This is a genomic window from Pseudarthrobacter sp. HLT1-7, from assembly GCF_059383435.1.
Map to the genome: position 1 here is coordinate 56,927 of NZ_JBWZCH010000001.1, position 57,411 is coordinate 114,337.

The 57,411-nt window shown below is 65.4% G+C and carries 50 protein-coding genes and 1 tRNA gene (1 of these 51 running past the window's edge); 27 read left to right on the plus strand and 24 right to left on the minus strand.

Annotated features, from left to right (window positions below):
- Positions 1–604: the 3' portion of a fatty acid desaturase family protein gene (locus tag AC50X6_RS00260; protein WP_326966512.1), read on the plus strand. Its footprint begins 587 nt before the window's first position; 604 of the gene's 1,191 nt are visible here — the last part of the coding sequence; its start codon lies off the left edge, out of view; its stop codon occupies positions 602–604.
- A 111-nt stretch (positions 605–715) separates the two neighbouring features.
- Here AC50X6_RS00260 and AC50X6_RS00265 read toward each other — a convergent pair whose 3' ends face one another.
- From AC50X6_RS00265 to AC50X6_RS00275, 3 genes are all read right to left on the minus strand, one after another.
- A complete protein-coding gene (locus AC50X6_RS00265) occupies positions 716–1,369 on the minus strand; it encodes a class I SAM-dependent methyltransferase (protein WP_494964339.1) in 654 nt (217 codons plus the stop codon).
- A gap of 612 nt (positions 1,370–1,981) precedes the next feature.
- On the minus strand, positions 1,982–3,355 hold the full coding sequence (gene radA / locus AC50X6_RS00270; protein WP_494964340.1) for a DNA repair protein RadA: 1,374 nt from the start codon (positions 3,353–3,355) through the stop codon (positions 1,982–1,984).
- A 106-nt stretch (positions 3,356–3,461) separates the two neighbouring features.
- The gene (locus AC50X6_RS00275) at positions 3,462–4,589 is read right to left on the minus strand and encodes an FUSC family protein (RefSeq protein WP_494964341.1); all 1,128 of its coding nucleotides are present in this window, start codon (positions 4,587–4,589) and stop codon (positions 3,462–3,464) included.
- A gap of 254 nt (positions 4,590–4,843) precedes the next feature.
- Here AC50X6_RS00275 and pstS point away from each other — a divergent pair, with 254 nt between their 5' ends.
- From pstS to pstB, 4 genes are all read left to right on the plus strand, one after another.
- Positions 4,844–5,962 (plus strand): phosphate ABC transporter substrate-binding protein PstS, encoded by a 1,119-nt coding sequence (gene pstS / locus AC50X6_RS00280; RefSeq protein WP_494964342.1) that lies wholly within the window; start codon positions 4,844–4,846, stop codon positions 5,960–5,962.
- A 159-nt stretch (positions 5,963–6,121) separates the two neighbouring features.
- Positions 6,122–7,054, plus strand: coding sequence for a phosphate ABC transporter permease subunit PstC (gene pstC, locus AC50X6_RS00285; RefSeq protein WP_326966507.1), 933 nt, complete (start codon positions 6,122–6,124; stop codon positions 7,052–7,054).
- Positions 7,055–8,164 carry a phosphate ABC transporter permease PstA gene (pstA, locus tag AC50X6_RS00290; RefSeq protein ID WP_494964343.1) on the plus strand — a complete coding sequence of 370 codons (1,110 nt, stop codon included), beginning with the start codon at positions 7,055–7,057 and terminating at the stop codon, positions 8,162–8,164.
- Between the two features lie 44 nt (positions 8,165–8,208).
- A complete protein-coding gene (pstB, locus tag AC50X6_RS00295; RefSeq protein WP_494964344.1) occupies positions 8,209–8,988 on the plus strand; it encodes a phosphate ABC transporter ATP-binding protein PstB in 780 nt (259 codons plus the stop codon).
- Positions 8,989–9,063: 75 nt separating this feature from the next.
- On the opposite strand, the gene AC50X6_RS00300 is transcribed toward pstB, so the two are convergent.
- The 3 genes from AC50X6_RS00300 to AC50X6_RS00310 form a co-directional block, all read right to left on the minus strand.
- Positions 9,064–10,080 carry an inorganic phosphate transporter gene (locus AC50X6_RS00300; protein WP_494964345.1) on the minus strand — a complete coding sequence of 339 codons (1,017 nt, stop codon included), beginning with the start codon at positions 10,078–10,080 and terminating at the stop codon, positions 9,064–9,066.
- A 1-nt stretch (position 10,081) separates the two neighbouring features.
- Complete coding sequence (locus AC50X6_RS00305; RefSeq protein WP_494964346.1) at positions 10,082–10,699, minus strand: DUF47 domain-containing protein; 618 nt, start codon at positions 10,697–10,699, stop codon at positions 10,082–10,084.
- Positions 10,700–11,036: 337 nt separating this feature from the next.
- Positions 11,037–11,693, minus strand: coding sequence for a hypothetical protein (locus AC50X6_RS00310; RefSeq protein WP_494964347.1), 657 nt, complete (start codon positions 11,691–11,693; stop codon positions 11,037–11,039).
- A 206-nt stretch (positions 11,694–11,899) separates the two neighbouring features.
- On the opposite strand from AC50X6_RS00310, the gene AC50X6_RS00315 reads away from it, so the two are divergent.
- Positions 11,900–11,972: transfer RNA gene (locus AC50X6_RS00315), tRNA-Lys, on the plus strand.
- Positions 11,973–12,171: 199 nt separating this feature from the next.
- On the opposite strand, the gene AC50X6_RS00320 is transcribed toward AC50X6_RS00315, so the two are convergent.
- The 8 genes from AC50X6_RS00320 to AC50X6_RS00355 all read right to left on the minus strand — a co-directional run bounded on the left by AC50X6_RS00320 (position 12,172) and on the right by AC50X6_RS00355 (position 19,573).
- Positions 12,172–14,583 carry an ATP-binding cassette domain-containing protein gene (locus AC50X6_RS00320; RefSeq protein ID WP_494964348.1) on the minus strand — a complete coding sequence of 804 codons (2,412 nt, stop codon included), beginning with the start codon at positions 14,581–14,583 and terminating at the stop codon, positions 12,172–12,174.
- A complete protein-coding gene (locus AC50X6_RS00325) occupies positions 14,477–15,190 on the minus strand; it encodes a GGDEF domain-containing protein (RefSeq protein WP_494964662.1) in 714 nt (237 codons plus the stop codon). Before AC50X6_RS00325 ends, AC50X6_RS00320 begins: the two co-directional genes overlap by 107 nt.
- A complete protein-coding gene (locus AC50X6_RS00330) occupies positions 15,190–15,957 on the minus strand; it encodes a GGDEF domain-containing protein (protein ID WP_494964349.1) in 768 nt (255 codons plus the stop codon). Before AC50X6_RS00330 ends, AC50X6_RS00325 begins: the two co-directional genes overlap by 1 nt.
- Before the next feature lie 190 nt (positions 15,958–16,147).
- The gene (locus AC50X6_RS00335; RefSeq protein ID WP_494964350.1) at positions 16,148–16,828 is read right to left on the minus strand and encodes a hypothetical protein; all 681 of its coding nucleotides are present in this window, start codon (positions 16,826–16,828) and stop codon (positions 16,148–16,150) included.
- A 578-nt stretch (positions 16,829–17,406) separates the two neighbouring features.
- Entirely contained in the window at positions 17,407–17,919 is a 513-nt protein-coding gene (locus AC50X6_RS00340; RefSeq protein ID WP_494964351.1) for a hypothetical protein, read from the minus strand.
- A 124-nt stretch (positions 17,920–18,043) separates the two neighbouring features.
- A complete protein-coding gene (locus AC50X6_RS00345) occupies positions 18,044–18,307 on the minus strand; it encodes a GlsB/YeaQ/YmgE family stress response membrane protein (protein WP_326968275.1) in 264 nt (87 codons plus the stop codon).
- Between the two features lie 210 nt (positions 18,308–18,517).
- Complete coding sequence (locus tag AC50X6_RS00350) at positions 18,518–18,727, minus strand: dodecin (RefSeq protein ID WP_326968276.1); 210 nt, start codon at positions 18,725–18,727, stop codon at positions 18,518–18,520.
- Positions 18,728–18,823: 96 nt separating this feature from the next.
- Entirely contained in the window at positions 18,824–19,573 is a 750-nt protein-coding gene (locus tag AC50X6_RS00355; RefSeq protein WP_494964352.1) for an SGNH/GDSL hydrolase family protein, read from the minus strand.
- Between the two features lie 349 nt (positions 19,574–19,922).
- Between AC50X6_RS00355 and AC50X6_RS00360 the strand changes: the two genes are divergently transcribed.
- Entirely contained in the window at positions 19,923–20,180 is a 258-nt protein-coding gene (locus AC50X6_RS00360) for a metal-sensitive transcriptional regulator (protein ID WP_494964353.1), read from the plus strand.
- Between the two features lie 10 nt (positions 20,181–20,190).
- Here AC50X6_RS00360 and AC50X6_RS00365 read toward each other — a convergent pair whose 3' ends face one another.
- A complete protein-coding gene (locus AC50X6_RS00365) occupies positions 20,191–20,904 on the minus strand; it encodes a FadR/GntR family transcriptional regulator (RefSeq protein WP_494964354.1) in 714 nt (237 codons plus the stop codon).
- Positions 20,905–21,088: 184 nt separating this feature from the next.
- On the opposite strand from AC50X6_RS00365, the gene AC50X6_RS00370 reads away from it, so the two are divergent.
- From AC50X6_RS00370 to AC50X6_RS00380, 3 genes are all read left to right on the plus strand, one after another.
- Positions 21,089–22,615 (plus strand): four-carbon acid sugar kinase family protein, encoded by a 1,527-nt coding sequence (locus AC50X6_RS00370; RefSeq protein ID WP_494964355.1) that lies wholly within the window; start codon positions 21,089–21,091, stop codon positions 22,613–22,615.
- Positions 22,616–22,709: 94 nt separating this feature from the next.
- On the plus strand, positions 22,710–23,603 hold the full coding sequence (locus AC50X6_RS00375) for an NAD(P)-dependent oxidoreductase (RefSeq protein ID WP_494964356.1): 894 nt from the start codon (positions 22,710–22,712) through the stop codon (positions 23,601–23,603).
- A gap of 113 nt (positions 23,604–23,716) precedes the next feature.
- Entirely contained in the window at positions 23,717–24,037 is a 321-nt protein-coding gene (locus tag AC50X6_RS00380) for a DUF1304 domain-containing protein (RefSeq protein WP_494964663.1), read from the plus strand.
- A 482-nt stretch (positions 24,038–24,519) separates the two neighbouring features.
- Here the strand turns inward: AC50X6_RS00380 and AC50X6_RS00385 are convergent, their stop codons facing one another.
- Entirely contained in the window at positions 24,520–28,203 is a 3,684-nt protein-coding gene (locus tag AC50X6_RS00385; protein WP_494964357.1) for a YobI family P-loop NTPase, read from the minus strand.
- Positions 28,204–28,995: 792 nt separating this feature from the next.
- On the opposite strand from AC50X6_RS00385, the gene AC50X6_RS00390 reads away from it, so the two are divergent.
- From AC50X6_RS00390 to AC50X6_RS00425, 8 genes are all read left to right on the plus strand, one after another.
- Positions 28,996–29,586 (plus strand): restriction endonuclease subunit S domain-containing protein, encoded by a 591-nt coding sequence (locus tag AC50X6_RS00390; RefSeq protein WP_494964358.1) that lies wholly within the window; start codon positions 28,996–28,998, stop codon positions 29,584–29,586.
- The gene (locus AC50X6_RS00395) at positions 29,583–31,136 is read left to right on the plus strand and encodes a type I restriction-modification system subunit M (protein WP_494964359.1); all 1,554 of its coding nucleotides are present in this window, start codon (positions 29,583–29,585) and stop codon (positions 31,134–31,136) included. Before AC50X6_RS00390 ends, AC50X6_RS00395 begins: the two co-directional genes overlap by 4 nt.
- Positions 31,129–32,148 carry a virulence RhuM family protein gene (locus tag AC50X6_RS00400; protein WP_494964360.1) on the plus strand — a complete coding sequence of 340 codons (1,020 nt, stop codon included), beginning with the start codon at positions 31,129–31,131 and terminating at the stop codon, positions 32,146–32,148. The genes AC50X6_RS00395 and AC50X6_RS00400 overlap by 8 nt, the downstream gene beginning before the upstream one ends.
- On the plus strand, positions 32,145–33,395 hold the full coding sequence (locus AC50X6_RS00405; RefSeq protein WP_494964361.1) for a restriction endonuclease subunit S: 1,251 nt from the start codon (positions 32,145–32,147) through the stop codon (positions 33,393–33,395). The genes AC50X6_RS00400 and AC50X6_RS00405 overlap by 4 nt, the downstream gene beginning before the upstream one ends.
- Positions 33,385–36,522 (plus strand): type I restriction endonuclease subunit R, encoded by a 3,138-nt coding sequence (locus AC50X6_RS00410; RefSeq protein ID WP_494964362.1) that lies wholly within the window; start codon positions 33,385–33,387, stop codon positions 36,520–36,522. The genes AC50X6_RS00405 and AC50X6_RS00410 overlap by 11 nt, the downstream gene beginning before the upstream one ends.
- Complete coding sequence (locus AC50X6_RS00415) at positions 36,519–37,265, plus strand: M48 family metallopeptidase (protein WP_494964363.1); 747 nt, start codon at positions 36,519–36,521, stop codon at positions 37,263–37,265. Before AC50X6_RS00410 ends, AC50X6_RS00415 begins: the two co-directional genes overlap by 4 nt.
- Positions 37,266–37,478: 213 nt before the next feature.
- Complete coding sequence (locus AC50X6_RS00420; RefSeq protein WP_326968292.1) at positions 37,479–37,823, plus strand: GNAT family N-acetyltransferase; 345 nt, start codon at positions 37,479–37,481, stop codon at positions 37,821–37,823.
- Positions 37,824–37,868: 45 nt separating this feature from the next.
- Positions 37,869–38,651, plus strand: coding sequence for an SDR family NAD(P)-dependent oxidoreductase (locus tag AC50X6_RS00425; protein ID WP_494964364.1), 783 nt, complete (start codon positions 37,869–37,871; stop codon positions 38,649–38,651).
- A 179-nt stretch (positions 38,652–38,830) separates the two neighbouring features.
- On the opposite strand, the gene AC50X6_RS00430 is transcribed toward AC50X6_RS00425, so the two are convergent.
- The gene (locus AC50X6_RS00430) at positions 38,831–40,432 is read right to left on the minus strand and encodes an MFS transporter (protein ID WP_494964365.1); all 1,602 of its coding nucleotides are present in this window, start codon (positions 40,430–40,432) and stop codon (positions 38,831–38,833) included.
- Positions 40,433–40,789: 357 nt separating this feature from the next.
- Between AC50X6_RS00430 and AC50X6_RS00435 the strand changes: the two genes are divergently transcribed.
- From AC50X6_RS00435 to AC50X6_RS00455, 5 genes are all read left to right on the plus strand, one after another.
- The gene (locus tag AC50X6_RS00435; RefSeq protein WP_494964366.1) at positions 40,790–41,038 is read left to right on the plus strand and encodes a hypothetical protein; all 249 of its coding nucleotides are present in this window, start codon (positions 40,790–40,792) and stop codon (positions 41,036–41,038) included.
- 373 nt (positions 41,039–41,411) lie between these two features.
- Positions 41,412–41,945 (plus strand): hypothetical protein, encoded by a 534-nt coding sequence (locus AC50X6_RS00440; RefSeq protein ID WP_494964367.1) that lies wholly within the window; start codon positions 41,412–41,414, stop codon positions 41,943–41,945.
- A 155-nt stretch (positions 41,946–42,100) separates the two neighbouring features.
- The gene (locus AC50X6_RS00445; protein WP_494964368.1) at positions 42,101–42,484 is read left to right on the plus strand and encodes a hypothetical protein; all 384 of its coding nucleotides are present in this window, start codon (positions 42,101–42,103) and stop codon (positions 42,482–42,484) included.
- Positions 42,485–42,752: 268 nt separating this feature from the next.
- On the plus strand, positions 42,753–43,208 hold the full coding sequence (locus AC50X6_RS00450) for a hypothetical protein (RefSeq protein WP_494964369.1): 456 nt from the start codon (positions 42,753–42,755) through the stop codon (positions 43,206–43,208).
- Positions 43,209–43,523: 315 nt separating this feature from the next.
- Positions 43,524–43,781: a hypothetical protein gene (locus AC50X6_RS00455; protein WP_326968295.1), complete on the plus strand. Its 258-nt coding sequence runs from the start codon at positions 43,524–43,526 to the stop codon at positions 43,779–43,781.
- Positions 43,782–43,927: 146 nt separating this feature from the next.
- Here AC50X6_RS00455 and AC50X6_RS00460 read toward each other — a convergent pair whose 3' ends face one another.
- Positions 43,928–46,426, minus strand: a complete 2,499-nt coding sequence (locus tag AC50X6_RS00460; RefSeq protein WP_494964370.1) for an ATP-dependent DNA ligase — start codon at positions 46,424–46,426, stop codon at positions 43,928–43,930.
- 40 nt (positions 46,427–46,466) lie between these two features.
- Between AC50X6_RS00460 and ku the strand changes: the two genes are divergently transcribed.
- The gene (ku, locus tag AC50X6_RS00465; RefSeq protein WP_494964371.1) at positions 46,467–47,504 is read left to right on the plus strand and encodes a non-homologous end joining protein Ku; all 1,038 of its coding nucleotides are present in this window, start codon (positions 46,467–46,469) and stop codon (positions 47,502–47,504) included.
- An 82-nt stretch (positions 47,505–47,586) separates the two neighbouring features.
- Here the strand turns inward: ku and AC50X6_RS00470 are convergent, their stop codons facing one another.
- From AC50X6_RS00470 to AC50X6_RS00495, 6 genes are all read right to left on the minus strand, one after another.
- Entirely contained in the window at positions 47,587–48,087 is a 501-nt protein-coding gene (locus AC50X6_RS00470) for an SRPBCC family protein (RefSeq protein WP_494964372.1), read from the minus strand.
- Between the two features lie 840 nt (positions 48,088–48,927).
- Entirely contained in the window at positions 48,928–49,206 is a 279-nt protein-coding gene (locus AC50X6_RS00475) for an HPr family phosphocarrier protein (RefSeq protein WP_494964373.1), read from the minus strand.
- Positions 49,207–49,276: 70 nt separating this feature from the next.
- Positions 49,277–51,316 carry a PTS fructose transporter subunit IIABC gene (locus tag AC50X6_RS00480; protein ID WP_494964374.1) on the minus strand — a complete coding sequence of 680 codons (2,040 nt, stop codon included), beginning with the start codon at positions 51,314–51,316 and terminating at the stop codon, positions 49,277–49,279.
- Between the two features lie 2 nt (positions 51,317–51,318).
- On the minus strand, positions 51,319–52,305 hold the full coding sequence (locus tag AC50X6_RS00485; protein ID WP_494964375.1) for a 1-phosphofructokinase family hexose kinase: 987 nt from the start codon (positions 52,303–52,305) through the stop codon (positions 51,319–51,321).
- Complete coding sequence (locus AC50X6_RS00490; protein ID WP_494964376.1) at positions 52,302–53,105, minus strand: DeoR/GlpR family DNA-binding transcription regulator; 804 nt, start codon at positions 53,103–53,105, stop codon at positions 52,302–52,304. Before AC50X6_RS00490 ends, AC50X6_RS00485 begins: the two co-directional genes overlap by 4 nt.
- Positions 53,106–53,681: 576 nt before the next feature.
- A complete protein-coding gene (locus AC50X6_RS00495) occupies positions 53,682–53,945 on the minus strand; it encodes a DUF6458 family protein (protein WP_494964377.1) in 264 nt (87 codons plus the stop codon).
- Positions 53,946–54,256: 311 nt separating this feature from the next.
- Between AC50X6_RS00495 and AC50X6_RS00500 the strand changes: the two genes are divergently transcribed.
- The 3 genes from AC50X6_RS00500 to AC50X6_RS00510 all read left to right on the plus strand — a co-directional run bounded on the left by AC50X6_RS00500 (position 54,257) and on the right by AC50X6_RS00510 (position 57,356).
- Positions 54,257–55,477 (plus strand): beta-ketoacyl-[acyl-carrier-protein] synthase family protein, encoded by a 1,221-nt coding sequence (locus AC50X6_RS00500; protein WP_494964378.1) that lies wholly within the window; start codon positions 54,257–54,259, stop codon positions 55,475–55,477.
- 9 nt (positions 55,478–55,486) lie between these two features.
- Positions 55,487–56,104, plus strand: coding sequence for an alpha/beta hydrolase (locus tag AC50X6_RS00505; RefSeq protein WP_494964379.1), 618 nt, complete (start codon positions 55,487–55,489; stop codon positions 56,102–56,104).
- A gap of 523 nt (positions 56,105–56,627) precedes the next feature.
- Entirely contained in the window at positions 56,628–57,356 is a 729-nt protein-coding gene (locus tag AC50X6_RS00510; RefSeq protein WP_494964380.1) for an HAD family hydrolase, read from the plus strand.
- Positions 57,357–57,411 lie beyond the last annotated feature (55 nt).

Here is a 57,411-nt window from a genome sequence, read left to right on the forward strand (position 1 = left end):
CAACCCGCTCTACAACGCGCTGCTGGCCCCGGTCTTTGAGTGGGGCATCGCGATCTACGATCTCGAGCTCCAAGACTACAAAGAGGGCAAGAAGTCCAAGGAAGCCCTCACCAAGGACCTCAAGGCCCTGGGACGCAAGGCCCTGAAACAGTTCACCAAGGACTACGCCGCCACTCCCGCCGTCGCCATGCTGACAGGCTCCGGAAAGCAGGCGCTCTACGGCACCCTGACTGCGAATGCGGTCCGCAATGTCTGGGCGCACGCGGTGATCTTTTGCGGCCACTTCCCGGATGGGACCGACACTTTCACCGAGGAAATGGTGGAGGGCGAGACCCGTGGCGACTGGTACGTGCGGCAGATGATCGGCTCCGCTAACATCTCAGGCTCCAAGTTCATGCACCTTATGACCGGCAACCTTTCGCACCAGATCGAGCACCACCTCTTCCCGGACATTCCGTCCAACCACTACGCCGAGGTGGCGCCGAAGGTGCAGGAGATCTGCAGGCGCTACGGTCTGCCGTACACCACTGGCCCCATCTGGAAGCAGGTCGGCTCCACCTGGGCCAAGGTCTTCAAGCTGGCCCTGCCGCCCAAGAAAGCCTAGTTTCAGTCCGGCACACCGGCTGGAATGATTGATATGAGGGGCGCCTGCCATCGCGGCAGGTGCCCCTTTTGCGTGGCGTTGCGGTTCGCGAGTCGGACCCGGGCGGGAACGTCACGCCGCGGGACTGTCCCCGGGTTTGGCTGCCACACCCAGAACGTGCGCAACCCGCGGGTTGCCGGGAAGAGCTGAAAAGCCGAAGCGCTCCAGGGCGTGCACGGTGAAGCCGGCACCCGCGATCGAGGCTGCGGTGTCGCGGTTCGGGTGGCATCCGCCGGCCAGCCGGCTCCACAGCGGTGCGATCAGGTCCTCGGCGGCCGCGAGCACACGGTGTGCCGAACGTACGTGTTCGTAGAACAGCAGCAGGCCGCCGGGTCGTAGGACCCGGGATGCCTCCGCCAGCGCGGCCGACTGGTCCGACACGCTGCAGAGCACCAGACTCGAGACGACGACGTCGACCGACGCGTCCGACGCCGGCAGCGATTCCGCCACGCCGTCCTGCACAGTGACGGGCACCGCTGCCGTGGCAGCGGCGGCCACCGCCAGCGCCCGGAGCGTGGGGTCCGGTTCGAGCGCCAGAACGCTCGTCACCGCAGACGGGTAGAAGCCGAAAGTGGCCCCGTAGCCTGCCCCGATTTCGACGACGACGCCGTGCGCGGTCTCCACGAGGCGCCGGCGGTGGGCCGCCGCTCCGCGGGCGTCCATGCGCGGACCCACCCGGGCAAAGTATGGACCGAATGATGGATCGCGGGGGCTGGTGTCCGGCATCGGGGCGTCCTTCCGGTCAGCTGACTTCGGTGGGGTTGAGCTGCAGGCCACGCAGCAGATGGGCGTTGATAGCCACCACAATAGTGCAGATGGACATCAGCGCCCCTTAGCGATTCCCCCCATCCAGCTTCCATGTTCCGCCGGTTGCCGTCCTCTGGCTGGGCAATTTGGTTAGTTCGTCGGGGGTCTGGGCGCGGTGGCCGGGCTCTGGGACATGCCCCGCGCCGGGGCCGGCGGGTGGACATAGTGTCATTGTGCCCGGTCCCGGGTGCGAAGAATGGGCATGTCCCGCGCGGGGACGCCCGGCCCAAAGGGACATGCCCCGCGCCGGGGGCAGCGGGTGGACATAGTGTCATTGTGCCCGGTCCCGGCGAAGAATGGGCATGTCCCGCGCGGGGACGCCCGGCCCGAAGGGACATGCCCCGCGCCGGGGGCAGCGGGTGGACATAGTGTCATTATGCCCGGCCCCCGGGTGCGAAGAATGGGCATGTCCCGCTGGACTGGACACCGGCGCGAAAAGGTCCAGGCTCCGTCTGATCCCCGACGTAACGAACGAAAATGACCGCTTGTTCCGAAGGCGCATATTTTCTCGGCGCCGCGAACCGGCCAGGGTCAGCTGATCAGCAGTCCCAGCGCCTCGGCCAGGTGTCCGACTTCCCGCACGGAGAAGCCTGCGGGGATGGGACCGGGCCCGTTGGGACTCGCGGGCACCACGGCGTGAGTGAACCCCAGCCGGTGGGCTTCCTGGATCCGCTGGTTGATGCCAGGTACGGGCCGGACTTCGCCGGCCAGGCCCACCTCGCCGAAGGCGATAAGCCGCTGCGGCAGAGGCTTCCTGGCCTTGGCGGAGGCCACCGCCAGGGCGACGGCCAGGTCCGTGGCGGGCTCGCTGAGCTTCACGCCGCCGACGGTCGCGACGTAGGAATCGTCCTTGTTCAGCAGGCAGCCGGCGCGCTGCTGGAGCACGGCGAGCAGCATTGCCACTCGGGAGCTGTCCAGCCCGCTCGTGGCGCGGCGGGGCTGCGCGCTGGAACTTTCGGCCAGCAGGGACTGCACCTCGGCCAGCAGCGGCCGGCGCCCTTCCAGGGTCACGGTGATGCAGGTTCCGGAGACGGGTTCCTTGGTCCGCGAGACGAAGAGCCCGCTCGGATCGGCCAGGCCCACGATGCCGTCCTCATTCAGGTCAAAGCAGCCGACGTCGTCCGTGGGGCCGTAACGGTTCTTGACCGCCCGCAGCAGCCGCAGCCGGGAATGACGCTCGCCTTCGAACTGGCACACCACATCCACGAGGTGTTCAAGCAGCCGTGGCCCGGCGATGGAGCCGTCCTTGGTTACGTGTCCCACCAGCAGGGTGGTCATGTTGCGGCGCTTGGCCGCGGCAATCAGCGAGGCGGCCACCTCACGGACCTGCGAGACACCGCCGGCGCTGCCCTCGACGTCGGCGCTGCTCAGGGTCTGGACGGAGTCCACGATCAAGAGGCGCGGCTCGAGCTTCTCCACCTGCCCCAGGGCCTGGCCCAGATCCGTTTCGGCGGAGAGGTACAGGGAGTCGGCGACGGCGTCGATCCGGTCAGCACGGAGCTTCACCTGCGCGGCGGATTCCTCGCCTGTGATGTAGAGGACGTCCTGCGCGGTGCGCGCAAACTTGGCCGCGACGTCCAGCAGCAGGGTGGATTTACCCACGCCGGGTTCGCCGGCCAGCAGGATGACCGCGCCGGGAACCAGCCCGCCGCCAAGCACCCGGTCCAATTCGTCCACGCCGGTGGGCAGGAAGGCCGCGGTGCTGGCATCTACCTCGGAGATGCGGCGGGCCGGTTCCAGGACGGTGGTGGCCGTCGTCGTGCGTGCCACGGCGCTGCCGGTCTCCTCAACGCTGCCCCAGGCCTGGCACTCGCCGCAGCGGCCCACCCACTTGGCCGTGGTCCAGCCACATTCGGCGCATTTGTAGCCCGGCGCATTTGAAGCGCGGGAAGTCTTGGTAGCCATTGCTCCACACTATCCGCGGCCAGCGACAACCAAGCCGCGGAAACGCGTGCGGTGAAACTGCATCGCCGAAAAGGCCGCCGCGAAGTACCGCCGGCCGGAATGCCGGTTACAGCGGCGGCAGGATGTCCCGGGCTTCGCCGGAGTCCACCCCGGCGGCCTCGAGCAGGTCCACCATCAGCGGGCGGAACAGCATGACCACCGTTTCGCCCTCCAGCCGTTGCACATCCAGCAGCCGGGGATGCAGCCTGCCCGCGATCTCCCGCAGGTCTGCCCGGGTGGTACGCAGATGGGCGCGGCGGGCGCCGTCGTGCGCTTCCGCCAGGCCAAGCGAGAGCTCATCGACGGCATTGGCGGTCTCCTGCAGGACCTCGGCGATGTTCTGGGTGGCCTCATCGGAGAGCGCCGCGTGGTTGATGGCGCTGGTCAGGCGGCGGGCGAACACGCGGCTGTTGCGCAGCGCGAGGTCGATGTAGTCCAGCGACTGCTCCATCCGGTCCAGCTCCTCCCGGTGCCGCCGGTAGGCCGGGGCCAGGGTGGCCACCTCGCCGGAGGCGCGCAGGGTCTGGCGCATGGAATCGACCAGCGGCTGGCAGTTCCGTCCGCGGATGAGCGCGTGCCAGGCCTGGGTGGAGTCGCTGGAACTCAGCGCGGAGCCGCATTCGCGCAGCACTTCGGCAAGCTCGTGCAGGAGCTTCTTGACGTCATTGCGGGGTTCCCGGCGCGGATCCTTGGGAATCAGGACCGTCACCAGCAGTGCGAACACCCCGCCCACGACGGCGTCGATGCTGCGGGTGAACGGGCCGCCGTCGGGAGCCGGCAGGAGCACCACCAGCAGCGACTGCAGGCCCAGCTGCGTGGTGAAGATCGTTCCGCTGTCCAGGAACCGTGCCAGCAGGATCGAGAACAGCAGCACGACGGCGGCCTGCCAGATCCCGGCGCCCAGCCAGTGCAGCAGCAGATCGCCCACGACGATGCCGATGGTGCACCCCAGGCCCACCTCCACGACGCGGCGCAGCCGGGGATCGCGGGAAAAGCCGAGCGCAATCAGCGATGATGTGGCGGCGAACAGCGGGCCGGTGTGACCCAGGACGTACTCGGCGAAGGCGTAGGCACCCACGGCGCAGGCGGTCATCTGGACGGCCGGCAGGATCGAGTTGCGGCTCCGGACAAAGCCGGTGCGGACCCGGCCGCGCAGGAATCGTGCGCTTGCGGAGTGTCCAATAGCGGAGGCCATGCCCACCAGTCTATTTGCAGCCGCGGGCACCGCCGACTGCGGCCGAACCCCTACGGCTGTGACCCAGCTAACGCAATGGTGGCCCGGCAGATGTCAGCCAATGTCCCGGTGTCGTTAACCCCCTGTTCACTTTGCACCGCAATTCTCTTCACCTGAGGCACATAACTTCAGTAGAGGTACAAACCGTACGCATCCGCTGCTGCGGCCTTCTCCGGCCGGGCACGCACAGAAAATCCCTGGAAGGGGTACATCTAGTGAAGGCACTCCGCTTCGGCCGCAACGCGGCAATCGCTGTTATCGCAGCCGGCGCTCTCGCGCTTACCGCCTGTGGTTCTGATAACGCAACGGGCACTGCCCCCGCGAACACCACCGCCTCGGGTCCGAAGGTTACCGGCACCCTGACCGGCATCGGGTCCTCCGCGCAGGGCGCGGCAATGGATGTCTGGAAGACCAACTTCGCCTCGGCAAACCAGGGCGCCAGCGTGCAGTATTCCCCGGACGGCTCCGGCGCCGGCCGCAAGGCACTCCTGGACGGCTCCGCCCAGTTCGGCGGCTCCGACGCCTACCTCAAGGATGACGAGTACGCCACCGCCAAGACCCAGTGCGGCCCCGAGGGTGCCTTGAACATCCCGGTCTACATTTCCCCGATAGCCGTGGCCTTCAACCTGCCGGACATCAAGGAACTGAAGCTCGACGCCGGCACTGTCGCCAAGATCTTCCGCGGCGAGATCGCCAAGTGGAACGATCCGGCCATCGCCGCCCTGAACCCGGACGCCAAGCTCCCGGACCTCAAGGTCACTCCGGTGAACCGCTCGGATGACTCCGGCACCACCTCCAACTTCACCGACTACCTGGCCGCCGCGGCTCCCGAGGCCTGGACCGACAAGTCCGCCGGCATCTGGCCTGCGACCCTGAAGGGCGAGAACGCCAAGGGCACCTCAGGTGTGGTCAAGACCGTTACCGACACCCCGGGCGCCGTGACCTACGCCGATGACTCCGCCGTGAGCGGCAAGCTCGGCATCGCGCAGATCAAGGTTGGCTCGGCCTTCACCAAGATCACCGCCGAGGCGGCCGCCAAGGCAGTCGACGCCGGCAAGCCCGTCGAGGGCCGCAACGCCAACGACCTCTCCATCAAGCTGGACCGCAAGACCACCATCGAGGGCGCCTACCCGATCGTGCTCGTCTCCTTCCACGTCGTCTGCAGCAGCTACGCCGATCAGAAGACCGTGGACCTCGTGAAGGGCTTCGAGAAGTACGTTGTCTCGGAAGCCGGCCAGAAGGCAGCCGCTGACGCCGCCAAGTCCGCCCCGCTGTCCAAGACCCTGGCCGACAAGGCCCTGAAGTCGATCGAATCCATCAAGGTCAAGTCCTAGGGTTCCCGCGCGCCAACAGGCATAGTGGAAACACAATCCTGATCCAGGTTCCCTGCTCCGAAATGGCTGTCATAGACGGCCGCCCCGGGGCAGGGAACCGCCGCGTTTGTTCTGTAGTTGCCAGAAGTACCAGTTGATTCGAAGCTGAAGGACCGTGAAGTGACCACCACCTCCCTGACCTCGTCCCGGGGCGCAGGCCGCGCCGGGGACAAAGTCTTTTCCGCAGCCACTTTGGCCGCAGGGTGCCTGATCCTGGCCGTGCTTTTCGGCGTGGCGCTCTTCCTCGTCGTCCAGGCGATCCCGGCCCTCACGGCCTCCCCGGACAAGATCAAGGGCGGCGAAGGCTTCCTCGCCTACATCTGGCCGATCGTGATCGGCACACTGATCGCGGCCGCCATCGCCATCGTCATCGCCACCCCGGTGGCTATCGGCGTCGCGCTCTTCATCTCGCATTACGCCCCGCGGCAGCTCTCCTCGGGGCTCGGCTACGTGATTGACCTCCTGGCCGCGATTCCGTCCGTGGTTTACGGGGCCTGGGGCGCGGCGTTCCTGGCCAAGGAGATTTCGCCAGCCTACAACTGGCTGGCCGGCAACATGGGCTGGCTTCCCATCTTCCAGGGTCCCGCCTCCGCCACCGGCAAGACGATCCTGACCGCGGGAATCGTCCTGGCCGTGATGGTCCTGCCCATCGTCACCTCGCTGACCCGCGAGATCTTCCTGCAGACCCCCAAGCTGCACGAAGAGGCCGCGCTGGCGCTCGGTGCCACCCGCTGGGAAATGATCAGGATGGCCGTGCTTCCGTTCGGCCGCCCCGGCATCATCAGTGCCGTGATGCTGGGCCTGGGCCGCGCGCTCGGCGAGACCATGGCGGTGGCGCTGGTGTTGTCCTCCGGCGCCCTCACCGCCAGCCTGATCCAGACCGGAAACCAGACCATCGCCGCGGAGATTGCGCTTAACTTCCCGGAGGCCAGCGGGCTCCAGGTCAGCACCCTGATCGCGGCGGGCCTGATCCTGTTCGTCATCACCCTCGGCGTGAACATGATCGCCCGGTGGATCATCAGCCGGCACAAAGAATTCTCGGGAGCCAACTAAATGACCTCCACCCTCACCCCCGTCCAGAAGCGCTCTTCCCTCACCAAGGGCCAGCTGCCAGCCTGGGCCCCGTACGTTGTTCTTGGCGCGGCCCTGATCCTGGGCGCCGCAATCCTGGCCCTCATCGGCTTCAACGCCTTCGGCTGGGGAATCGTCTCGGCCATCCTCTTTGCTGCCGGCCTCGTTGGCTGGAGCGCCGTCGTGGAAGGCTCCCGGCGGGCGAAGGACAAGCTGGTCAGCTGCCTGGTCGTCGGCGCGTTCCTGATCGCGCTGCTGCCGCTGATTTCCGTGATCTGGACGGTCCTTGTCAACGGTCTTCCCGGACTCATGAACCCGGGCTTCCTGACCACCTCCATGAACGGCGTCACCGGCGCCTTCGACAACAAGAGCGTGGACGAAGGCGCCCCGGTGGTGGGCGGTATCTTCCATGCCATCATCGGCACCCTGCTGATCACCGCGGTCGCCACCGTCATCTCGGTGCCCGTGGGCCTGCTGTCCGCCATCTACCTCGTGGAGTACGGCAACGACCGCCCGCTGGCCCGGGCCATCACGTTCTTCGTGGACGTCATGACCGGCATCCCCTCGATCGTTGCCGGCCTGTTTGCGGCGGCCTTCTTCTTCGCCGTGGTTGGTCCCGGCACCAAAACCGGTGCCGTCGCCGCCGTCGGCCTCTCCGTGCTGATGATTCCCGTGGTGGTCCGCTCCAGCGAGGAAATGCTCAAGATCGTCCCTAACGAACTCCGCGAGGCGGCCTACGCCCTGGGGGTCCGCAAATGGCGGACCATCCTGAAGGTGGTCATCCCGACGGCGATTTCCGGCATCGCCTCGGGCGTCACCCTGGCGATTGCCCGCGTGATCGGCGAAACGGCGCCGATCCTGGTCACCGCAGGATTCGCAACCTCGATTAACGCCAACGTGTTCTCGGGCTGGATGGCCTCGCTGCCCACGTTTATCTATACGCAGATCCTCAACCCGACCTCGCCGTCCAACCCGGACCCGTCGTCCCAGCGCGCCTGGGGCGCGGCGCTGGTCCTCATCATCCTGGTGATGCTGCTCAACCTCGGTGCCCGCCTGATCGCCCGCATGTTCGCCCCCAAAACCGGCCGCTAGCCAGAGCCAGCGCCACTACAACGTCCAGCAAGTGAAGGAACACCATGTCTAAGCGCATCGACGTCAAGGACCTGAACGTCTACTACAGCAAATTCCTGGCCGTCGAAGACGTCACCATCAACATCGAGCCCAAGTCCGTCACCGCCTTCATCGGGCCTTCCGGCTGCGGCAAGTCCACGTTTCTGCGGACCTTGAACCGTATGCACGAGGTCATTCCCGGTGCCCGGGTGGAAGGTGAGGTGCTCCTCGACGGCGACAACCTCTACGGACCCGGCGTGGATCCGGTGACCGTCCGCTCGCAGATCGGTATGGTGTTCCAGCGCCCCAACCCCTTCCCCACCATGTCCATCCGGGACAACGTGCTGGCCGGCGTGAAGCTCAACAGCCAGAAAATGTCCACGGGCGAGGCTGATTCCCTCGTGGAGCGCTCCCTGAGCGCAGCCAACCTGTGGAATGAGGTCAAGGACCGCCTCGCGAAGCCGGGCTCGGGCCTGTCCGGCGGCCAGCAGCAGCGCCTCTGCATTGCCCGCGCCATCGCCGTGGAACCCCAGGTGATCCTGATGGACGAGCCGTGTTCGGCGCTGGACCCGATTTCCACCCTGGCCATTGAGGACCTCATCAACGAGCTCAAGGACCAGTACACCGTGGTGATTGTGACCCACAATATGCAGCAGGCGGCACGAGTCTCGGAGAAGACCGCGTTCTTCAACATCGCCGGAACGGGCAAGCCGGGCAAGCTGATCGAATACGGTGACACGCACACCATCTTCAGCAACCCCTCCGTGAAAGCCACCGAGGACTACGTTTCCGGCCGCTTCGGATAGTCCCGCTTTCCCATCGACTGCTCCATATCCGCCGTTTTGACCCCTCATAAGGGCACTTGTGGAGCAATCGATGGGCTAGGGGCTGGCTAGGGGAGACAGCGCGAGCCCCAGGATCAACGCCACGGCCGCGGTGACCATCGGGGTGAGCACCCAGAACCGCAGGATCCGGATCACGAGCCGCCGGTTGGTGGCAGGGAAACCCTGGTTCGATCCTGAGCCCAGGACGGCCGCGGTGACCGTGTGGGTGGTCGAAATCGGCCAGTGCAGCCCGATTGCTCCCACCACCAGGATCACCGAGCTGTACAACTGGGCTATGGAGCCGCGCAAGGGGTCCATCCGCATCAGCCGGTAGCCGATCGTGTAGGAAATCCGCCAGCCGCCGGCCAGCGTTCCGGCCGCCAGCATTCCGGCGGTGAGAAGTGCCACCCAGGCTGGCATGGAACCGCCGTCGGACAGCCCGGCAGCCAGCATCGCCAGTACCAATACGGCGGCGGTGCGTTGCCCGTCCTGCAGCCCGTGGGCAAACGCGACGGCCCCGGCGGCAACGGACTGGGCCCGCCGCGAGCGGCCGTTAACGACGCTCGGCTGCGTGTACCTCGCGGCCCACGTGACCGGCCACACCAAAAGATAAGCGCCGGTGAAGGCAATGAAAGGTGAGACCAGCAGCGGGAGCGCCACCTGGAGCAGCAGCGATGTATCCGCCCCGCCCATGGCGTTTCCACCGACCGCCACGCTCGCGGCGCCGGCTCCGGCGAGGCCGCCGACCAGCGCGTGGGTCGAGGAGGAGGGAATACCCCGCCACCACGTGTAGATGCCCCACAGGATGGCGCTTACCAGCCCCGCCGCCAGGATGGTCAGCCCGGTCTGCCCCGGCGGCAGGCGGACCCAGGTACGGCTGACTTGCAACGCCAGGGCGGCACTTAGCCCGGCCCCGATGAAGTTGAAAAATCCGGCCAGCAGTACCGCGACTGTGGGGGTCAGCGCGCGGTTCCGCACCGCCAGCGCCACCGAGGTGGAGGCGTCCCTGAAGCCGTTCAGGAAGGCAAAGGCCGCGGCGAAGACCACTACCAGGGCAAAGAAGAAGATGGTCACGTCAGGATTCCTTGACGATGATGCTGCCCACCTGGGTTGCGATCCGGCGCATGTCCTTGGTGACTTCCACCAGCTGGTTTGCGATGTCGCGGTTGCGTGCGTACTGGGCCGACTTCATCTCGGTGAGCAGGTCCGCCACCCAGACCCGGTGGGATCGCTCCGCGCGCTTGGCCAGCCGGAGGACCTCGATCCAGTAGTCCTCGAGTTCGTCCAGATTGTTGAGCTTCCGCATGGCGTCCACGGTGAGTTCGGCCTGCCGGCTGATGATCTCGAGCTGGTCCGCGGCGCGTTTGGGCAGCCGGTCCAGCTTGTAGAGCGAAACGAGCTCCGCGGCGGCGTCGAGTTTCTCCATCGCCTCGTTGAGGTACCGCGACAGGGCGTACATGTCCTCACGGGGGAGCGGACTTACAAAGGTGCTCCGCATATGGGTCAGCAGGGCGAAGTGCAGTTCCGCCGATTTGGCCTCGTGGTTGTGCATGTCCTCCACGAGCCGTGCGTGCTCAGTCACGGGGGCACCCAGGATTTCCGCGAGGGTGGCCGTGGCGAGCACGATCTGGCGCGCCAGCTGGGAAAGGAGGTTCAGCCCGGCGGGCTCCTGGGGGAAAAGGCGCAGCTTCACGTGGGGTTACCGGTCTTCGGGAGAGGAGTACTCGGGTGGGCTCGGCCGGCCGTATGACTTGACGATGACCCGCGCGTAAGCATTACTTTACCGTCAGGTCCGGGAGCGCCCGGAAAGCGTTCCGGCGGGTCCGGCAATGTGACGGCGCACGGCTGGAACCGGCCTGACGAGGGCATAAAAATGGTGCCGAACCGGAGACGCCTCTCGGCGGTAGGCCGCTCTAGGCGGCTAGATGTTGAAGCCCGGGGGTTTCGCGGTTCGGCACCGCTTTTAGTTTTCTACGACAACCCGGACAAGTCAACATTGACAGTCCGGGGCGGGCATGCGTACCGGGACCTCAGTCCAGTTCGCCCAGGCGCCACGCGTTGGCCGCGTGCTCGAGGTCCTCGGCCGTCTTGACCAGGAGATGCGAATTGCGGGTGAGCTTGCTCGCATGGTTCTCGTTGCTGTGGTCGGCGCCGTCGGCGAGGGTCGCCTGGCCAAGGGCCACCACGCGGCAGAACGCGGCGGAACGTTCCAGCGCGACGTCGAACTCGCCGTCGAACGCTCCGGAGAGGATGGCATTCGCCATCGACTTCATCTCGTCCGCTCCCGGCGGCTCGGCGGCACCGGCAACCACATTGGAAACCTGCGCCGTGTCCTTGCCCGCCTTGAAGTAAACCGAAATGCGCTCGGGATCCTGGATCGTGGCGGCCCGCAGGGCGTAGAGGCGCCACAAAGCTCCCGGGAGGGACCGCGCCGGACTTTCGGCCCACATCTCGGCGATGGCTTCCAGCCCCTGCTCATCGGCGAGTTTCACCAGCCGTTTGGTGACCGTGGGGTCGTCGCTGTCGCGGCCGCGGCGCACGAGTGCCTGCGCGGCAAGGTGGGCGGCCTCGGAGATGCGGGCAGGGTCCGCTCCGCCGGCGAAGGGCTCAAAATCGAAGGGTGCGAAGGGCTTTGGCTTGTGGTGCCGGTGTGGTCCGGGGCTGCCGGCTTCTGCTTGCTCGCTCATGCCACCACGCTACTCCAGTGCTGCCGGGGAATCGAGCGTGCGGCCTGGGGGCAGCGCCCGTCAGCGGGGCGCACGACGGCGGCGGTGTCACGGCCGCCGTGTGAAAGTCGGCCCTGGTGTGGGGTACAGTAATTAACGTCCAGAAATGGACTGGGCTGATCTGAACTTGGGCAGCGGATTTTCCGCCGCTCTGGGGCAATCGGCTGGGGCCTTTAGCTCAGATGGTAGAGCATCGGACTTTTAATCCGTGGGTCGAGGGTTCGAGCCCCTCAGGGCCCACCCACGTCGCAGGCCAGAGGCACACAGCCTCTGGCCTGCTTCTCTTTTGAGACCCTGACTTCTCTTTTGAGACCCTGACCCGGCGAAACCCAACTAATGCGGTTGAAGTGCGACTCAGGAGTGCCTTGCGCCGTCGGTGACTAGGGCGGGAATGGCTTGCTGCGGGCCAGAGGCATATTGCCTTTGGCCCGCAGTCGTTTCAAGACCCCGACCTGCCGACGTAGGCCGCGAGGTGCTCGCCGGTGAGGGTGGAGCGGGCCGCCACGAGGTCGGCGGGAGTGCCCTCGAAGACGAGCCTGCCGCCGTCGTGGCCCGCGCCGGGGCCGAGGTCGATGATCCAGTCGGCGTGCGCCATGACGGCCTGGTGGTGCTCGATCACGAGGACCGATTTGCCGGACTCCACCAGGCGGTCGAGGAGGCCCAGCAGGTTCCGGACGTCGGCGAGGTGCAGGCCGGTGGTGGGCTCGTCGAGAACGTAAACGTCACCCTTCTCGGCCATCTGGGTGGCCAGCTTGACGCGCTGCCGCTCGCCGCCGGACAGCGTGGTGAGCGGCTGGCCGAGGGTGAGGTAGCCGAGCCCGACGTCCACGAGCCGGTCAAGGATCGTGTGCGCCGCCGGCGTCTTCGCCTCCCCGTCGCCAAAGAACACCCCGGCCTCGGTCATTGACATTGCCAGCACTTCGGCGATGTTGCGGCCGCCCAGTGTGTATTCCAGGACTGACGCCTGGAACCTCTTGCCCTCGCAGTCCTCGCAGGTGGACTCGACGGTGGCCATAACGCCCAGTTCGGTGAAGATGACGCCCGCGCCGTTGCAGGAGGGACAGGCGCCTTCCGAGTTGGAGCTGAACAGCGCCGGCTTCACGCCATTGGCCTTTGCGAACGCCTTGCGGATCGGCTCGAGGAGGCCCGTGTACGTCGCCGGGTTGCTGCGCCGCGACCCCTTGATGGCATTCTGGTCAACCACCACCACGCCATCGCGGCCGGCCACCGAGCCGTGGATCAGCGAGCTTTTGCCCGACCCCGCGACACCCGTCACCACGCAGAGCACGCCGAGCGGAATGTCGACGTCGACGTCCTTGAGGTTGTGCGCCGAGGCACCACGCACCTCGAGCGTACCGGCCGGCGTGCGCACCAATCCCTTGACCGTGGCCCGGTCGTCGAGGTGGCGGCCGGTGATGGTCCCACTCGCCCGGAGACCCTCCACGCTTCCCTCGAAGCAGACGCTGCCGCCCTCGGTGCCGGCGCCGGGGCCGAGGTCAACGATGTGGTCAGCGATGGCGATGGTCTCCGGCTTATGCTCGACGACGAGCACGGTGTTGCCCTTGTCGCGCAACTGCAGCAGCAGCTGGTTCATCCGCTCGATGTCGTGCGGGTGCAGGCCGATCGTCGGCTCGTCAAAGACGTAGGTGACGTCCGTGAGGGATGAGCCCAGGTGCCGGATCATCTTGGTGCGCTGGGCTTCGCCGCCGGAGAGCGTGCCCGCCGGCCGGTCCAGCGAGAGGTACCCCAGCCCGATCTCGGCGAACGAGTCAAGCAGGTGCTGCAAGCCTTTGAGGAGCGGCGCGACCGACGGCTCGTCGAGCTCGCGGACCCACGCGGCCAGGTCGCTGATCTGCAGCCCGCACAGCTCGGCGATGTTCTTGCCCCGGATCTTCGAGGACCTGGCCTCCGGGCTGAGCCGCGTGCCGTCGCACCCGGGGCAGGTCTGAAAAGTGATGGCCCGCTCTACAAAGGCCCGGATGTGCGGCTGCATGGAGTCGACGTCCTTGGAGAGCATCGATTTCTGGATCTTCGGGATCACGCCCTCGTAGGTGAGGTTGATGCCCTCGACCTTGATCTTGGTCGGTTCTTTGTAGAGCAGGTCGTGCATTTCCTTCTTGCTGAACTTGTTGATCGGCTTGTCCATGTCGAAGCCGGCGCCGCTGAAGATGCGGCCGTACCAGCCGTCCATGCTGTAGCCGGGGATTGTCAGGGCACCCTCGCCGAGCGACTTGCTGCCGTCGAAGAGTGCGGTGAGGTCGAAGTCGGAGACCGAGCCCATACCCTCGCACCGCGGACACATGCCGCCCAGGTAGACGGCGTTTTGGACGACGCTCTTCTCGACTCTGCCGCCCTTCTCGGTGCTCATCACCCCGCTCGCCTTCCGCGTAGGGACGTTGAAGGAGAACGCCGTGGGCGGTCCCACGTGCGGCGATCCCAGCCGGCTAAAAAGGATCCGGAGCATTGCGTTGGCGTCGGTGGCAGTGCCCACCGTGGAGCGGGGGTTCGCGCCCATCCGCTCCTGGTCGACGATGATCGCCGTCGTCAGCCCGTCCAGAACGTCGACGTCGGGCCGTGTCAGGTTCGGCATGAAACCCTGCACAAAGGCGCTGTAGGTCTCGTTGATCATCCGCTGCGACTCAGCGGCGATCGTTGCGAACACGAGCGAGCTCTTGCCCGAGCCGGAGACACCGGTGAACACCGTCAGGCGGCGCTTCGGGATCTCGATGCTGATGTCCTTGAGGTTATTCTCGCGTGCGCCCTGCACCCGGATCAGCTCGTGGCTGTCGGCTATGTGCAGCTCGGGCGGCTGCGTGTCCGGCTGCGTGTCCGTACCCGTGGCCATGCTCATCGTGTCTCCATCTGTTGGGCGGGGCCGCCGTCGGCGTCTCTTGGCTGAATCCGACCGGCGTCGAGCAGTACGTCTGATTCTCCTTCGTCGGCGCGGCCGGGGCAACGGTCCGCTGTCCACCTGCTGGCAGCCGTCTGCCCGGCGCCGTCGGCCTGCCCAGCGTTGTCCCTGCGGGGCTATCTGCTGCCAGGCGAGCAATTCGCTCAGGGTGCCTGGTGCCCGCGGGGGCCAGCCCGATCACCGCGCGGTTGCGACCGGCGGACTTCGCCTGATAGAGCGCGCGGTCAGCGTCCCGGAGAAGGCGCGGCAGCCCGGTGGCACGGTCGTGCGCGTCGACGACGCCGAAGCTCGCCGTGGGCGCGTCCGTGCCGTTCGGCAGGGAGCTGTGATCAGCCAGTGCGGCGTTGATCCGGTCGGCGATCCGAACGCCTTCCTCAGCGTCGACGCCGTCGAGCAGCAGCACGAATTCCTCCCCGCCGTAGCGGCCCACCAGGTCCATACTCCGCACGGTGACGCGGCAGGCCTCGGCGAAGGCGCGGATGACGCCGTCGCCGGCATCATGGCCGAAGCGGTCGTTGATGCCTTTGAAGCGGTCCAGGTCCGCCATCACAATCGCGGTGTCGACGCCTGCCGCCAGATTGGTCCGAGCCGATGCTGGGCCTGGCGCATGAATTCCCCGCGGTTCAGCAGCCCCGTGAGCCCATCGCGGTAGGCCAGCTCCCGGAGGTTCTCGGTCCGCCTCGCGTAGCTTAGCGAGGTGATGCTGGACGAGACCACCACCAGCAGGATCATTGCCATCAACAGGGTGACGCCGGTCCCGAAGAGCTTGTGGAACAGCGGATCCGCCGGGCCGAGCACAGCCAGTCCCGCCATCCGGCTGAGGTAGTAGAAGGCGCAGACTCCCGTGGCGATGGCGAGGGACCGGACAAGGTGCCAGGAGTGCGCCCGTTCGCGCCACAGCTCCACGGAGGCGAGGCCGATCGCTGACCCCATGAGCGCCAGAAGGACGATGCTGCCGATCCGTGCGTTGTCGGAGTAGCGGACGGTGACGTCGACTGCCACGGCGGCGGCGGCCGGGATCCCCAGCAGCCAGGGGGTGACCCGGCGGCCGGCCAGCGATCGGGTGCCGGCCCAGACGCAACCGGCGCCAAACACCATCACCCCGTTGCCTACGCCTGGGGTCCAGGCAACGTCCTGGACCTCGCCCAGGATATATAGGCCGGCGCCTACGAAGAAGGACGCTACGGCACCGCACCACCAGGCGGCGAAGGGGGCCCGGCTCTCGCGGTACGTGTCGAAGTAGAAAAGTACCAGCATGGTCAGCGACATCACGGCGAAAACCACCATGAGTGTTGACCGGTCCAGAAGCACCATAAGTAGAATAATCCCAGCTGCTGGAGCCGGCCCTGCCCATCGACCGTCGGCGTAGTTCCCTGCCCAGTCCCGGGCCCATGGCGGAGGTCAGGGTCGAATCGGCCGGCTACGGAAAAGTGCCACGGACCCCCAGTGAGGATCCGTGGCACTTCCCGCCGAACCATGCATCCGGCAGGTTTTTCGGGGGGTGTTATTTGGTGTTGACGGTGATCTTGGCGATGCCGACGAGCATGTCGGCTTTCACGGCGTCGGTCTTGAAGGTTTTGTTCAGCAGGCCGGCGGCGGTGTCGGAGATCAGCACCCGGGTTCCTTCCAGGACGGCGGTGTCGCCGGCGGCCTGGAGGGGCTTGAGGGTGGAGCCGTCAAGGTTGAAGATGTAGGCCTGCTTGGCGGCACTCTCGCCGTTGACCGCGACGTCACCGTAGAGCTTGGAGGTGCCCGGGTCGATGGTGAAGTTGGTCAGGTCCACCTTGGTCTCACCGGCGGAGAGGGAGAACCCGGAGCCGGCGTGGCTGATCAGGCCCTGGACGAACGGGCGGTAGTCCTTCGCGGGATCGTAGTAATCGACCTTGCCGCCGCTGATCGGGAAGATCAGCGACCCGTCGGTCAGCGCCGCGGTACCCACAACCCCCGGGGTGAGCTTGAGGCTCTCCAGGGCCGCGGCGAAGGAGGCATCGAGCTTCACCGCGGTGGAGGTACCCGTCAGCGCCGGGATCGCGGCCAGCGGCTTGGCTTTCTCAGCGGGCGCCGCGGCCGAGGACGAGGCAGCCGGCGCCGACGAGGACGTGGCAGCCGGGCTGCACGCCGCGAGGGAGAACATCAGCGAACCGGCAGCGGCAACGCTCAGGAAAGTCTTAGTTGACGTACGCATGGGAGTGCTCCTTGAAATCAGTGGGGGTGTCCGGTCCCGAGGATGGTTCCTGCCGAGTGGCTCGGACGGGGCCGGTGCTTGTCTGTCAGGAGTACTTCGACAGCACACCGGCTACGGATGGGTTCCACCGTGTTCGTGACCAATCCGTGACCCCGCGTCCAGCCCTAGTGTCGCGAGCCGGTGAGCAAAGGGCCACCAGGGAGCCCCTCTGGTTCGCAGCCGACGATCCAGCACTTCCCCGAGATTAACACCTGCGAACGCGGATGAGGGGTGCGCTTTTCGAGGGTGCGTCCGGTTCGTCGATCAGCGGGGGCGCATGGAGGGTTCCCGCACCGGAACGCGGGAAATCTCACCGGCCACCGAGTGGTGTCAGCCGTTTTTGAACTGCTCGACGGCGGGGAGCTGACCCGGCTCTCCCCGCCGGAAATCAAGCGTCTGCTGGTCCGGCTGATCTGCTACCTGTCACTTCACCGGGATCGGATCCCGAGTCATTCGATCCGCAGGCGGAAACATCAGCAGCGCGCACCATACGGTTACTACAAAGCCCGCGGGCGCACCCCACAAATGCGGCTGTGGTGCTAAGGCATTTTGTCCGGGTCGATGTTGGTGGCGGCGCCGGCCGGTGTTGCCCCGCCTTCGCCGGACCAGTCCTGGCCGGCCTCGTCATTCTGAGCCGGGTCGGATTCGACGTCGCGGCCCGCCGCAGCTGCGGAGGTGCCGAGATTGACCGTCTCGGGGTGGGTGCTGTGGGCGGGGATGCCGCCGACGACGGTTCCTGACTGGCCGGCGCCGCCGGCAGTCGGGCCGCCAGCTGCCGCGATGTCTGTTGTCCCCTTGGGGGCGTTGTCGCGGCGTACGGCGGACCCGATGACGGTTCCTGCGCGGCGTGCGGCCTCGGCGAGCTGTTCCGAGACCTCCGGGGCCTTTTCCTTGACCGCCTCCGCCGCGGCTGTGACCTTGTCCTGGACCGGTTTGCTGTCCCAGAGGGCCGCAGCACGGGACTTGATTTTCTCGTAGGCGGCCCGGCCGGAGCGTGATCCGAGGACGAAGCCAGCGGCCATCCCGGTGCCGAAAAGAAGTTTGGCTTTCATGTTGTACTCCTGCTCATTGTGGTGCTTGTACGTGAGGGTGCTGAGTGAAAACGGGTGAAGCCCGGGTGCCAAAAAACCGGCCCCGGGAAAAGATCCCGGGGCCGGTTTTCGGTCACGCCCAGCTTTAGCGGACTGAACGCTTGGAGATCATGCCGTAGACCAGCAGGACGATGATTGCCCCGCCGATGGCCAGCAGCCAAGTGGACAGCGAGAAGAACTCGTTGATGTTGGCATTGAAGAGCAGCCCGCCAATCCAGCCGCCAAGCATGGCGCCGACGACGCCGAGCAGCAGCGTGATGAAGATGCCACCGCCCTGCTTGCCGGGGAGGATTGCCTTAGCGATTGCTCCGGCGATAAGGCCCAGAATCAGAAATGCGAAAAAACCCATTTTGTCGTTCCTTCTTCTTTTATAGAGGAGGCACCCGAGTTGCCGGGTGCGCTTCATCCTTCTAGGTCAATACTAATCATGCTTAGTATTAAAGTGCCACTCAGGACGGCCTAAATTCCCGGATTCCTTGCCAACAGGGGGTCTTTCGGCCCGGATTTCATGCGATTCCCGCCGGCGCCGGGCCCCCGGCGCTTCCGGGTCCTCCCGGTGTCAGCGCTCCAGGCGGAACCCTAGCTTGATCGTCACCTGCCAGTCGGCTACCTCGCCGTTTTCGAGGTGGCCGCGGACTTCCTTGACCTCGAACCAGTCGAGGTTCCGCAGGGTCTTGGCCGCCTCGGCGATACCGTTGCGGACGGCCGCGTCAATGCCATCCTTTGAGGTTCCGACAATTTCAGAAATGCTGTACGTGTGATTAGACAACTTCGCTCCTCATGATGGCCACCGATGCCCGGCTGCGGGCCGTCACAGCAGATTAGCCGACAGATCGTGGCTGGGCTAGGGGCCGGCGGGTGCCAGTCAGGACCCGAAGACGGGTCCCGGATCGGGACGTTTGGCGGTCAGTGGTGCGCCGCCGTCGTGCGGCCTGATCTTGTTCACCATCCACGGCAGCAGGTAGGTGGTGAACCAGGCCAGGTCGCCGGCCTTGCTGTCCCGCCAGCTGCCGGCCGGCAGGGGCTTGGGCTCCAGCGGACGTAGGCCGTGCGGAACATTCAGGGTCTCCAGGACCATCGCCGCGATGGTGTGGTGCCCCATCGGTGAGAAATGCAGGCGGTCCGGATCCCACATCTGCGGGTCCGTCAGTTGCCGCAGCGTCCACAAATCGGCAATGACGCCGTGATGGCGGGCGGCGATGGTGCGGATGTTCTCGTTGAAGACGGCCACCTTGCCGCGGATGTGGCCAAACACGGGAGTAGCGCCCCAGTCCGGGCCGGTGAACAGCACAACCGTGGCGCCTGTGGCGCTAAGAAGGGCGACGGCGGCGTCGAGGGTCACGGCCAGCCGGTCCGGATCGCTCCGGTGGAAGACAAGATCATTACCGCCCGCCGAGAGCGTCACCAGATCGGGTTTGAGCTCGATGGCCGGCCCGAGCTGCTGGTCCAGGATCTCGCGCAGCACGAGTCCGCTGATCGCAAGGTTAGCGTAAGCGAAGTCCTGCCGTCCCTCGCTTAGCTCCTCGGCGGTCCGGTCCGCCCAGCCCCTCATGCCGCCGGGGCTCCGCGGTTCCGGGTCTCCGATGCCTGCGGTGAACGAGTCCCCCATGGCCACGTACCGGCTCCAGGAACTCTCTTTCCAGGATCCCGCAAACCGTCCTGAAGCGGACCGTCCCGAAGAAGGCCGTCCGGAGGCGGACCCCGGAGCGGACCCCGGAGCGGGAACCGGAGCGGGACCCGTTGCGCCGGTCCGGCCGGCGCCAGGATCGAGGAAACTGGCGGCGTTCACATCCCCAGCAATACGCCGAAAATCCGGGCCGCGCTAGGTCCTTAGGCCCCTGGCAGCCCGATCCCAAGGTTTTCCCAAGCTTCCGGCGTAGGGAGTGTCAGTACCCCAGGGGGTATGCATCATACATAGGGGGGTATACCATGGAAAGAAACCTTGTTGATCCCCGGAGGTACCCATGGAACTCGATCCCGCAGACATGAAGTCTGTCATCAACCGTCTTCGCCGTGCCCAGGGGCAGCTTGCCGCGGTCACCAGGATGATCGAAGAAGGCCGCGACTGCAAGAGCGTGGTCACCCAGCTGGCTGCCGTTTCGAGTGCCCTGGATAGAGCTGGATTCTCGATCATCGCCACGGGCCTGCAGCAGTGCATGAAGCAGGAAGATCCCAGCGTGGACCGTGCGGAACTGGAGAAGCTCTTCCTTTCGCTCGCCTGAGCCGAACCGCCTATGAGGCCGGGCGGCCCGCCAGGACGTAGGTCTTGAGGTCATCGAGAGTCTGCCGCATGTGTGCGTCCATCGCGTCCCGGGCCAGGTGCGGATCGCGTGTTGCGAGAGCATCCGCGATGCTCTGGTGGTGGCCGATTGCGTGTTCCTGGATCTCGCGCACCTCGGAGGTCTGGGTGCGCCGCAGCTCAAGCACCCGGTGCAGCGGCGCGAACAGCACGGCAACAAATACGTTCTCGGCGGCCTGCAGGATGAGGTCGTGGAAGGCGAGGTCGGCTTCGACGAAACCGGCCAAGTCGTAGGCTTTGTGCGCCGTGCGCATCATCTCCAGCTGCCCGTGGAGGGCGGCGAGACCGGCGTCGCTGATCCGGACGGCAGCCAGTTCGCAGGCCCCCGATTCCAGCATCCGGCGCAGCTCGATCAGCTGGACCGCGGCAGCGGCGTCGTCCTTCCCTTCTGACGCTGCGCGCAGTACGGCCTCCAAAGAGTTCCAGCGGCTCAGCGGATTCACGAAAGTGCCCCGGCCGCGCTCCACGCTGAGGATGCGCTGGGCTTCGAGGGTCTTCATGGCTTCGCGGACCGTCATCCGGCTGACCTCGTGCCGGGCGCTCAGCTCAAGCTCGCCGGGGACGGACGCACCGGGCGGGAATTCACCGGCAATGATCCGGTCCAGCAGTTCGTCTGCCACGACGCCGACCAACGATTTCCTAGCCAATTTTCCCCGTTCAATGCCGCAGCGCTGTCTGACCGACCAGTCTAGTGGCGCCGTACTTGCGCGCTCTTTGTGCCGTATGCCACACTAGCAGTCAAGTGCTAGATGTCAGACATCTTACAAATGTCAGCTTTTTACCGGCGGTTTGGTGTTCACACCGCAGAGTTTCACCACAATGGAGTGCAGAGTGCCTTTTGAAGCAGATCTTCTGGCCGCCTTCCCGGCGGAGGTCCCGATTCCCGCCACGCTCGTGGCGGGTGCCATCGGCGCCTCCACCGAGGCTTCCCCCCGGATCCTGGTGGTGCTCGACGACGACCCGACAGGTACCCAGTCCGTGGCAGGCCTGCCCGTGCTCACCCGCTGGGACGTCGCCGACTTCAGCTGGGCATTTGCCCACAGGATCAACGGCGAACGCCCGGCTGCCGTCTATGTGCTGACGAATACCCGGAGCCTGGACCTGGTGGAAGCCGCCGCCCGCAACGAAGAAGTCGTCCGGAACGCCCTCGCCGCGGCCGGCGAACCGGGCAATGCCGGCCCGGGTGCCGGCCCCGGACTGCGCCTCGGCTTCGTCAGCCGGAGCGATTCCACCCTCCGCGGCCACTACCCGCTGGAACCGGACATCATTGCGGCGACCGTCGCCGCGGTCACCGGGGAGGTGACGGACGGCGTCGTGATTGTCCCCGCGTTCCCCGACGCCGGACGCGTCACCATCGGCGGGGTCCACTACATGCGCGGAACTGGCGACGACGCCGGCCAGCTCACCCCCGTGGCCGCGACCGAATTCGCCCGGGACGCCAGCTTCGGCTTCTCCAACTCCGAGCTGGCCAAGTACGTCGAAGAGAAGTCCGGGGGCCGATTCCCGGCAGATTCGGTGATCGTGCTGGACCTGAACGTCATCCGCGCCGCCGGCCAGGACGGCGACCCGCAGGTTTCGGCCAACGCCATAGCGGACGCCATCGAAGCCGCCGTCGGCTCCACCCCGATCGTGGCCGACATCGTGACCGAAAACGATCTCCGCGCCCTCGCGCTGGGGCTTGAGGAGGCCGAACGCCGCGGCAAGAAGCTGCTCTACCGGGTGGGCCCGCCGTTCGTCCGGGGCCGCATCGGCCAGGAGATTCATGCCGAGCTCAGCGGCGAGGAGGCGTACGCGGGCAACACTCCGTACGACGCCGGCGGCCTGATCGTGGTCGGCTCGCACGTCGGCGTCACCACCCGCCAGCTCAGGGCCCTTGTCGAGCAGCACGGCGCCGCACGCATCGTGGAGATCGACGTCGAAAAGCTGCTGGGCGGCAGCGCGGAAGCCTATTTGGGCGGGATTGTGCGGACCGTGGCGGAATCGCTGCGCAGCGCCGACGTCATCCTTCATACGAGCAGGCTGCTGATCAAGACCGACGACGCCGCCGCGAGCCTCAGGATTGCGCGCACGGTGTCCGCCGCCGTCGTCGCAGTGGTGAACCGGACCCTCAAGACCTTCCCGCCGCGGTTCGTGATCGCGAAGGGCGGCATTACGTCCTCGGACGTCGCCGCCCACGGGCTGGAAATCCGTCACGCCATTGTCCGCGGCCCGATGCTGCCGGGCATCGTGAGTCTGTGGGAGCCGGTGGACGGGCCCGCGAAGGGCATTCCGTATATTGTCTTCGCCGGGAATGTGGGCGACGACCAGGCCCTGGCCCAGGTCACGCGCAAGCTCAGCAACCGATGGCCGAGCGTGTGAAGACCCTGACGCCGCCGTTCAGTCACCGCCGGCCCGTCACCGCCGACCCATCACTTTCTGACTCACCTACCCCCTCGTTTCAACGGAGAAGACCATGACCTACACTGTCGCCGTCCTCGGCCTTGGCGCCATGGGCCTGCCGATGGCCAGCCGCCTTGCCACCCGGCTGACCGTCCACGGCTTCGACATCGCGGAGCCGCGCCTGCGCCTGGCCGAGGCCGCCGGAGTCCGCACCTTCGCTTCTGCCCGGGAGGCCGCCGAGGACACGGATGCCCTGCTCCTGGCCGTGCGCAACGGCGAGCAGCTCAACGATGTCCTCTTCGGCGCCGACGGCGTGGCCTCCGTACTGAAGCCGGGCGCCGTCGTGATCCTCACCAGTACCGTCGGCACCGAGGCCATCCCGGAAACCGTCGCCCGGCTCGCCGAATTCGGCGTCGGCCTCGTGGACGCCCCGCTGTCGGGCGGGCCGAAGCGCGCCGGGGAAGGGGACCTGCTGATCGTGGTCGGCGCCGAACCGCAGTCGCTGGAAGCAGCCCGCCCGGTCCTGGAACTGCTCGCCTCCACCCTCACCGTGGTGGGCGACAAGCCCGGCGACGGCCAGGCGCTCAAGACCGTCAACCAGCTGCTCTGCGGCGTCCACATTGCCGCCGCCGCCGAGGCGCTGGCGCTCGCGGACGCCCTGGGCCTGGACCAGGCCAGGACGCTCGCCGCCCTTGAGGCAGGGGCGGCAGGGTCCTTTATGCTCTCCAACCGCGGCCCGCGCATCCTCGAGGCCTACACGGAGGACGGCGCGGAAGTCCTCAGCCGGCTGGATATCTTCGTCAAGGACATGGGAATCGTGGGCAAGGCCACCCGTGCCGCCGGCCTCGCGGCCCCTGTTGCCGCCGCCGCCGAGCAGCTCTACCTCCTGGGCCAGACCCAGGGCCTGGCCGCCGCGGACGACTCCGCCGTCATCAAGGTTGTGGCGCCCGCGAAGCGCACCGTTTAGCCCGTTCCGCACGCCCCTGAGCGGGGCGGCTAGGATCAGAACTTGGTCCTGGGCTCCCTCATCTTGCGCTGCTGGCAGCCCCGCTGCGCGTCTGGATCTTCACGCTGGAACCCATCACCCAGACGCGGCCCGCCACCTGGAAGCGGTTCAGTACCACCTCGCAGGCCGACGCGGACACCACCCGGCCGCTGGCCTGCAACCAGGGCTTCCACGATCTGTTCCTCGCGCCGGGGTCCTGGCCGGCCGCCGGAGCCATCGCCCTCGGGCACCCGGCCGCCGGCTGGACCCTGGTCTTCAGCAGCTGCGGCTCCATGCTGCTCGCCGCGATCGTGCTCGCCCTGAGCGGGCGAAAGTACCTCCGCGCGGCCGCCACGCAGGGCGCGACGCCGCTGCTCGCCGTCGTGCTCGGGGCGCTGGGGCTGCTGGCCGCCTGAGCCTCCCAGAAGTATGTTCCGGGACATTCCTTTGCGGTAACATCTCCGTTGCAAAGGGCAGTAGCCCTGGGAAGTGGGTCTGGCAGTCTTACGGATGATACGACGAGCCGTACACGCGGTATTTACCGGTCGCAAGTGACCATGTCGTGAACCAGTGAAGCGGCCCTGGGGATGGAGGCTCCGTCTTTCTGCTGGCACCATGCCATAGCGTTGCTGACCCACAAGAGTGGTTCCTCGTGGGGCTTGCATTGCACGTGCTGAAAGGCCGTGCAGTTCAGCGCTTCGTGGCGGCGCTCTGTAATCGCCCGGTGTCGCAGTGCCAGGCTTTGAGTCGTCTTATATCGCATGGGATATGAGGCACTTGGGTTACGAGACAGTAAGCTGCAACAACAACTTGATCCAACTCCGCTGACGCCCGGATGCAGGCGAGCTCGAGCATAGTGCGGAATGCACACTTTGGCCCCGGTCTCGCCTACGACCGTTCACGAGTATTGCCTCTTCATGTTGACCTTGAGATCAGTGCCGTTGGGAATGACTGTGTTGACGGTGCCAAGTTCTTTGAGCCGTTCGAGAAGCGCCCCATTTGCTTCCGTGTTCGCGAACCGGCGACGCTTTCCGTTTGGGGCGCCGAGCGTTGGGTAGTCTCCGCCGAGCGCCTCGAGTATCGGTATGAGCTGTTCGAGGCTGGCTCCGCTGAGGAAGGGCTGCATGAGGCTCAGCGTGAGAGAGTGATCGACATGTGCACGGGCTGCCTGCATAACGTCGCCCCAGGTAATCCTCACGTTGTGCCTGACGGCGTAGGCAGTGAGTGCTTGCAGCGCATCCCTGCTCGCGCCAACGGCGAACTCGGTGAATCGCTCTACGACACTCCGTTTGAGGGTTTCGGGAACTTTGCCGCTGGCAAGGAATCGCGTCAGAGCTGACGGCACGAGGATCGCAGGGCTGATGAACGAGGCGATGGAGCGCGACGCCCCGATCGCATACTCGAGCCCCCGCCAGTCGTCAGTGGCGATCAACGCGAAGCTCTCGGCGTCGTCGTCAATGACGCGATTCTGGATGAGGCGACCGACCCACTCTCCGGGCTCGGCCGGCACCGAGGAGGCGGGCAGGAAAGTCTCAAGGTGCAGGCTCTCAAGGAGCGATGCGCGCAGCTCAGCAGAAGGCAGGTGGTCGGCGCTGCTGACCAGCTCCGAGGCAAGTTCAAGCTTTTCGGCTTCTTCAACATCGTCAGCGACCGCGATCGTCCCACAGACGAGGACGACAGCAAGGTTGCCATCGATGCCATATTGCTCGACGTAGGCCGCGACATTGCCGAACTCCGACGGGAAACGCGCGTGAGAGGCGAGTGCCCGCCATGTACCCGGCGCAACGCCGTTCAGGTGAGGCAGGCAGCATTCATCAGCCGATCTCCCCACGACGGCGGCGAGAGACCCGCGATCGACCTGGTCGACGCCCTCAATGATCGACACGAAGGCCTCGGGGTCTGTGACTGTTTGCTCGTCCTGGGTAAGCAGGGCGAGATAGGGATCGAGATCCGAGATGACTCGCCGGTAGACGTGTTCCGAGGCCTTCTGAAGGGCATTGAGCGACAGGTCGGCGGACGGAGCGATCGCTCTCAGTAGGTTGGCGCGAGTCACTTCGAACCGCTCGACGTCGACGATTGCCTGGCGGACCGAATCGCTGAGCGGGGCGAGGTCCGGTACAAGGAAGTCGGCTGCGTCGACGACCTTCGCGACACGTTCGGCGCTTGCTGCCACCTGCGGTTCGGTGAAGACCTTTAGAGCGGTGTGGTTGTCCACGAGATAGCGTGTCACGTCATCGCTGACGCCGTAGTCGGCGCCATCCGCAAGTCCGGAGAGTGCGGCGTCAACTGCCTGCAGGCGCCAGTCGTCGTCCAATTCGAGGTCCGTCACGAGTAGGATGAGCACGTCGGGCCAACCACGGGTGAGTAGGCCTACGAGCATAACGACGTCCCGCTCGCTCGACAGGTATGCCTGCAGGAACTGCTCCTCGTCGTCACCGTTCCTGCGCAGATTAGTCAAGACAATCTCAGCGGAGGCCGCGTCGTTACTGAGCAGATAATCCACAAAATCGAAGTTGTACGCCGACTTCTCGCGCACCGCCAGCCTCGGCCGCTCATGCAGCACAGCCCTTGCTTCCTCGGGAGTTAGCGGAAAGTAGAAGTCCATGGAGCCCGTGTCGACGTTCTTCAGGATGAAGTTCATCGCGTTGGCGTTGACTCGTTCGCCCACGAACGTGGACGTGTACAGCGTGAAGTAGCGGTCGACGTATCCCTGAGCGACCAGCTCAACGGCCAGCTTGGATCCGAGGAGTGACTTGGCGCGCTCAGCAAACGAAACCGCAGCGCCCGTGTTGCCTTTCATCTTGAGGTCCGGTCGGCCCATGAGCTCGCGTATATCCGCCTTGCTGAGGAACGCGATGTCTTGACGCGCGGCGGTGATTTTGGCATCTACGTCGGCGAGTGCCGAGCACTCCCATTTCGACGGGTCCAGCAATTCACCGGTCGCGCGTTCCAGCTCTTCACGGGTAAGACTTGAGACTTGGGTGCCTCGGTAAGGGTTGAGATATGTAAACGAAAGATCAGCGTTCCCGGCCGCGTACTTCTGCCAGAAAGCCATAGTCCGCATATCTTCCAACGGGAACGGCGCGCCGTCGTACCGGACGTCGTTGACCGAAAAGCCGGCGTGGCCGAGGACCAAGTCGATGTAGGCCCCGACCGCGTCGCCAACCTTCTTGCTCCGTGCCGACTGGTCGTTCACATTCCGGAGCTGGCGGCGCAGTACGGCTACTTCGGCATTGAGCCGGGCAGTATGATCCTGCACCAACTGACGGCTCTCGCGGTACAAGGTATCGAGGTTGCTCGTGCCGAGCTTAATGCGCTCGAAGTCGGAGAGGTGCGTGCTCTTGTAGAGCACCATCGCGAACAGGCGGTCATCGTCCAGTTCGAGCGATGATTTTCGGATCACCTGCTCCTGGAAAATCACGAATTCATTGCGAATGTTCTTGATGAGACGCATGTCGGCGACGCGCTGGGCGACAAGGTCAATGAGGCCATCTGAGACTGAATGCGTGAGATCGGCGAGCTCCCCTGCCATGAGCTCGCGGGCGCTCTGGTGCGTGACGAACGGAACGACCGGGATCACGAGGTCGAAGAACTTCGTGCGATTCGCGCGCGCCACTTCGAGCGTTGCGGCGTCAGTGGCTGGTTCGTCGGGCGCGTCCGGTCGGGCGGCCGCCTCGCGAGCGGCTCGTGTGCCGAGCTCTTCGAAGATGCTGTCCTTGATCGCATATAGGAAGCGGATGACTCGACCGTCGAGCTGCTTCGCCGCGTTCAGGATGGTGTTGAGTTCCCGCAACGTCTCGAAGATGTGCGCGTCCTCGAAGCGATCGATGTCTTCGAAGATGACGATGTCCGCGTTGACCACCTCAAAGAAGTAGACGATCTCGTCGAGGTACTCATCGAAGTACGTGTCCGAAGCTGCGGACAAGGTAATCGTCGCGGCCCCCGCGGATACGCTGTCTATGCGGATTCTATTATGCGTCGCATACCGGACCGCGAATACGAACGCCGCGGATACCAGAGCCATGCCGGCGTTGGTCGCCATCGCCCAATCTGTGGGGACGGTGAACAGGGCAGCGAGCTTAGATGTCCAATCGAGGAGGAAAAAAATCAGCGCGACCGGAACGCCCGCGACAAGCGAGAATAGCACCTCGCGCTTCGGATTGAACGCCGAGGTCCGCCGATAGCGCGAGCCGGGCATTTTCTCCGGTATCTGCGTATAAAGGAGCTGCTTGACGATTTCTTTCTGGATCTGATTCGTCTTCGTTTCGCGCAGCGGATTCGCGGCCTGGTCATCGTCCTGCCTGGGCGTCGTCGCGGTGCCTTCGGTTCCAAAGCCGAGCGTCGACAGCGACACCTGGATCACCTTCCGGTTGGGGTCGGTGGCGACCCGCCGTAAGATGCTGCTTTTACCCACGCCGTAGCTCCCGGTCAGCGCGATGTTCCGTACGGCCATTTCGCCAGTCCATCCGAGCGCGTTCTCGATCGCGTCGAAGTAAACGGCATGTTTTTCCGGCTGGTACTCCGGAGTCAAAGGATGTAGATCGGCGACTTTATAATGCTCGGGTGACAGCGTCGGTTCCAAGTCTGCTCTGCTCCATCAATTATGCACATAGCCGTGTAGTCGGCTCCTGCTTCAAGTATTACTTCAACCCAGTCAGCTCAAGCGCCATGCACGATCCTTCGGATGTCGCGCAGTGCTTTCTCTCTAAGCTCAACGTTATCGGCAGGAGCCGACACGCCACCCGAGGGGTGTCGAAATCTGCGCTCTCGAGGTGAGGCGAAGCAAAGGCTTTTGCTGACGCTAGTGACACGTAGCGCGCGGAGAGCTAGCTGCCCCGCAGTTCATCAGGGCTCGTATCGTATCCCTAGGTGCGTGGGTCAGTAATGGTGACTCGTTGATGAATCCTACAAATTTATCGCCGGAATGCATCAAGCCAGCTTCAAATCTTGTAGGTTTTGAACACAAGAAATCGGAAAAATCGACTACTGACCCACGCACCTAGAGATACGAGACGTCTCGCCGACCCGGCGACCGCTGCGGCGGCAATACCCAAGTTTTCGCGGAATGGTGTGGGTTCGTCCGCGCCGGTGATTCTGGTAACTACGTCTCCAAACCTTTTAGTTGAATCGGTGCATTCACCGTTGGTTGCCAGGCACAATGGGGCAGCCAATGAGGAAACTGATCGGCTACGCACGCGTTTCGACGCGGCAGCAGTCCACCGACCGGCAGCACGTAGACCTCACGACCCCAGTTCGATCAAGCACTCGACGCACTTAACCTTGATGGAGCGCCTAATCCGTATCTCTAAAGTAGCAAAAGTACTGAGTAATTTGGTGTAATCTTTCAGTAGACGATATATTGAAGGGAGCCACCGTGCAGCTATCAGACGTAGCCGCCGTCAGTTCCGGCATGACCGTGCGGGAACGGTTGACCGCCCAGACCCGGGGTGTCCTGGCCATTCAGATGGCAGATATCTCCGTTGGCAGCGACTTGGCTGTGCGCGGCATGGCCCGGATCCCATCGCCGCATCCCCGCTACCTGGTCACCCGAGGCGATGTCCTCCTCCGTTCCCGCGGCCAGACCACCATCGCCTGGGCCGTCCCGGACCGCTTGCCGGAACCAGCCATAGCCGTCATGCCACTGTTCATCATCCGGCCGAGCACTGACCTTTACGATCCGGATTTCCTCGCGTGGTGGCTGAATCAGCCGGATGCGCAGACGCACCTGCGGCGCGCCGCACAGGGGCAGACCATCCAGATGGTGGCCAAGGCAACGCTCGAATCAGTCCCGCTGCAACTGCCGCCGCTTGCGCAACAGCGCCTAATTTCCGACGCAGCGCGCCTCGCCGCCAGCGAAGCCCAGCTGATGCACCGCCTGGCGGATTGCCAGCACACACTTCGACAGACCCAACTGACCTCCGCTGCCCTCGCCGGGCAATTCCACCCGAAAGCAGGCCGCAAATGACCGAGCAGGAAAGCCTCCGCCAACCGAACAGCGCGAAGGATCAGGTCACCCAGGACCAGATCAACAATGCCGCCTGGGCAGCCTGTGACACCTTCCGGGGCGTAGTCGACGCCACGCAGTACAAGGACTACATCCTGGTGATGTTGTTCGTGAAGTACATCTCGGACATCTGGACCGAGCACGAGGAGAACTACCAGAAGCAGTTTGAAGGCAACCCGGAGCGGGTTGAGTCGCTGCTGCAGCGCGAACGGTTCCCGTTGCACAAAAATTCGACGTTCGACCACCTCTACGCCAACCGGAACGCTGACAACATCGGCGAGCTGATCAACGTTGCGCTGGAAGCCATCGAGGAGGACAACCGTGCAAAGCTCGACGGCGTCTTCAGGAACATTGACTTCAACTCCGAGTCGAACCTGGGGCAGCCCAAGGACCGCAACCGCCGTCTGAAGAACCTGCTGGAAGACTTCGCCAAGCCCGAGCTGGACCTACGCCCTTCGCGGGTGAGCGATGACATCATCGGCGAGACCTACATCTACCTGATCTCGCGGTTCGCCTCCGACGCTGGCAAGAAGGCCGGGGAGTTCTACACGCCACGCTCGGTTTCCGAGCTGCTGGCCCGGCTTGCCTCGCCTCAGGAGAGGGACAGCATCTACGATCCCGCCTGTGGATCCGGTTCGCTGCTCATCCAGACTGCCGCCCAGGTGGGAAGCAACAACTACGAGCTTTTCGGTCAGGAGGTCAACGGCTCCACCTGGGCGCTGGCACGCATGAACATGTTTATGCACGCCAATGACAGTGCGCACATTGAGTGGGGCGACACCCTGAACGACCCCAGGCTGTTGGAGGGAGACCAGCTCAAGCAGTTTGACGTGGTGGTGGCCAATCCGCCGTTCTCGCTGGACAAGTGGGGAGCCGAGGTTGCGGAGTCGGACCGGTGGGGCCGGTTCTGGCGCGGAGTCCCACCCAAGAGCAAGGGCGACTACGCCTTTATTTCGCACATGATCGAATCAGCCCGACGGCGGACCGGCCGGGTTGCGGTGATCGTTCCGCACGGCGTGTTGTTCCGTGCCGGTGCCGAGGGGCGCATTAGGACGTCGCTGATCGAAGAGAACCTGCTGGACACGGTGGTGGGGTTGCCGGCGAATCTGTTCACCACCACCGGCATTCCCGTCGCCATCCTGATCTTTGACCGTTCGCGTGAAAAGGGCGGCACCAACGAGGGCCGCGATGACGTCCTGTTCATTGATGCCAGCCGGGACTTTACCCCAGTCAAGTCGCAGAGCCTGCTGGACGAGGAGCACCTTGAGCGGATCGTTAAGGCTTACCGCGGCCGGACAGAATCTGAGCGGTACTCGCGCCTGGTGCCCCGCGACGAGATCAGCGAGAACGACTTCAACCTCAACATCCCGCGCTACATCGACACCTTTGAGGCCGAGGCTGAGATTGACGTGGCCGCCGTGCAGCATGAGATCGAGGAGATCGAGGCCGAGTTGGTGGAAGTCCGTGCCCGCATGGCCGGCTACCTGAAGGAGTTGGGCCTCGATGACTGAACAAGGTGGCGCACAAGGCGGCGCAGCGGGTGAACTGGTGCTCTACACGAGCGACGACGGTCTGGCTCACGTACAGTTACGGGCATCGAATGGCACGGCATGGTTGTCCCTAAACCAGATGGCCGAGCTCTTTGGCCGTGACAAGTCGGTCATCTCCCGGCATATTGCCAACATCTTCGAAGATGGTGAGATTGACTCCGCGGCAGTTGTTGCAGAATTTGCAACAACTGCCGCGGACGGCAAAAAGTACCAGGTGGCCTACTACAATTTGGACCTCATCCTGGCCGTCGGCTACCGGGTGCGCTCGGCCCGCGGCGTGCAGTTCCGCCGTTGGGCCACCACCGTGCTCAGCGAGTACTTGGTCAAGGGCTTCGCCATGGACGATGCCAAGCTCAAGGATGCCAAGCAGTGGGACTACTTCGACGAGTGGCTCCAGCGCATCCGCGACATCCGGGCCAGCGAGAAGCGTTTCTACCAAAAGGTGCGTGATCTATATGCCACGGCCGTGGACTACGACGCCCAATCCGATGCCTCGCAGACTTTTTTCGCCAAGGTGCAAAACAAGATGTTGTGGGCCGTAACCGGCATGACGGCCGGAGAGCTCATCAAAGCCCGAGGCGACTCTGAGGTGCAAAACATGGGTCTGACCAGCTGGGCTGGAGCCATCGTGCGCAAAAGTGATGTGGCGATTGGCAAGAACTACCTGAGCTCTGAGGAAGCCGAGCAGCTCAACCGCATCGTCACGATGTACCTTGACTACGCCGAAGACCAGGCAACGCGTCGCCAGTCGATGAGCATGACGGACTGGGCCGACAAGCTCGATGCCTTCCTCAAGTTCAACGAACGCGAACTGCTCATGCACTCGGGCAAGGTGAGCGCCGCCGTAGCCAGGAAACTCGCTGAGGAACGCTACGGAGACTTTGACGCGAAGCGGAAGGCTGTGGAGGCTACGGCTGCGGATGATGCGGACTTCGCTGCGATCGAGCGGTTGAGCAAGGACGGCAAGAAATGAGAGCACCGGTAGGGTGGTTGGTTGCGCATCTCCGCGATGTTGCCACGGTGCAGACAGGAATTGCGAAAGGCAAGCCGGCCTCTGAAAGTGCCGCTTCAGTTCCTTATCTGCGTGTCGCAAACGTGCAAGACGGATATGTTGCCCTCGCTAGTGTCACGAATATTGATGTGACTCCAACTCAAGTTGGGCGCTACGGTCTTCGATCTGGTGATGTCCTGTTTACCGAGGGTGGCGACTTTAACAAGCTTGGCCGTGGAACTGTTTGGCGTGGACAAATCTCGCCTTGCCTTCATCAGAATCACGTTTTCGCAGTTCGACCGGACGCGGATAAATTGTTGCCTGAATTCCTTGCCGCCCTAGCTGCTTCGAGCCACGGGCGTCGCTATTTTCAGTCAGCGTCCAAGCAGAGCACTAATTTGGCTAGCATAAACTCCACCCAGCTGAAGACCTTTCCGGTTCTGCTCCCGCCCCTCCCGGAACAGCGCAAGATCGCCGAAATCCTTTGCACCTGGGATGACGCGATCGGATTAGCAGAGGCTCACATAGCCGGTCTCCAGATGCGCCGTGACTGGCTGAGGATGGAGATCCTTACGGGCCGTGTGCGAATGGGCGATCACGCTGGGCCGTGGTCCAAGACGCAATTGCGCGGAGTTCTCAAGGAGCATAAGCAGCGTTCAAGTGGCTCTCAGGAGGTGTTCTCGGTTTCGGTCCACAAGGGACTCGTGAATCAGAAGGAGCACCTCGGTCGATCATTCGCGGCTGCCAATACCGGTCACTACAACCTCGTGAACTCTGGCGATATCGTCTATACGAAAAGTCCCACAGGCGATTTCCCGCTCGGCATCATCAAGCGCAGTTCGGTTCCGGAAGCCGTAATCGTTTCGCCGCTGTATGGCGTGTTCACCCCGCAAAACCCTGATCTCGGCGTGATCCTGGACGCCTACTTTGAGTCCCCGCGCACCGTCCAAAATTACCTCAGTCCGCTGGTGCAAAAGGGTGCAAAAAACACGATCTCCATTACCAACCAAGGGTTCCTCGGCGGACATCTCAACTTGCCGGCTGACCCGGAAGAACAGAGCGACCTCGCCTCACTCCTAACTGCATCGCGGGAAGAAATAGCTGCCGCGCAGCGCAAAGCCGAGCTCCTCCGCACCCAGAAGCGCGGACTCATGCAGAAACTACTCACAGGGCAGGTGCGCGTAAACGTGGCTGCCGGGACCGAGCCCGGGGGACAAGATGATGATTGACGAGACGTTCGACGCCTCCGAGCTGAGCCAGTCGCAGGGCCCGGCCGTTCAGCTGCTGGAAGCGCTCGGGTTCACCCAGCTCACACCGGCCGAAGCACTGAAAGAACGCGGCGGCAGGCGCAGCGGTGTCCTCTTCGCCGGGATCCTCGCCGCGCAGATCCTGAAGATCAACCAGTTCAGCCACAAGAAACGGCAGTACCCCTTTGATGTGGCGGACGCGGACGAGGCCGTGCGGCGGCTGGGGCCCGGGCTGGAACAGGCCAAGGGCCCGCAGGCGGCCAGCCTGGAAGTCTACGACCGGCTCATCCTCGGCACCACCATCACCAAAGCCGTGGACGGCGACAGCAAAAGCTACTCACTGCGGTACATCGACTGGCAAAACCCCGCCAACAACGTCTTCCACGTCACCACGGAAATGCGCGTGGAACGCACCGGCAGCAGCGCCACCCAGCGGCTCGACGTCGTCGGCTATGTAAACGGCATTCCGTTCATCGTCATCGAAAACAAGCGGCCCACGGAGGAACTCAAGAAGGCCGGCAGCCAGCTGATCAGCTACCAGAACAGCGACGGCATCCCGCAGCTGTTCCACTATGCCCAGCTGCTGATCTCGGCCAACCGCCAGGAGGCTCTGTATGCCACGGTTGGCACGCCGCGGAAATTCTGGGCGAGCTGGCACGACGCCGAGGACACCGACGCCGTCATTCAGCCACTCATCGCCGGGCGGACCGTCAGCGAACAGGACCGGCTTCTTTATGCACTGTGCCGCCCCGAACGCCTGCTGGATCTTGTCCGCCGCTTCACGGTGTTCGACGCCGGGGTCCGGAAGATCGCCCGGCACCAGCAGTACTTCGCTGTGCGCAAAACCGTGGAACGTGTGCTGGCGGCAGGCCAGGAGGAACGCCGCAACGGCGGCGTCATCTGGCACACCCAGGGCTCCGGGAAATCACTAACCATGGTGATGCTCGGCAAAGCCCTCGTGCTGGACCCCCGGGTAACCAATCCGCGGATCGTCATTGTCACGGACCGGGACGATTTGGATAAGCAGATCCGCGACACCTTCCTGGCCTGCGAGCTGGAACCCGTCCGCGCCAGGAGCGGCAAACACCTCGGCGAACTGGTGCGCGGCGGTGCCCCGCTGATCACCACACTCATCAACAAGTTCGACGGCGCCGCAGGCCGCGACGGCCGGGACGAGTCCCGCGACATCTTTGTCCTGGTGGACGAAAGCCACCGCAGCCAGACCGGCCGTTACGGCGGCTATGGCCAGTTCCATGTGGCCATGCGCCGGGTACTGCCCAATGCCTGCTACCTGGGGTTCACCGGGACGCCGCTGCTGAAGCGGGAGAAGAACACCGCGGACACCTTCGGCGGGATCATCCACAGCTACACCATCGACGAAGCGGTGCGGGACGGCTCGGTGGTGCCCATCCTGTACGAGGGCCGCCTGGTGGAACAACAGATCACCGCCGGGGTGATTGACGCCTGGTTCGAGAAGATCAGCGCCGGGCTGACGGATGAGCAAAAACGCGACCTCAAGCGGAAGTTCAGCCGCGCCGACGTCCTTGGTAAGACGGCCCAGGCCGTCCGTGCCAAGGCCTTCGACATCTCCGAACACTACCGGCAAACGTGGCAGGGGACCGGATTCAAGGCGCAGCTGGTGGCGCCCAATAAGGCCGCGGCCATCCGGTTCAAGCAGGAACTCGACCAGATCGGCCACGTCAGCAGCGAGGTGATCATCTCCCCGCCCGAGGACGCGGAGGACCGCGAAGAGGTAGATGCCGACTCCCGTGAAGCTGTGCAGCGCTTTTGGAAAACGCAGATGGACCGCTACGGAACCGAGGCCAACTACAACGAGCAACTCATCAAACAATTCAAAGGCTCCGGCGGGCCGGAGATCATCATTGTGGTCTCCAAACTGCTGACCGGTTTCGATGCGCCCCGCAACACCGTTCTCTACCTCTGCAAACCGCTGCGGGAACACACGCTCCTGCAGGCGGTGGCCCGCGTCAACCGGCTGTTCTCTGACGGGGATACTGAAAAGCAGTTCGGCTATGTTCTGGACTATGAAGGCCTCCTCGGCGAACTGGATGAGGCCTTGACGTCCTACAGTGCCCTGGGCGACTTTGATTCCGAGGAGATCGCCGGGGCTGTGGTGGACATCCGCGAACAGATCCGGCTGCTCCCGGGACGGTGGAGCCACGTGTGGGACCTGTTCAACGCCGTCCCCCGGAAAGACGACATGGAAGCGCTGGAGCAGCACCTGTTTGACGAACCGCTGCGGCACGAATTCTACGAGCGGCTCAAGACTTTTGGCCGCACTCTTCACATAGCACTTTCCAGCGACAAGCTGCTGGACGTCATGACCCAGGCCGACGTTGACCGCTACCGGAACGATTACGCCCAGTTTGCCGAACTCCGCGCGGCGGTGCAGAAGCGATACCAGGAGACGGTTGATCTTCGCGACTATGAACCACGCATCCGACGCCTGCTCGATGACCATGTGACCGCCCTGCCGGCCAAGACGATCATCGAACAACTCAACATCAACGATCCCGCCGCGCTGAAGGCCGTTGTGGACGAGGACGGCACCACGCCCGGATCAAAGGCGGACCGGATCGTCAGCGCCACCAGAAAAACCATCACCGAGCGGATGGCCGAGGACCCGGCCTTCTACGCGCGGTTCTCGGAGCTGCTGCAGCAGGCAATTGACGAGTACCGCCGTCGTCGGGACGGTGAACGGTACCTGCTCCAGGCAAAGGAAATCGCCGAACAGCTGGCCGGCGGTGACCGCGGTGCGGCGCTTCCCTCCGCGGTGGCGCACGACGACGACGCCGCCGCGATTTACGGTGCGCTCGGCAGGAGCTTCCTCGAGTCGGCACTCGAGGAATTCCTGGCCGTACCCGACGACGAAAGAGCAGCGACGGCGAAGACTGTAGTGGACATTGTTCGCGGCCGGATGGTGATCAACTTCTGGACCAAGCCCAACGAGCAAAATGCCCTCGCCACGGAACTGGATGACTATTTCTATGACTTCGGGGAACGCCACGGCGTCCAGCTGAGACAGCCCCTGGTGGACAGCCTCACCACGGCGGTCCTCAAAGTAGCAAGGGCGCGCTTCACGAAATGACGCTGGGGACGCGGCAGATTGACTACGGCACGCAAGTCATTGAGTACCGGTTGGAGCGCCGGGACCGGGCCACGCTGGAGATCTCGGTGGAGCCGGATGGGCTGGTCCGCGTCACCGCGCCGCGCATTGCGGCAGAGGAGGACATTGCCGCCCGCGTCCGGAAGCGCGCCCGCTGGATCCTTGCGCAACAGGCATCCTTCGCCGACTTCCGGCCACTCACCCCACCCCGCCTCTACGTCCCCGGCGAGACTCATCTGTACCTGGGCCGGCAGTACCGCATCCGGGTGGTCCCGGCCGAAACGGGGGAGGGTGCGGCCAAGGCATCCGGCACGCCAGGCGTGAAGATGGTCCGGGGGTTCCTGGAGGTGCGGTGCGTCGACTTTCACGACACCGCCGCCATAGAGAAGCACGTCAAAGAGTGGTACCGGAGGCGGGCACAGGTCCAGCTTCCCAGCCGTCTGGAGCTGAACAGACAGCGGTTCCCCCAGCCGCACGCCGTGCAGCCAACGTCCCTCAGGCTTCAGCGCATGCCCACGCGTTGGGGCTCCACGTCCCCGGCCGGCAGCCTCGTGCTGAACCCGGATCTCATCCGCGCACCGATGGACTGCGTTGACTACGTCCTCACCCACGAATTGTGCCACCTGCTGGTCCCGAACCATGGCCGGCAGTTCTTTGACCTGCAGCACCTGGTGATGCCGGATTGGGAGCAGCGGAAACAGCGACTCGAACGCATCATGGCGTAGTACGTGAGGGCATCTGGCTGCCCGCGCGGCGCGGATGGACAACGAAGGGACAGCACCAGCCAGCGCTTGCAGAGGCCGCATATGTTTGGCGTGGGTGGGTGCGGACGTTCCTGGGGGGTGTGGGCCGCCGTCGACCAGGATCGACTTCGATCCGGTGTCCGGCGGATCCGGACCACCATTGCCACACCCGCCTTTAAGTGCCAATGTCGAACCATGACGGAGAACTCGGCAGTCACTGAAGACACGTTCAGCCCGGACGTGACCACCACCCGAAATGATGAGCTGCACCGCTATGAGCTCCACGTCGGCGACAAGCTGGCAGTCGCGATCCGCTTCATCGATGAACCTGGCCATGTGGACTTCATCCACACGGACACGGCGGAGCAGTTCCAGGGACAGGGGCTGGGCAAAGTGCTGGCCCACTTCGCCCTGGATGATGTGGTGGCGTCCGGTAAGCGGATCATCCCGAACTGCCCCTTTATGTACCGGTACCTGCGCAAACACGACTCCTACAACCAGTGCGTCGACTGGCCGGAACCTCCGCCGGCGGGAGCCTGATCCGGCCCGTCTCTGAGCTGCCGGCGCCGCGGCTAGGCTGGCGTTATGACTCCACACAACACGGCCCCTGCCGCCACCACCGCCCTGATCACCGGAGCATCGGCGGGCATCGGGGCGGAATTCGCCCGCCAACTCGCGGAGCAGGGACACAACGTGATCCTCGTGGCGCGCGACGCGGCCCGGCTCCGGGCGCGGGCGGAAGAGCTGACACAGCGCTATTCCGTCCGGGCCGAGGTGCTCGCCGCAGACCTCGCGGACGACGGCGGGGTGGCCGCCGTCGTCGCACGGCTCACCGACCCGGCGCGTCCGGTGGAGATCCTGGTCAACAACGCCGGGATCGGGCTGCTGCACTCGTTCGCGGACAACAGCATCGCGGACGAGACAAGGCACCTCAAGCTGCATGTGGAGACCGCCATGCAGCTCACACACGCGGCCCTGCAGGGCATGCTCAGCCGGCAGTCCGGCCGGATCATCGACGTCGCGAGCGTCGCGGCGTACCTGCCCCGGGGAAGCTATTCGGCTGCCAAAGCGTGGCTGGTCAGCTTCTGCCGCTGGGCAAACCTCGCCTACTCGAAGCAAGGCATCATGGTGACCGCGGTCTGCCCAGGCTTCACCCACACCGAATTTCACGACCGGATGGGCATGGACAAGAGCGCGGCCCCGCGCTGGATGTGGCTGCGGGCCGAGCGTGTGGTCCGGGAGGGCCTGGCCGACAATGCCCGCGGCAAAGCGGTGTCCATCCCGACCAGGCGGTACAAAGTCCTGATTGCGGCCGTCCGGGTGCTCCCGGACAGGCTCCTGGCAGGACCGCCCCGGCGCGCCAAATAGGCGCCGGTGTGTCAGACAGATTGCACGGTTAGCGTCCGGACGCGCCAATGGCCCGCCCGGCGTGCTTCCCCAATGGGTAAAACACGGCAGGCGGGCCTCTTTGGCGGGGCTGTACTACAGAGTCCGGGTTAGCCGGAACGGATCAGGGTGATCCGGGCCGTGCTGCCAGAACGGCAAGCTCAGGCCTGGGCCGGAACCTTTTCGGGTTCGCGGACCGCCGCTGAGTCTGCCGCTGCTGCGGCAAACGGCATGTCCATGTGCTCCAAGTCGATCAGCGGGTTCTCGTCCTGGTTCGCGACGAGCTCCCTGGCCTCAGCCTGGGTGTCCACGCTGGGCATGGAACCCGGCAGTGGGCGCCGGGCCGATTCCTTCAGGAAGTAGATCGCCACGGCACCAATCGCCGAGGTGGCCATCAGGTAGTAGGCCGGCATCATGTCGTTGCCGGTGGCGCCGATGAGGGCGGCGACGACGAACGGCGTGGTGCCGCCGAAGATGGCTACGGAGAAGTTGTACGCGATGCCCATGGCGCCGTAACGGCTCGCCGTCGGGAACTGCGCGGGCAGGGCCGAAGCCAGGTTGGCGACGTAGAACGTCACTGGGAAGGCCACCAGGGCGAGACCCAGAAGGGTGGACCAGACGGATCCGACGCCGATCAGCAGAAAAGCGGGGATAACCAGCACAATGGTGCTGCCGGCCCCGATCCAGAGCACGGGGCGGCGCCCGATACGGTCGGAGAGCTTACCGGTGAGCGGAATGCAGAGGCTCATGATGACCAGCACCGGGATGGTCAGCAGGGTGCCGTGGACGGGGTCGTAACCTTTGGACTCCGTAAGGTATGTCGGCATATAGGACGTCAGGGCATAACCGGCGGTATTCGCCGCTGCCACCAGGATCATGGCGACGATGAGCGAACGCCAGTAGGCCTTCACAATCCCTACCGGGCTCTTAGAGGCGGCGGCGTCGCTGGCGCTGGCGTCCTTGGAGGTTTCTTCCTGGGCGTCCAGGGTCGCCTGGAACTGCGGGGATTCCTCAATCTTGTTTCGGAAGTAGATAGCGATCAGTCCCAGCGGGCCGGCAACCAGGAACGGGATGCGCCAGCCCCACTCCTCCATGGCGCCTTGACCCAGGGTCAGTTGCAGCACGGAGACGAGGGCGGCGCCCAAGGCGAAGCCGAGGTAGCTGCCCATGTCCAGGAAGCTGGCGAAGAAGCCGCGGCGTTTGTCCGGGGCATATTCACTCACGAAGGTGGTGGCGCCGGCGTACTCGCCGCCGGTGGAGAAGCCCTGGACGAGCTTGAGGACAACCAAGAGCGCTGCCGCCCAGATGCCGATCTGCGCGTAGCCCGGCAGGAGGCCGACAGCAAAGGTGCTTGCGGCCATGAGCATCAGCGTGGCCGCAAGAACTTTCTGGCGGCCGATCTTGTCGCCGAGCCAGCCGAAGACGACGCCACCGAGGGGGCGGGCGATGAAGGTGGCGGCGAAGGTTCCCAGCAGGAACAGGGTCTGGACGGACTTGTCCGCTTCCGGCAGGAACACCGGTCCCATGGTGGTGATCAGGTAGCCGAAGACGCCGACGTCGTACCATTCCATGGTGTTACCCACAATGGTGCCGCCGAGTGCTTTCTTAAGCATCGGCTGGTTGACGACGTTGACGTCGGACTCCTTGAGTCGACGGCGCGTCCGTGGCTTTGATTTTCTCACACCCTTGGGTGCAACTTGGTTGGTTCCGCTGGCGTCCAGGACGCCTGCTGAAGAGTCGGTGGTGCTTCGGTCTTTGGGCATTTGGGCGGCTCCTATGGAGGTCATTTGCTTGCGACTTGTAGCTGCCCCGCTCCGGGCAGGCTTTCAATTTTACGCGATTTCTATGGAATTTCCGAGTTCGGTGCCGTATCATCCGCTATTTTGGCCCGGATCGGTGCCGATCGGCCGAATTCTTTTCCGCTGTTTCGCCGCCCCATTGCTAGGAAGCGGCGGCGTTCCCGGCGCCGACGACAAACTTTTTGCCGCGAAGGCCCCCGGGAACCGGATTCGGGCCTCATTCGGGGCTTCCTGCGGCGTCCGGAATGCACTTAGGGTTGGATCGTTTAGGGTTGAATCCAGCGCAGCGCTGATGAGAAGCCACACACAGGAGAGCAGTCCATGACGGGCAAAGACACCGAAAAAAGCAGCGAGACCAATAGTGAACCCGGGGCCGAGGCCAAGGACGGCAAGCCGGGGACGCAGGAGGAGCAGGGGAAAGGCATCAAATCCCGCCTGACGGATGCGCAGAAGGAAATGCTCGCAAGCAAGTCGCGGGGCGGAGCCGGGTCGCAAAGCGTGGGCCACAGCCACAAGCCCACCCACGTCAGCGGAAAGCAGGGCCCGGCGGAAAAGAAAGTCCGCTGGTAGTTGCTACAGACCGTGGATTTGATCGCTCTTTGGCGGCGTTTTGTGATCGCTTGGCGCCGCCTTCAGGGAGGACGCGACGCGGCTAGTTCTTGAGTGCCGGCGGCCGCCTATAGAACAGCTAGAACAGCCGCTTATGAGATGTCGCCCGGGATGCGAAGGCGAGCACGTTCGGGGTGGATCGCCCGGGCCCTGCGGTGACACTGCCAATCACAGCGCACTCGGAATCGAACCGCAGGAGGAATCCGATCCAGTGACCGGGAGATTTCGTGTCGTAGGTCCCACACGAAGGACATGTCGGCGGTTGCAGGTGAATGCGGCAAGTTCAACCATAGGAGGGATGACACATGCCAGGCAGGACAGACAGACTGGACGCATGACGACGACTGCCGACCGAAAGCCACGGCTCGACCATTCCACGAAAGCGCCGCGCTGGGCGTTGTGGGTTGCCCACTCCGTTCCCCTCTGCGTGCTGCCCTCCGGATTGTGGCGTCTCGCGATGAGCATTGGTATCCCCGTTGGCTTCAGCGACGCCGTGCTGCGCGAGGACTACGATTTGCCTGGCTGGGGCGCCGTGTACACGATTGGCCTCGCTGTGCTGCTTGAGTGCCTCGCTCTTCTCACCCTCGGCCTCGTCTGCCGCTGGGGGGAGGTCGTCCCGCAGTGGATCCCCCTCATCGGCGGAAAGCCCGTCCCTCGGATGGCGGCGGTCATTCCGGCCGGAATTGGCGCGGTCCTGATCACAATGATCACGTTCAGCCAGCTCTTGGTGTGGGACAAAGTCGACAGCACCGGCCTTCCTCTGATGGGGCTTACCTACGCCCCCGTCATCGCCTGGGGGCCGCTTCTCGCCGTGGTCACCGTCGCCTACTTCGTTCGGCGCGGCAAGACCACACCCTCACTCTCCTAGCAGGTGGATAAGCCCGAAAGCCGGAGGGTCGACCGGGACGCGCGAACGACCGATCAGCGCTGGCCTCACTACGGGGACCATGTTGATGGCGGGTGGCTACGGAGTAGCTCCGCAGTGACTGTTCCGCAGTGTCATTTGGGTGTTATTGTGGGGTCATGAGCATTTCAACGACCATCATCGCGGGGCACAACGAGACCGCCCGCATGGACATCCACGAACTTGTACGGCGATTGAACAGCCACCTCGGCCCCCTCTTGGTGGCCGCCCTGGCAGGTTCGAAAGACAAGAAGCTTCCGCACAAGTGGGCGAAGCCGGACGGTCCGACCCCCGGTCCGGCCTTCCAGAAGCGTCTGCAGTTGGCGCACCGCGTCTGGATCTCCATTGCAGACGCCGAGAGCGAAGCCATCGCGCGCGCTTGGTTCATCGGTGGAAATCCCTTCTTGGGCGAAGACACCCCGATCACCGCGATCCGCGAAGACCGGCACAAAGAAGTCCTCCAGGCACTGACGGCGTTCCTCGAGGACAGGCAGGACGTTTGAGCGGAAAGCAGTGTACAAAAACGGGTCTGTGGATCCTGGACGACTTCCGGTCCGGACGCCGGGTCGCCACCACCAACCGTGGTGCCCTGGATCCGCCTGAGCGCCTGAGCGCCTGAGCGGTGATGACCCGGCAGGCTAGAGCCGCTATGACACGCCGGGTTCCACTGTCTACATTTCCGACAACGACGAGATCGCCTTCGCCGAGGTGCTGTCCGGGTATGCCCTGAAGCTTGGCGCCAAGCACCCGATGCAAAAGGATGCCGACTTCATGGGGATGACCCTGGACGATTACGTCAAGGGCGTCAAAGTTGACTGGGGCAACCAGATCAAGATGGGCTGCCTGCCGCGGCACTGGCGCGACCGGCGCAACATCTATCTGCTCACCCTGGGCGACGCAGGCTGGTGGGTCGACGTCGAACACCCTGACTCCATCGCAGCCATAGGGGGCGGCCTCGGCGAGAAGCTCAACGATGTACTCGGCGTCTCCCAACTGACGCTCGGCGTCCTCCACGGTGAGAACCGGGCGGCGACGACCATGATCGCCACGTGGATCCGTGAGCAGGTCCTGGATGACGGCAGTCTGCCGTTGGGCACCGGTTCGAGAGCAAACACGGCGGGGGAGATTATTGGGCGTACTGGCTGCGCCGCCGGGACGATGGCCTGGACGGCGACGGAATGGCCTCCAAATCGGTCGCCGAGATTCGGGCAGACAATTCCGCTCTAACGACCGTGGCGAAACGCTTCGGCATCCAGGTCTGGTAGACGGAGCGTGATCACTCCCTCTGATCCGGCGCAACCGCAGCAGTTCCAGGACTTCCTCTCTGCCGTGCTCCAGGGCGGATCGTCAACCGAAGTGCCCGACCGGGCCTGGGCCACCGGGTCAATGAGGAGTATCCGTCAGCTCCACAGCTACAGACAACTCACCCGTGCCGACCTACCATGGTTGAACGCTTCATCTTACGGCGGTAACGCACGGCTTCTTGGTTAGTACAGCGTTTGTCGGCAAAAGCGTTTATTGGTACGGCGGAAGGGAAGAGCAATGGCGGAACACCATGCCGGAGACGGGATTGAGCCCGGGGTGGCCAGTCATTTGGCTGAATCGATGGATGATGCCCCGGGGCCGGAGACCACACGCCCCGCGCCGCCCACGCCGTCCGATGGCCAGCAGTGGCCGGACGGAAACGGCAAACATCGGCATCCCAAGGAACACGACGTCAAGCACGGGCGGCCGGGACAGGGTGCCGCGGTGAACGCGGTCCACCGGATCACCCCGCCGGACACGCCGCACTCTTCCTAGGAAAAGGCCACTTCCGTCCTGACTCTCCCCAGCCGGGGCGGAAGGAGTGATAGGTCCGGGACATCCCAAACGGGATGTCCCGGGCTTCGCTTTGTCCCTGCCTTGGCGGCCCCCCCTGATGGCCGGCCTCCCCCACGGCCGGCCCTTCAGCCCTCCTCGAGCACGACGTCGGCCGGGTCCTTGTCCGGCCGCCAGCCGCGCCAGACCGGGTGCCGGAGCTTCCCGCTGCCGGTCCATTCGCCGTAGGTGACCTCGCCGACGAGCGTGGCGCTCACCCAGTGCGCGTCCGAGGCGTCGGCCGCCGGCATCTCGGCGAAGGGGGAGGTCTTGCGGGGCAGGGCATCGAGTTTCTGCCGCAGTTCCTTGAGTTCGCGGGTGCTGAAGCCGCTGCCCACCCGCCCTACGTACCGGAGCTTCGGACCGTCCGGGATCCCCAGCAGAAGCGAACCCACAGACTGCTCGCGCTCGCCCTTCCCCGGCCGCCAGCCGCCGATCACCACTTCCTGGGTCCGCTCAAATTTAAGCTTGAGCCAGGACCGGCTCCGCGCACCGACGTAGCGGCCGTCCGTGCGCTTGGCCATCACGCCTTCCAGCCCCAGCTCCTCGGCGCTTTCCAGGATGCTGCGGATGTCGCCGTCGATCACGTCAGAGAGTTCCGCCGGGCAGCCGGAGGGGTGGAAAAACCGTTCGAGGCCCGCCCGGCGTTCGCTGAGAGGCAGGCGGCGGAGGTCTCTTCCGCCGTCGGCCAGCAGGTCGAACAGCATCAGCCGCACCGGCGTGGACGCCTGTGCCTTCGCGACGTCGGCGGATCTGATGAGTTTCATCCGGCCCTGCAGCAGCCCGAAATCGGGACGCCCGGCCGGCCCGACGGCGATGATCTCGCCGTCGGCAATGAAGTCCTGCTCCGGCCAGCAGGAGCGGTCCGTCAGCTCCGGGTAGCTGGCGGACATGTCTTTGCCGTTGCGGCTGATGAGGCGAATCCTGTCCGCGTCACCCACCACCAGGGCGCGCACGCCGTCCCACTTCAGTTCAAACTGCCAGTCCTTGTCCGGCAGGTCCGCTGTGGTTCCGGAGCTGGCCAGCATGGGGCTGACGTCCGCCAGGTCCGGGGCAGGCTGCACCGGGCCAACGTCCCCGCTTACCGGGACGGCCGCCGCCGGATGTCCCGGTTTCGACCACTCGTTGTCCATCAGGTGGATGAGCCACTGGTCGCCGCCGCGGCCGGTGTGGATCAGGGCGAAGCGGCGGGTGCCGCCGAGGCCGCCGTCGTCTGGCCCCGTGAGGGTGGCGATGACTTCCTTGCCGGCGATCCACTTTTCGCATTCGTAGTAGCCGTGGTCCCAGATGCTGACGCTGCCGGCCCCGTACTGGCCCTTCGGGATGGTGCCCTCGAAATCCGCGTAGTCCAGCGGGTGGTCCTCGGTCTGGACCGCCAGATGGTTCGTCGTTTTGCTGGTGGGGACGCCCTTGGGCAGCGCCCAGGACACCAGCACGCCGTCGCGCTCCAGCCTGAAGTCGAAGTGCAGGCGGCTGGCGTGGTGTTCCTGGATAACGAACTTCTCCCGGCGGGTGCCGCCGTCGGGTTCCCGGTGCCGCTCGGCCGTGAACGGCTCCGGGGTGGCACCCGCGTTCCGCTTGGTGCGGTATAGCTCCAGCCGGGAGTCTGAGCCGCCGCCGCCGCCGCCGCCGTCGTCGTCCGGACCGGCAGACGGCGAACCGGGGGCCTGGCTGCCCGGATGCTTTCCGCCGGAGATGGCGGCGAACGGGTCCTTCCCGGCCCCCACCCGCTGCGCTACCTCCCGGTAGTCCAGCTGCTGCAGGGACGGGGCACCGAGTTCGCGCCAGGTCCGGGGCGCCGCCACCAGGGGCCTGGGCCGCCCGCGGAGGGAATAGGGGACGATCGTGGTCTTCGCGGCGCTGTTCTGGCTCCAGTCCACCAGGACCTTGCCGGTGCGCAGGGTCTTCTTCATGTCGCTCACGGCCAGGTCCGGATGGTCGGCCTCCAGCGAACGCGCCAGTTCATGGGCGAACTCCGAGATCTGCTCTGAGCTGCGCGTCCCGTCCAGGGCTGCGTAGAGGTGGATGCCCTTGCTGCCGCTGGTCACCGGAACCGGGTCCAGGCCAACGTCCTGCAGGATGGCGCGGGCCAGCCTGGCGACCTCCGCGCACTCCGCCAGCCCGGCGCCCTCGCCGGGGTCCAGGTCCAGCACCAGCCGGTCCGGCGGTAGTTGGTTGCCGCGGGAATCCACACGCCACTGCGGCACATGGAGCTCCAGTGCGGCGATCTGCGCCAGCCAGGCAAGCGTGGCCGGATCATTGACCAGCGGGTACTGGATGGTGCGCTCCTTGTGCTTGATGGAAGCGCGCGGCACCCAGCCGGGGGTCGAGTCGTCCAGGTTCTTCTGGAAGAACATCTCACCCGGGGCCGCGGCGGTTCCCACCCCGTGGACCCAGCGTTTGCGGGTGGCCGGCCGGTTGGCGGCTGCCGGGACCAGCACCGGAGCGACGGCGGCGTAGTAGGCCAGGACATCGGCCTTGGTGGTACCGGTCTCCGGGTACATGACTTTGTCCAGGTTGGTCACCACGATTTCGCGGCCGGCAACCCGGACCCGCTGTTTGCCGTTGGACGGCGGCTTCTCAGGCAAGGCTCTTCACCTCCGCGCAACTGTGAGGTTCACTTGATCCATGAGAGCCATCTGGAAAGGCGCAATAGCGTTCGGGCTGGTCAACGTGCCCGTCAAGGTCTACAGCGCGACCGAAGATCACGACATCAGCCTGCATCAGGTCCACAACGCCGACGGCGGCCGGATCCGCTACCAGCGCCGCTGTGAGGTCTGCAGCAAGATCGTGGACTACGAGGATATCGACAAGGCCTACGAGGAGGAGGGCCGCACCGTGGTCCTCAGCCGGGAGGAGCTCAAGTCCATCCCGGCCGAGAACAGCCACGAGATCGACGTCGTGCAGTTCGTCCCGGCCGAGCAGCTCGACCCCGTCACGTTCGAGAAGAGCTACTACCTCGAACCGGACTCCAAATCGCCCAAGGCGTACACGCTGCTGCGCCGGGCCCTGGAGGACACGGACCGGGTGGCCATTGTCCAGTTCGCCCTGCGGGAGAAGACCCGGCTGGGGGCCCTGCGGGTCCGCGGCGACGTGCTGATGCTGCAGGCCCTGTTGTGGGCCGACGAGGTGCGGGAGGCCAGCTTCCCGTCGCTGGAAACGTCCATCCGGATCTCCGCCCAGGAACGGGAAATGTCCGCGGCCCTGGTGGACTCGATGGCTGCCGATTTCGAGCCGGATCAGTTCACCGACGACTACCAGGCCCAGCTCCGCACCCTGATCGAGGCGAAACTGGACAAGGGCGAGTCGCTCGACACCGAGGAGACCTTCGGGACGCCCGCCGCCGAATCCGGCGACGGCGAAGTAATCGACCTGATGGAAGCGCTCAAGCGGAGCCTGGCGAAGAAGCGCGGAGGTGGCGCGGCTTCCGCGGCCGCTTCCGCCGCAGGCAAGACGGCTGCCAAGCCGGCCGCCGAGCCCGCCGCGGCCAAGACGGCTGCCAAGCCCGCCGCGAAGACGACGGCGGCCAAAGCCGGATCCGGCACCGCCAAGGCCGCGCCGAAGACCGCCGCGACAGCATCCAGCCCGAAAGCAGCCAGCCAGAAGGCGGCCGCCTCGAAGGCGGCACCCCTGGCTGCCGCGAAAAGGACGCGCAAAGAGGCCTGACTCCGCAGGGGACCGGCCGGCGGCCATCGGGATCAGGAGTTCCTGAGCACGGAAATGAGCTCGCTTTTCTTCTGTGGCATGGCTACCTTGGCCGCTGGTGGTCCGAGCTGCCGGCGTCGTCGTCGACTTCCCCCTGCTCGACGGAAGAGCGCCACTCGCCGGTTTCAATACCGCGGGATTCGATGAACTCCTTGAAACGTCCGAGGTCCGCCGTGACCTGGCGGCTGTCCGCCCCGATCGCGGAGCCTGCTTTCTCCACGAGGCCCTCGGGATCCCATTCCAGCTCCACGGTGACCCTGGCGCGCTCCGCGCCGAGGGGCTCGAACGTCACCGTGCCTGCGTTGCGGGGCTTGTCCGTGCTGACCCAGGCGATCTTCCGGTCGGGGGTTTGCTCAGTGATCTGGGCGAGGTAGTCGCGCCTGACCCCGGCAATGTCGGTGCGGAACTGGAGGGAGGTCTCGTCGATCTGCTCCACCGATTGGACGCCCTTCATGAATTCCGGGAAGGTTTCGAACTGGGTCCACTGGTTGTAGGCGGTTGACACCGGAACATCCACTTCAACGCTTTCCTGCACGCTTGCCACGGGGTTGCCTCCTCCGGACGGGTACTCATTCTGCGGCGCCCCGGGTGGAAGTGCCGCGAATTCCAAACTATCGGCGCGGGAGTGCTGTGACAAGCACGTACTAAGGTTGCTTATCGACATTTCGGACGGCGCCATTCGCGGCTGCATCGCCGGCCGGGCCGGCGGCCGTCAAGGAGATCGCGGGACGGGCTTGACCCACCATTAGACACCTCCGGCCGCCGGGGTGGACGGGAGTATCGGGGGACATGTCCAGTCTTCGTGCCGGGGAGTGGGCAGATTGGGACTATGTCCAGCCGTGGATCTGGGCGCGGGGCATGTCCAGTCGGGGTGGACGGGAGTATCGGGGGACATGTCCAGTCTTCGTGCCGGGGAGTGGGCGGATTGGGACTATGTCCAGCCGTGGATCTGGGCGCGGGGCATGTCCAGTCGGGGTGGACGGGAGTATCGGGGGACATGTCCAGTCTTCGTGCCGGGGAGTGGGCGGATTGGGACTATGTCCAGCCGTGGATCTGGGCGCGGGGCATGTCCAGTCGGGGTGGACGGGAGTATCGGGGGACATGTCCAGTCTTCGTGCCGGGGAGTGGGCGGATTGGGACTATGTCCAGCCGTGGATCTGGGCGCGGGGCATGTCCAGTCGGGGTGGACGGGAGTATCGGGGGACATGTCCAGTCTTCGTGCCGGGGAGTGGGCGGATTGGGACTATGTCCAGCCGTGGATCTGGGCGCGGGGCATGTCCAGTCGGGGTGGACGGGAGTATCGGGGGACATGTCCAGTCTTCGCGCCGCTGTCCGGCCCATCCCCCGCGGGGACAGGACCGGACGGCGGCCGCAGGCCAGGCCGCTATTCGGCGTCGTGGTCCGTTTCGAGAACCTGGACCAGACGCTCGAGGGCGACGTCGGCGCCGTCGCCCTCGGCGCGCAGCACCACAACCTCGCCGTGCGATGCGCCGAGGCTCATCAGGGACAGGATGCTGGCGGCGTCCATGGCCTCGTCTTTCGGTTCGCCCAGCCGGGCGATGGTGATTTCGAGATCGAACTCGCCTGCGGCCTCGGCAAAGATGGCGGCCGGGCGGGCGTGCAGCCCAACGCGGCTGGCAATGGTGGCGTTGCGTTCGGTCATTTCTGCTCCTTGTGTATCAAAACGAATGTCAGCCGGGGAATGATCGCCGGAGAAGATTTCATGGACCGGCTCAGACGGCAACGCGAACCGGTTCCACCGTATCAACGGTCTTCTTGACCGCCCAGCGCTTGAGCGCGATCACGGCCAGCGCGCTTACAACGGTGCCGGCGATGATCGAGATCACGAACATCAGCAGGTTGCCAATGGCGAAGAACACGAAGATACCGCCGTGGGGGGCCTGCGAGGTGACGCCAAAGGCCATGCTGAGAGCACCGGTGAGGGCGCCGCCCACCATGCTGGCCGGGATGACACGCAGCGGGTCGGCCGCGGCGAACGGGATGGCACCTTCGGAGATGAAGGAGGCGCCCAGTAGCCAGGCAGCCTTGCCGTTCTCGCGCTCGGCCAGGCTGAAGAGCTTCTTGTCCAGGACGGTGGCCAGAGCCATCGCCAGCGGCGGGACCATGCCGGCAGCCATCACGGTTGCCATGATCTGCCAGGGCGCCTGGTTAACGGCGCTGCCGGCGCTTAGGCCGGCCACAGCGAAGGCATAGGCCACCTTGTTGACCGGACCACCGAGGTCAAAGCACATCATGAGGCCAAGGATGATTCCCAGCACCACGGCGGATGCGCCGGTAAGGCCGGACAGCCAGTTGTTCAGCCATACGGTGATCGCGGCGATCGGTCCACCCAGGGCCAAGAACATCAGGCCGGAGGCAAAAATGGAGGCAAGCAGCGGAATGATCACCACAGGCATCAGGCCGCGGAGCCAGCGCGGAACTTGGAGCCGGCCGATGACGTGCGCGATGTAACCGGCGAGCAGGCCGCCGACGATGCCGCCGAGGAAGCCAGCGCCCATGAATCCGGCAACCGCACCGGCAACGAAGCCGGGGGCGATGCCGGGGCGGTCGGCGATCGCGTAGGCGATGTAGCCGGCCAGCGCCGGGACCAGGAAGCCCATTGACAGGGCGCCGATCTTGAAGGCAACGGTGCCCAGGTAGAGGGCGAGGTTGCCGTCGGGGAGATTGAACAGGGTGCTATCGGCCAGGATGTCATTGGCTTTTGTGCCCAGAGCGATGTCGAAACCGGCGAGCAGGAAGCCCAGTGCTATCAGCAGGCCGCCGCCGGCGACGAACGGGATCATGTAGCTGACGCCGGTGAGTAAGGCCTTCTTGAGCTTCTGGCCGATGTGTTCGCCCTGTTCCTCGGCGTCGTGCTGGGCCTGCTCCTCGGCGCCATAGTGGGGAACCCGGCGGGCGTGCGGGTTGTCGGCCGCGGTGAGGGCTTCCTGGATCATCTTCGCGGGTTCGTCGATGCCGCGCTTGACGGGCGCGTTGATGACCGGCTTGCCGGCGAAGCGCTCCTTGCCGCGAACGTCGACGTCGACGGCGAAGATCACGGCGTCGGCTGCGGCGATGACGGCGGGGTCCAGCGGCTTGGCGCCGGAGGAACCCTGGGTCTCGACCTGGAGGTCCACGCCGGCTTCCTTGGCTGCGGCCACGAGTGAATCGGCGGCCATGTAGGTGTGGGCAATGCCGGTGGGGCAGGCGGTGACGGCCACGAGCCGCTTCGGCTCCCCGCTCCCGGAGCGTGCGGCCCCGGCTGTGGAGATGGCTGGCACCGCAGCGCCGGCCGGAGCCGCGGACGCGTGGGCGGCCGGTTTGTCCGCCAGTGCACCCTCGACCAGCGCCACAACTTCCGCCGGCGACTTCGCGGCGCGCAGGGCGGCGGTGAAGTCCTTCTTGATCAGGGACCGCGCCAGTCTGGAGAGGAGCTTGAGGTGCTCCTGATCCGCGCCTTCGGGTGCCGCGATGAAGAAAATCAGGTCCGCGGGGCCGTCTTTGGCGCCAAAGTCGACCGGCCGGGAGAGCCGCGCCATGGCCAGGGTTGGTTCGGTGACCGCCGTCGAGCGGCAGTGCGGGATGGCGATGCCGCCGGGGACGCCGGTGGCGGTCTTGGACTCCCGGGCGAAGGCGTCGTTGAAGAGGCCTTCGGCTTCGGTGGCGCGTCCGCTGGCCGCAACTTTGCCAGCCAGGTGCCGGATCACGTCCGCGGGCGAGCTGCCCAGGTTCTGGTCGAGGTCGACCAGTTCGGTGGTAATGAGTTGAGTCACTGTCAATCCTTCCGGAGGGCCGTGATGGTTACGGCATCGGGGGTGGTTTGGTGGACTGCCGGGACTGTGGAGCCCGGCAGCGAAGCGGCGGCGGCGCCGTGGGCCACCGCCTGACGGAGGCAATCGGCCGGGGCGGCGCCCCGGCTGGAGGCGAGCAGGTAGCCGGCAAGCGAGGAATCGCCGGCGCCTACCGTGCTCACGGCAATGACCGGCGGGTGCGTGGCCAGCCACGCGCCGTCGGCCGTCACAAGCAGCGCACCCTTGGAGCCGAGTGTTGCCAGCACGGCGCCCACTCCGGAACGCACGACGGCGGCGGCGGCCGCCGCGGCAGCCGCCGGATCCGCTTCGAGCTCCTCGGCGGATTTGTGCGTGGCGAATCCGGCTGCGGCAGCCAGCTCCGCCAGTTCTTCGGCATTGGGCTTTAGCAGGTCCGGTGTCCCAGCTGCGTCGCCGGAGATGGCGGCGGCGAGCGGTCCGCCGGAGGAGTCGACGGCGATGAGGGGCGCCTCGTTGCCGTGATCCATGGCGCGCAGCCGCCGGGTGACGGTCGCGTAAAAGTCGGCCGGGACCCCGGGCGGGAGCGAGCCGGCCAGGACCACCCAGCTGGCACCGCGGGAGTGGTCCAGCAGCAGCCCGATCAGGGCCTCTAGCTGGTCCGCACTCAGTACCGGGCCGGGTTCGTTGATCTTGGTGGTGACCCCGCCGGGCTCGGTGAGCGCCACGTTGGTGCGCAGCGGCTCCCCGATGGGGAGGGCGGCAAAGGGGACGTCGCCCTCCCGCAGCCCGGCGAGGACAGGATCGGCTTCGGCGCCAGGCAGCACGGCGATGGTCGTGAGCCCCGAGGCGACGAGGGCGCGGGACACGTTGACTCCCTTGCCCCCGGATTCCTGCCGGACCGAGACAGCACGTTGGACTTCGCCGCGGAGCAGGGGTCCGGACAGGGCCACAGTGCGGTCCAGACTCGGGTTGGCGGTCAGGGTGACTATCATGCGACCACCACCTCGACGCCGGCGTCCGCCAGGGCGTCGGCCAGCTCCTGGCTGGGATTCGTGTCAGTGATCAAGGTGTCCAGATCTTTCAACGAGGCGAACTGGACTAGAGTTTCGGCGTCCAGCTTGGAGGCATCAGCCAGCACCACAATGCGGCGCGCTGATTGGACGAAGGCAGCCTTGACAGCGGCTTCTTCAGGATCGGGAGTGCTCAGCCCGAAAGTTGCATGGATGCCGTTGGTGCCGATAAAGGCGATGTCGGGACGGATCCGACGTGCGGCTTCCACGGTGGACTGGCCAACGGCGGCCTGGGTGATGCCGCGGACCTTGCCGCCCAGCAGGTGCAGGGCGATGCCGGGTTCGCCGGACAGTTTGGCCGCGATGGGCAGCGAGTGGGTGATGACCACCAGTTCGGCGCCGGGCTCCGAGCCGGCGGCAGTTGCGGCCGTCCGGACGGCCAGGAGTGCCGCGAGGGCCTCGGTGGTGGATCCGGCGTCGATCAGGATGCTGCCGGTGCCGTCCCGCGGGATGAGCGCCAGGGCGGCCTCGGCAATCCGGGTCTTTTCCGGCTGCCGTTGGACGATCCGCACCAGGATGCTTTCCTCGTTGGTGCTGAAACGATCCGCGGACACGGCCCCGCCGTGGACCCGGCGCACGCTGCCGGCTGTTTCAAGGGCGGCGAGGTCTCTGCGGACGGTTTCGGTGGTGATGCTGAAACGCTCCGCGAGATCCGTGACGCTGGCACGGCCGCTGCCGGCAATGAGCCCCACGATCAGCTGTTGGCGTTCCTCGGCGAACACTGGCTCTCCCTTGCGTCAGTACTGCGGACCGTCCTGCCGCCTCAGTGATAGCCATCACACGAAGTGGAGTTGCTTGACTTTATCTTTGGATATGTGGCTTTGTCAATGGAAAGCAACAGAAACGAAGAATAGTTTGCCCGTTCCGCGGGGGACATGTCCATTTTTCTCGCCGGGGAATGGGCGGAGTGGGATTATGTCCAGCCTTGGTCCTGAGCGCGGGGCATGTCCTGCCGGGGCGGACGGGAGCAGCGGGGGACATGTCCATTTTTCTCGCCGGGGAATGGGCAGAGTGGGATTATGTCCAGCCTTGGTCCTGAGCGCGGGGCATGTCCTGCCGGGGCGGACGGGAGCAGCGGGGGACATGTCCATTTTTCGCGCCGGGGAATGGGCAGCGTGGGACTATGTCCAGCCGTGGTCCTGAGCGCGGGGCATGTCCCGCCGGGGCGGATGGGGCGGGCAGGGTGGACGGAGTCGGCCAGCCTTGGCCTAAATGCCGGAAGCCGGGCCGGACCTCACGGTCCGGCCCGGCTTCCGGGTGGTTCGCTCCGGCGCCCGAGGGTGCCGTGGATCCAGGGCTTAGATACCGGCGTCCCGGCTCTCGTTCCGGGTGATGGTCTCGCCCGTGTTGGGGTCGACGACGGAGCGGGATTCGCTGACCCGGCGGGTGCGGCTGCGGCCGGGGGAAGCCAGGACCAGGGAGGCGATCAGCCCGATCACGCCGACCGCTATCAGAATGTAGCCGACCATTGTCTGGTCGACGTTTGGGATCAGGCCCGGGGTAATGGCCCAGGCGAGGATGGCGCCGAGGGCGATGAGGAAAATAGAGGAACCGATTCTCACGACTTGCTCCTTTTGTCCGGTGGGACGGTGGGTGTTGCTAAGCATGCTGTCCAACGTCACGCTACAGCCCGATACCTGGCGTTTCAACGCTTTCTGACTGCGCCCCGCCGGGGAAATCCTGCGTGCCGACGGCCACCGTCTGCCTTTCTGCGCCGATTCCCGGCACCCGACCCTGCGCCCGACCCCGTAGCGAAGTCTGTGGCGTGCCCGGCGCGGCGGGCGGCACGTATTCTTAAAGGGGGCCTGGCATTAGTCCTTTAAGCACGCCCGCCCTCGCACTCCCGGCGGGCCTCACAGAAGCATGGTTGGCAATGTCTGAAATTATCCCCAGGGTTGTCGTTACGGGATTGGGTGCGGTGACCCCGGTGGGCGGCACCACCGACGAGACGTGGTCCGCGCTGTTGGCCGGGCGCTCCGGAATCGCGGCGCTCGACGATGACTGGGCGCAGGGACTGCCTGTCCGGATGGCCGGCCGGGTGACCGCGGACGTCGCTTCGCAGCTCTCCACCCCCGAATACAAGAGGATGGACCGGTGCGGACACCTGGCGCTCATTGCTGCCAGGGAAGCGTGGGAGCAGGCCGGCCGCCCGGATGCCGACCCGGAGCGCCTGGCGGTGGTGATCGGCTCCGGCTATGGAGGCCTGGACACCACGCTGGAGCAGGCCAGGACTCTTGATTCCAGCGGCCCCCGCCGGGTCTCCCCGCACACCCTCACCCGGATCATGACCAACGCCCCGTCCGCCTGGGTCTCCATGGACATCGGCGCCAAAGGCGGTGCACGGACTCCGGTGAGCGCGTGCGCCTCGGGGGCGGAAGCCATCTCCCAGGCGGCGGACATGATCCGGGCCGGGTCCGCGGACGTGGTCATTGCCGGCGGTGTGGATGCCTGCATCAACGGCCTGATCATCAGCGGATTCGCGCAAATCCGGGCGCTGTCCACGCGGAACGATGACCCGCTGTCCGCATCGCGGCCCTTCGACCGGGACCGGGACGGCTTCGTGCTGGCCGAAGGCGCCGCGATCCTGGTGCTGGAACGCGAAGACCATGCCGTCGCCCGCGGCGCCGAAATATTGGGCGTCGTCGCCGGGACCGCGGTGACGTCCGACGCCGTCGACATCGTCGCTGCTGATCCGGCCATGCAGCGCCGCGTGATGGAAAAAGCAATTGCCGCGGCAGGACTCACGCCGGAGGACATCGGCCTGGTCCACGCCCACGCGACCTCCACCCCGGTGGGGGACCGTCTGGAAGCGGAAGCCATCAAGGCCGTCCTCGGAAAGCGGGTTCCGGTCACGTCAACGAAGTCCCTCACCGGGCATCTCCTCGGCGGCGCCGGAGCGCTCGGGGCTCTCGTGGTGGTCCAGGCGTTGCGGACCGGAGCGTTCCCGGGCACGCGCAACCTCGAAGACCCGGACGACGGTATGGAGCTCAATCTCAGCCAGGAAACAGTCGCAGGCCTCCCTGCCAGGGCAGGCCTGGCCAACGCCTTCGGCTTTGGCGGCCACAGTACCGCCCTGGTGATCACCGAAAGCTAGGCTGTTCCGATGGAGACAGTCGTCTGGTCAAAGCCGGAACACGAACGCGCCGGCACGCCGCTGCTGGTCATGATGCACGGCTACGGCACCGACGAATCCCGGATGGTGAAACTCTTTGACAGCCTGCCGTCCGGGTTCAGCTGCGCCGCGCTGCGCGGCCCCAAGGAGATCGGCGACCACTCCGGCTGGTTCCTGCTGGACTACTTCCTGACCCATGACTTCGCGGACGTCATTGCGTCCACGAACGCCGTGTTCAGCTGGATCGACACCGTCAGAGCGAAGCACAGCAGCGTGAGCCTGCTGGGCTACTCGCAGGGCATGGCCATGGCCAGTACCCTGCTGCGCCTGCGGCCCACTCAGTTCCGGGCCGTCGTCGGGCTGTCCGGGTTTGTCCTGGACAACGAACTCCTGGCCCTGAGCGAATCGTTCGAGACGCCGCCGCCGTTCTTTTGGGGGCGGGACAAGGACGATGTGGTCATCAACGCCGCCGCCACGGAACACACCGAGGAATGGCTACACGGGCACACCCAGCTCACGGCGCGCAGCTATCCCGGAATGGGGCACTCCATCTCCAAGGCCGAGCTTGTGGACGTCAGCGCTTTCCTGCGCTATTACGCGCTACGCTGAGCAGGGCTCCTGGCCGGAGAGTCCCTTCGGGCACCAGGATCCGATGATCCTTCGCCATTCGTCCACTTGCGAGCCAATTTTGCCGGCCTTTATACTCGAATTCGGCTATGTTTACGGCCGACGACGACCGGGGGAGGAAAGGGCAGGCCCCCGTGCTGCAGGCTAAGGCTGTGCTGCAGGCCAAGACCCCGCGCCTTACCGTCCAGGCCCGAATCAATGCGGACACCGCACCCCCTGGCGCCAGAGCTGCCGCCGCGAACCTCGAGAGTTGCGACGCAGCCGCCCTCCGTACGCACCTGAACTCCCCGCGCAGCTTCGTGCCCCCGCGCAAGGACCTGCAGGACCGTACACGGGTCAACGCCAAAGCACCCGCCAGGGCCGGCCGCGGCCCGCACAATATCACCCCAAGTGTGCCTACGACGTCACCCCGGTGCGCCGATGGCCGGCGCCCCGCCGCCTTCCGCCCCCACGCATCCGGATGCCCACCGATCCGGATGCCACCGTCTGAAAGGACCTTCGACCCATGACTGAGCTTCCCGACGCGAGCTGGACCGGCGCCTCCGCCATACTCTTTGACCTCGACGGCGTCCTGACCCCCACCGCGATCGTGCACGAGCGCGCCTGGCAGGAACTCTTCGACGGCTTCCTGCAGACGATCCCCGAGGCCGCAGGCTACCGCGAGAGCGACTACTTCGACCACATCGACGGCAAACCCCGCTTCGACGGCGTCCGCGACTTCCTCGCGTCCCGCGGCATCGTCCTGCCGGAGGGCCCGCCGGACGACGATCCCGCTCATAACACGGTCCATGGCCTGGGTAACCGCAAGAACAGGGTCTTCAACGACATCGTGGAAGCCGGCGGAGTGAAGCCATACGACGGTTCCGTGCGCTTCATCGACGCCGTGCTGGCCCGCGGACTCAAGCTCGCCGTCGTCTCCTCCTCCCGCAATGCCCCGGCCGTCCTCAAGGCAGCCGGACTCTCTGGCTACTTCCCGGTGGTGGTGGACGGCGTCGTCGCCGTGGCCGAAGGGCTGCCCGGCAAGCCCAGCCCGGCCACCTACGACTACGCGGCCCGGCTGCTGGGCCTGCCCGGCGAGGAATGCGTCGTCGTCGAGGATGCCGTCTCGGGTGTTCAGGCCGGAAGTGCGGGGAGCTTCCACTCGGTGATCGGCGTGGACCGGGGAGCGGGGCGGCAGACACTGCTCGACGCCGGCGCCACCGTCGTGGTCAACGACCTCGCCGAACTGCTCTAGCTCCGCACTCACCGCACGACTTCTTGCCGCACGACCAGCACCGCAGCACCTCTCC

Coding starts and splice junctions, on each gene's coding strand:
- pstA (WP_494964343.1), top strand. CDS start 7,055: ATGACCTCCACCCTCACCCCCGTCCAGAAGCGCTCTTCCCTCACCAAG.
- AC50X6_RS00360 (WP_494964353.1), top strand. CDS start 19,923: ATGGAACTCGATCCCGCAGACATGAAGTCTGTCATCAACCGTCTTCGC.
- AC50X6_RS00375 (WP_494964356.1), top strand. CDS start 22,710: ATGACCTACACTGTCGCCGTCCTCGGCCTTGGCGCCATGGGCCTGCCG.
- pstB (WP_494964344.1), top strand. CDS start 8,209: ATGTCTAAGCGCATCGACGTCAAGGACCTGAACGTCTACTACAGCAAA.
- AC50X6_RS00500 (WP_494964378.1), top strand. CDS start 54,257: ATGTCTGAAATTATCCCCAGGGTTGTCGTTACGGGATTGGGTGCGGTG.
- AC50X6_RS00455 (WP_326968295.1), top strand. CDS start 43,524: ATGGCGGAACACCATGCCGGAGACGGGATTGAGCCCGGGGTGGCCAGT.
- AC50X6_RS00330 (WP_494964349.1), bottom strand. CDS start 15,957: ATGGTGCTTCTGGACCGGTCAACACTCATGGTGGTTTTCGCCGTGATG.
- AC50X6_RS00320 (WP_494964348.1), bottom strand. CDS start 14,583: ATGAGCATGGCCACGGGTACGGACACGCAGCCGGACACGCAGCCGCCC.
- AC50X6_RS00335 (WP_494964350.1), bottom strand. CDS start 16,828: ATGCGTACGTCAACTAAGACTTTCCTGAGCGTTGCCGCTGCCGGTTCG.
- AC50X6_RS00340 (WP_494964351.1), bottom strand. CDS start 17,919: ATGAAAGCCAAACTTCTTTTCGGCACCGGGATGGCCGCTGGCTTCGTC.
- AC50X6_RS00510 (WP_494964380.1), top strand. CDS start 56,628: ATGACTGAGCTTCCCGACGCGAGCTGGACCGGCGCCTCCGCCATACTC.
- AC50X6_RS00405 (WP_494964361.1), top strand. CDS start 32,145: ATGAGAGCACCGGTAGGGTGGTTGGTTGCGCATCTCCGCGATGTTGCC.
- ku (WP_494964371.1), top strand. CDS start 46,467: ATGAGAGCCATCTGGAAAGGCGCAATAGCGTTCGGGCTGGTCAACGTG.
- AC50X6_RS00505 (WP_494964379.1), top strand. CDS start 55,487: ATGGAGACAGTCGTCTGGTCAAAGCCGGAACACGAACGCGCCGGCACG.
- AC50X6_RS00435 (WP_494964366.1), top strand. CDS start 40,790: ATGACGGGCAAAGACACCGAAAAAAGCAGCGAGACCAATAGTGAACCC.
- AC50X6_RS00430 (WP_494964365.1), bottom strand. CDS start 40,432: ATGCCCAAAGACCGAAGCACCACCGACTCTTCAGCAGGCGTCCTGGAC.
- AC50X6_RS00475 (WP_494964373.1), bottom strand. CDS start 49,206: ATGACCGAACGCAACGCCACCATTGCCAGCCGCGTTGGGCTGCACGCC.
- radA (WP_494964340.1), bottom strand. CDS start 3,355: ATGGCTACCAAGACTTCCCGCGCTTCAAATGCGCCGGGCTACAAATGC.
- AC50X6_RS00325 (WP_494964662.1), bottom strand. CDS start 15,190: ATGGCGGACCTGGACCGCTTCAAAGGCATCAACGACCGCTTCGGCCAT.
- AC50X6_RS00310 (WP_494964347.1), bottom strand. CDS start 11,693: ATGAGCGAGCAAGCAGAAGCCGGCAGCCCCGGACCACACCGGCACCAC.
- AC50X6_RS00450 (WP_494964369.1), top strand. CDS start 42,753: ATGGGGATGACCCTGGACGATTACGTCAAGGGCGTCAAAGTTGACTGG.
- AC50X6_RS00275 (WP_494964341.1), bottom strand. CDS start 4,589: ATGGCCTCCGCTATTGGACACTCCGCAAGCGCACGATTCCTGCGCGGC.
- AC50X6_RS00410 (WP_494964362.1), top strand. CDS start 33,385: ATGATGATTGACGAGACGTTCGACGCCTCCGAGCTGAGCCAGTCGCAG.
- AC50X6_RS00425 (WP_494964364.1), top strand. CDS start 37,869: ATGACTCCACACAACACGGCCCCTGCCGCCACCACCGCCCTGATCACC.
- AC50X6_RS00445 (WP_494964368.1), top strand. CDS start 42,101: ATGAGCATTTCAACGACCATCATCGCGGGGCACAACGAGACCGCCCGC.
- AC50X6_RS00415 (WP_494964363.1), top strand. CDS start 36,519: ATGACGCTGGGGACGCGGCAGATTGACTACGGCACGCAAGTCATTGAG.
- AC50X6_RS00265 (WP_494964339.1), bottom strand. CDS start 1,369: ATGCCGGACACCAGCCCCCGCGATCCATCATTCGGTCCATACTTTGCC.
- AC50X6_RS00485 (WP_494964375.1), bottom strand. CDS start 52,305: ATGATAGTCACCCTGACCGCCAACCCGAGTCTGGACCGCACTGTGGCC.
- AC50X6_RS00400 (WP_494964360.1), top strand. CDS start 31,129: ATGACTGAACAAGGTGGCGCACAAGGCGGCGCAGCGGGTGAACTGGTG.
- AC50X6_RS00440 (WP_494964367.1), top strand. CDS start 41,412: ATGACGACGACTGCCGACCGAAAGCCACGGCTCGACCATTCCACGAAA.
- AC50X6_RS00420 (WP_326968292.1), top strand. CDS start 37,479: ATGACGGAGAACTCGGCAGTCACTGAAGACACGTTCAGCCCGGACGTG.
- AC50X6_RS00395 (WP_494964359.1), top strand. CDS start 29,583: ATGACCGAGCAGGAAAGCCTCCGCCAACCGAACAGCGCGAAGGATCAG.
- AC50X6_RS00345 (WP_326968275.1), bottom strand. CDS start 18,307: ATGGGTTTTTTCGCATTTCTGATTCTGGGCCTTATCGCCGGAGCAATC.